The organism is Pseudomonas sp. FG36 (assembly GCF_057809275.1).
In genome coordinates this window covers 57,481-110,231 of the sequence record NZ_JBMDJQ010000017.1, presented here as the reverse complement: position 1 = coordinate 110,231, position 52,751 = coordinate 57,481, and the positions used below count along the sequence as shown (strand labels likewise).

67 protein-coding genes and 1 pseudogene (2 of these 68 only partly in view) are annotated in these 52,751 nt (G+C 62.4%); 50 read left to right on the top strand and 18 right to left on the bottom strand.

The features are described from left to right. Window positions 1–34 carry the 3' portion of a helix-turn-helix domain-containing protein gene (locus tag ACODS9_RS15315; RefSeq protein WP_489094206.1) on the top strand. 206 nt of this gene lie to the left of the window's left edge, so only the last 34 of its 240 coding nucleotides appear in the window; its start codon lies beyond the left edge, outside the window; it ends in the stop codon at window positions 32–34. Window positions 35–160: 126 nt separating this feature from the next. Here the strand turns inward: ACODS9_RS15315 and ACODS9_RS15310 are convergent, their stop codons facing one another. Continuing rightward, window positions 161–406 carry a hypothetical protein gene (locus ACODS9_RS15310; RefSeq protein WP_489094205.1) on the bottom strand — a complete coding sequence of 82 codons (246 nt, stop codon included), beginning with the start codon at window positions 404–406 and terminating at the stop codon, window positions 161–163. Window positions 407–639: 233 nt separating this feature from the next. On the opposite strand from ACODS9_RS15310, the pseudogene ACODS9_RS15305 reads away from it, so the two are divergent. The 39 genes and pseudogenes from ACODS9_RS15305 to ACODS9_RS15115 form a co-directional block, all read left to right on the top strand. After that, window positions 640–825: pseudogene (locus ACODS9_RS15305) on the top strand (helix-turn-helix domain-containing protein); the annotation flags it as partial. A 255-nt stretch (window positions 826–1,080) separates the two neighbouring features. Next, window positions 1,081–1,368 carry a DnaT-like ssDNA-binding domain-containing protein gene (locus tag ACODS9_RS15300; protein ID WP_489094221.1) on the top strand — a complete coding sequence of 96 codons (288 nt, stop codon included), beginning with the start codon at window positions 1,081–1,083 and terminating at the stop codon, window positions 1,366–1,368. Then, window positions 1,365–2,048: a replication protein P gene (locus tag ACODS9_RS15295; protein ID WP_489094204.1), complete on the top strand. Its 684-nt coding sequence runs from the start codon at window positions 1,365–1,367 to the stop codon at window positions 2,046–2,048. The genes ACODS9_RS15300 and ACODS9_RS15295 overlap by 4 nt, the downstream gene beginning before the upstream one ends. Then, window positions 2,045–2,257 (top strand): hypothetical protein, encoded by a 213-nt coding sequence (locus tag ACODS9_RS15290; RefSeq protein WP_489094203.1) that lies wholly within the window; start codon window positions 2,045–2,047, stop codon window positions 2,255–2,257. The genes ACODS9_RS15295 and ACODS9_RS15290 overlap by 4 nt, the downstream gene beginning before the upstream one ends. Further along, window positions 2,239–2,535, top strand: coding sequence for a DUF1364 domain-containing protein (locus tag ACODS9_RS15285; protein ID WP_489094202.1), 297 nt, complete (start codon window positions 2,239–2,241; stop codon window positions 2,533–2,535). The genes ACODS9_RS15290 and ACODS9_RS15285 overlap by 19 nt, the downstream gene beginning before the upstream one ends. After that, the gene (locus tag ACODS9_RS15280; RefSeq protein WP_489094201.1) at window positions 2,532–3,833 is read left to right on the top strand and encodes a tyrosine-type recombinase/integrase; all 1,302 of its coding nucleotides are present in this window, start codon (window positions 2,532–2,534) and stop codon (window positions 3,831–3,833) included. Before ACODS9_RS15285 ends, ACODS9_RS15280 begins: the two co-directional genes overlap by 4 nt. Beyond that, window positions 3,830–4,147: a hypothetical protein gene (locus tag ACODS9_RS15275; protein ID WP_489094200.1), complete on the top strand. Its 318-nt coding sequence runs from the start codon at window positions 3,830–3,832 to the stop codon at window positions 4,145–4,147. The genes ACODS9_RS15280 and ACODS9_RS15275 overlap by 4 nt, the downstream gene beginning before the upstream one ends. A gap of 10 nt (window positions 4,148–4,157) precedes the next feature. After that, window positions 4,158–4,844: a hypothetical protein gene (locus ACODS9_RS15270; RefSeq protein ID WP_489094199.1), complete on the top strand. Its 687-nt coding sequence runs from the start codon at window positions 4,158–4,160 to the stop codon at window positions 4,842–4,844. Window positions 4,845–5,680: 836 nt separating this feature from the next. Beyond that, window positions 5,681–6,004, top strand: a complete 324-nt coding sequence (locus ACODS9_RS15265) for a phage holin, lambda family (RefSeq protein WP_262974548.1) — start codon at window positions 5,681–5,683, stop codon at window positions 6,002–6,004. 3 nt (window positions 6,005–6,007) lie between these two features. Next, window positions 6,008–6,388: an HNH endonuclease gene (locus ACODS9_RS15260; protein WP_489094198.1), complete on the top strand. Its 381-nt coding sequence runs from the start codon at window positions 6,008–6,010 to the stop codon at window positions 6,386–6,388. Beyond that, window positions 6,288–6,677, top strand: coding sequence for a hypothetical protein (locus tag ACODS9_RS15255; RefSeq protein ID WP_489094223.1), 390 nt, complete (start codon window positions 6,288–6,290; stop codon window positions 6,675–6,677). Before ACODS9_RS15260 ends, ACODS9_RS15255 begins: the two co-directional genes overlap by 101 nt. A gap of 115 nt (window positions 6,678–6,792) precedes the next feature. Then, window positions 6,793–7,269 carry a phage terminase small subunit P27 family gene (locus ACODS9_RS15250; protein WP_111533072.1) on the top strand — a complete coding sequence of 159 codons (477 nt, stop codon included), beginning with the start codon at window positions 6,793–6,795 and terminating at the stop codon, window positions 7,267–7,269. A gap of 8 nt (window positions 7,270–7,277) precedes the next feature. Beyond that, a complete protein-coding gene (locus tag ACODS9_RS15245) occupies window positions 7,278–9,014 on the top strand; it encodes a terminase large subunit (protein WP_111533073.1) in 1,737 nt (578 codons plus the stop codon). Between the two features lie 9 nt (window positions 9,015–9,023). Further along, entirely contained in the window at window positions 9,024–9,167 is a 144-nt protein-coding gene (locus tag ACODS9_RS15240) for a hypothetical protein (protein WP_178082049.1), read from the top strand. Continuing rightward, window positions 9,164–10,390 (top strand): phage portal protein, encoded by a 1,227-nt coding sequence (locus ACODS9_RS15235; RefSeq protein WP_111533074.1) that lies wholly within the window; start codon window positions 9,164–9,166, stop codon window positions 10,388–10,390. The genes ACODS9_RS15240 and ACODS9_RS15235 overlap by 4 nt, the downstream gene beginning before the upstream one ends. 3 nt (window positions 10,391–10,393) lie before the next feature. Further along, window positions 10,394–11,011 carry an HK97 family phage prohead protease gene (locus ACODS9_RS15230; RefSeq protein ID WP_111533075.1) on the top strand — a complete coding sequence of 206 codons (618 nt, stop codon included), beginning with the start codon at window positions 10,394–10,396 and terminating at the stop codon, window positions 11,009–11,011. Window positions 11,012–11,026: 15 nt separating this feature from the next. After that, entirely contained in the window at window positions 11,027–12,253 is a 1,227-nt protein-coding gene (locus ACODS9_RS15225; RefSeq protein WP_111533076.1) for a phage major capsid protein, read from the top strand. A 14-nt stretch (window positions 12,254–12,267) separates the two neighbouring features. Further along, window positions 12,268–12,651, top strand: a complete 384-nt coding sequence (locus tag ACODS9_RS15220) for a head-tail connector protein (RefSeq protein WP_111533077.1) — start codon at window positions 12,268–12,270, stop codon at window positions 12,649–12,651. Further along, window positions 12,648–13,022: a head-tail adaptor protein gene (locus ACODS9_RS15215; RefSeq protein ID WP_489094197.1), complete on the top strand. Its 375-nt coding sequence runs from the start codon at window positions 12,648–12,650 to the stop codon at window positions 13,020–13,022. Before ACODS9_RS15220 ends, ACODS9_RS15215 begins: the two co-directional genes overlap by 4 nt. Continuing rightward, window positions 13,000–13,434, top strand: coding sequence for a hypothetical protein (locus ACODS9_RS15210; RefSeq protein ID WP_111533079.1), 435 nt, complete (start codon window positions 13,000–13,002; stop codon window positions 13,432–13,434). The genes ACODS9_RS15215 and ACODS9_RS15210 overlap by 23 nt, the downstream gene beginning before the upstream one ends. 9 nt (window positions 13,435–13,443) lie before the next feature. Next, window positions 13,444–14,043 carry a phage tail terminator protein gene (locus ACODS9_RS15205; protein ID WP_489094196.1) on the top strand — a complete coding sequence of 200 codons (600 nt, stop codon included), beginning with the start codon at window positions 13,444–13,446 and terminating at the stop codon, window positions 14,041–14,043. Further along, the gene (locus tag ACODS9_RS15200; RefSeq protein ID WP_218277422.1) at window positions 14,040–14,219 is read left to right on the top strand and encodes a DUF2635 domain-containing protein; all 180 of its coding nucleotides are present in this window, start codon (window positions 14,040–14,042) and stop codon (window positions 14,217–14,219) included. The genes ACODS9_RS15205 and ACODS9_RS15200 overlap by 4 nt, the downstream gene beginning before the upstream one ends. Next, entirely contained in the window at window positions 14,216–15,712 is a 1,497-nt protein-coding gene (locus ACODS9_RS15195) for a phage tail sheath subtilisin-like domain-containing protein (RefSeq protein ID WP_489094195.1), read from the top strand. Before ACODS9_RS15200 ends, ACODS9_RS15195 begins: the two co-directional genes overlap by 4 nt. A gap of 57 nt (window positions 15,713–15,769) precedes the next feature. Further along, window positions 15,770–16,117, top strand: coding sequence for a phage tail tube protein (locus tag ACODS9_RS15190; RefSeq protein WP_104444376.1), 348 nt, complete (start codon window positions 15,770–15,772; stop codon window positions 16,115–16,117). Next, window positions 16,117–16,416, top strand: coding sequence for a phage tail assembly protein (locus ACODS9_RS15185; RefSeq protein WP_104444375.1), 300 nt, complete (start codon window positions 16,117–16,119; stop codon window positions 16,414–16,416). The genes ACODS9_RS15190 and ACODS9_RS15185 overlap by 1 nt, the downstream gene beginning before the upstream one ends. Window positions 16,417–16,545: 129 nt before the next feature. After that, window positions 16,546–18,864 carry a phage tail tape measure protein gene (locus ACODS9_RS15180; protein WP_489094194.1) on the top strand — a complete coding sequence of 773 codons (2,319 nt, stop codon included), beginning with the start codon at window positions 16,546–16,548 and terminating at the stop codon, window positions 18,862–18,864. After that, window positions 18,861–20,210, top strand: coding sequence for a DNA circularization protein (locus ACODS9_RS15175; protein ID WP_489094193.1), 1,350 nt, complete (start codon window positions 18,861–18,863; stop codon window positions 20,208–20,210). Before ACODS9_RS15180 ends, ACODS9_RS15175 begins: the two co-directional genes overlap by 4 nt. A 4-nt stretch (window positions 20,211–20,214) precedes the next feature. Beyond that, complete coding sequence (locus ACODS9_RS15170) at window positions 20,215–21,327, top strand: phage baseplate assembly protein (protein WP_111533083.1); 1,113 nt, start codon at window positions 20,215–20,217, stop codon at window positions 21,325–21,327. Further along, entirely contained in the window at window positions 21,324–21,833 is a 510-nt protein-coding gene (locus tag ACODS9_RS15165; RefSeq protein WP_111533084.1) for a phage baseplate assembly protein V, read from the top strand. The genes ACODS9_RS15170 and ACODS9_RS15165 overlap by 4 nt, the downstream gene beginning before the upstream one ends. Next, complete coding sequence (locus ACODS9_RS15160) at window positions 21,830–22,228, top strand: phage GP46 family protein (protein WP_104444098.1); 399 nt, start codon at window positions 21,830–21,832, stop codon at window positions 22,226–22,228. The genes ACODS9_RS15165 and ACODS9_RS15160 overlap by 4 nt, the downstream gene beginning before the upstream one ends. Then, the gene (locus tag ACODS9_RS15155; RefSeq protein ID WP_111533085.1) at window positions 22,218–23,258 is read left to right on the top strand and encodes a baseplate J/gp47 family protein; all 1,041 of its coding nucleotides are present in this window, start codon (window positions 22,218–22,220) and stop codon (window positions 23,256–23,258) included. The genes ACODS9_RS15160 and ACODS9_RS15155 overlap by 11 nt, the downstream gene beginning before the upstream one ends. Next, the gene (locus ACODS9_RS15150) at window positions 23,249–23,845 is read left to right on the top strand and encodes a YmfQ family protein (protein WP_111533086.1); all 597 of its coding nucleotides are present in this window, start codon (window positions 23,249–23,251) and stop codon (window positions 23,843–23,845) included. The genes ACODS9_RS15155 and ACODS9_RS15150 overlap by 10 nt, the downstream gene beginning before the upstream one ends. A gap of 6 nt (window positions 23,846–23,851) precedes the next feature. Beyond that, the gene (locus ACODS9_RS15145) at window positions 23,852–24,976 is read left to right on the top strand and encodes a gp53-like domain-containing protein (protein ID WP_111533087.1); all 1,125 of its coding nucleotides are present in this window, start codon (window positions 23,852–23,854) and stop codon (window positions 24,974–24,976) included. Window positions 24,977–24,988: 12 nt separating this feature from the next. Continuing rightward, window positions 24,989–25,471 (top strand): phage tail assembly chaperone, encoded by a 483-nt coding sequence (locus ACODS9_RS15140; RefSeq protein WP_489094192.1) that lies wholly within the window; start codon window positions 24,989–24,991, stop codon window positions 25,469–25,471. A gap of 43 nt (window positions 25,472–25,514) precedes the next feature. Continuing rightward, the gene (locus ACODS9_RS15135) at window positions 25,515–25,946 is read left to right on the top strand and encodes a lysozyme (protein WP_111533089.1); all 432 of its coding nucleotides are present in this window, start codon (window positions 25,515–25,517) and stop codon (window positions 25,944–25,946) included. Window positions 25,947–26,156: 210 nt separating this feature from the next. Further along, a complete protein-coding gene (locus tag ACODS9_RS15130) occupies window positions 26,157–26,396 on the top strand; it encodes a hypothetical protein (protein ID WP_489094191.1) in 240 nt (79 codons plus the stop codon). A gap of 123 nt (window positions 26,397–26,519) precedes the next feature. After that, entirely contained in the window at window positions 26,520–26,894 is a 375-nt protein-coding gene (locus ACODS9_RS15125; RefSeq protein ID WP_225933369.1) for a hypothetical protein, read from the top strand. 76 nt (window positions 26,895–26,970) lie between these two features. Next, complete coding sequence (locus ACODS9_RS15120; RefSeq protein WP_111533091.1) at window positions 26,971–27,159, top strand: hypothetical protein; 189 nt, start codon at window positions 26,971–26,973, stop codon at window positions 27,157–27,159. Window positions 27,160–28,607: 1,448 nt separating this feature from the next. Further along, window positions 28,608–29,411, top strand: a complete 804-nt coding sequence (locus ACODS9_RS15115; RefSeq protein WP_489094190.1) for a hypothetical protein — start codon at window positions 28,608–28,610, stop codon at window positions 29,409–29,411. 894 nt (window positions 29,412–30,305) lie between these two features. Here the strand turns inward: ACODS9_RS15115 and ACODS9_RS15110 are convergent. Further along, a complete protein-coding gene (locus tag ACODS9_RS15110) occupies window positions 30,306–30,449 on the bottom strand; it encodes a hypothetical protein (RefSeq protein WP_489094189.1) in 144 nt (47 codons plus the stop codon). Between the two features lie 136 nt (window positions 30,450–30,585). Here ACODS9_RS15110 and ACODS9_RS15105 point away from each other — a divergent pair, with 136 nt between their 5' ends. Beyond that, window positions 30,586–30,792: a hypothetical protein gene (locus ACODS9_RS15105; protein WP_489094188.1), complete on the top strand. Its 207-nt coding sequence runs from the start codon at window positions 30,586–30,588 to the stop codon at window positions 30,790–30,792. A 24-nt stretch (window positions 30,793–30,816) separates the two neighbouring features. Here ACODS9_RS15105 and ACODS9_RS15100 read toward each other — a convergent pair whose 3' ends face one another. Further along, window positions 30,817–31,230 carry a hypothetical protein gene (locus ACODS9_RS15100; protein ID WP_489094187.1) on the bottom strand — a complete coding sequence of 138 codons (414 nt, stop codon included), beginning with the start codon at window positions 31,228–31,230 and terminating at the stop codon, window positions 30,817–30,819. Between the two features lie 98 nt (window positions 31,231–31,328). Here ACODS9_RS15100 and ACODS9_RS15095 point away from each other — a divergent pair, with 98 nt between their 5' ends. Then, window positions 31,329–31,898: a hypothetical protein gene (locus ACODS9_RS15095; RefSeq protein WP_489094186.1), complete on the top strand. Its 570-nt coding sequence runs from the start codon at window positions 31,329–31,331 to the stop codon at window positions 31,896–31,898. Window positions 31,899–31,951: 53 nt separating this feature from the next. On the opposite strand, the gene ACODS9_RS15090 is transcribed toward ACODS9_RS15095, so the two are convergent. Both ACODS9_RS15090 and ACODS9_RS15085 read right to left on the bottom strand, forming a co-directional pair. Further along, a complete protein-coding gene (locus tag ACODS9_RS15090; protein WP_489094185.1) occupies window positions 31,952–32,161 on the bottom strand; it encodes a hypothetical protein in 210 nt (69 codons plus the stop codon). 80 nt (window positions 32,162–32,241) lie between these two features. Further along, window positions 32,242–33,018, bottom strand: coding sequence for a hypothetical protein (locus tag ACODS9_RS15085; protein WP_489094184.1), 777 nt, complete (start codon window positions 33,016–33,018; stop codon window positions 32,242–32,244). Between ACODS9_RS15085 and ACODS9_RS15080 the strand changes: the two genes are divergently transcribed. Beyond that, window positions 33,002–33,148: a hypothetical protein gene (locus ACODS9_RS15080; protein WP_489094183.1), complete on the top strand. Its 147-nt coding sequence runs from the start codon at window positions 33,002–33,004 to the stop codon at window positions 33,146–33,148. The genes ACODS9_RS15085 and ACODS9_RS15080 overlap by 17 nt on opposite strands. Window positions 33,149–33,737: 589 nt before the next feature. Here the strand turns inward: ACODS9_RS15080 and ACODS9_RS15075 are convergent. Together ACODS9_RS15075 and ACODS9_RS15070 are read right to left on the bottom strand one after the other, a co-directional pair. Further along, window positions 33,738–35,048, bottom strand: a complete 1,311-nt coding sequence (locus ACODS9_RS15075) for a hypothetical protein (RefSeq protein WP_489094182.1) — start codon at window positions 35,046–35,048, stop codon at window positions 33,738–33,740. Between the two features lie 415 nt (window positions 35,049–35,463). Next, window positions 35,464–36,420: a nucleoside-specific channel-forming protein Tsx gene (locus ACODS9_RS15070; protein ID WP_489094181.1), complete on the bottom strand. Its 957-nt coding sequence runs from the start codon at window positions 36,418–36,420 to the stop codon at window positions 35,464–35,466. Between the two features lie 489 nt (window positions 36,421–36,909). Between ACODS9_RS15070 and ACODS9_RS15065 the strand changes: the two genes are divergently transcribed. After that, window positions 36,910–38,541 (top strand): carboxylesterase/lipase family protein, encoded by a 1,632-nt coding sequence (locus ACODS9_RS15065; protein ID WP_489094180.1) that lies wholly within the window; start codon window positions 36,910–36,912, stop codon window positions 38,539–38,541. A 70-nt stretch (window positions 38,542–38,611) separates the two neighbouring features. Here ACODS9_RS15065 and ACODS9_RS15060 read toward each other — a convergent pair whose 3' ends face one another. The 3 genes from ACODS9_RS15060 to ACODS9_RS15050 form a co-directional block, all read right to left on the bottom strand. Next, window positions 38,612–38,797 (bottom strand): hypothetical protein, encoded by a 186-nt coding sequence (locus ACODS9_RS15060; RefSeq protein ID WP_102682584.1) that lies wholly within the window; start codon window positions 38,795–38,797, stop codon window positions 38,612–38,614. Window positions 38,798–39,094: 297 nt separating this feature from the next. Continuing rightward, window positions 39,095–40,123, bottom strand: coding sequence for an alpha/beta fold hydrolase (locus tag ACODS9_RS15055; protein WP_489094179.1), 1,029 nt, complete (start codon window positions 40,121–40,123; stop codon window positions 39,095–39,097). Between the two features lie 235 nt (window positions 40,124–40,358). Next, the gene (locus ACODS9_RS15050) at window positions 40,359–41,270 is read right to left on the bottom strand and encodes a LysR substrate-binding domain-containing protein (RefSeq protein WP_489094178.1); all 912 of its coding nucleotides are present in this window, start codon (window positions 41,268–41,270) and stop codon (window positions 40,359–40,361) included. Window positions 41,271–41,373: 103 nt separating this feature from the next. Between ACODS9_RS15050 and ACODS9_RS15045 the strand changes: the two genes are divergently transcribed. The 3 genes from ACODS9_RS15045 to ACODS9_RS15035 all read left to right on the top strand — a co-directional run bounded on the left by ACODS9_RS15045 (window position 41,374) and on the right by ACODS9_RS15035 (window position 43,050). After that, a complete protein-coding gene (locus tag ACODS9_RS15045) occupies window positions 41,374–42,078 on the top strand; it encodes an SDR family oxidoreductase (RefSeq protein WP_160291153.1) in 705 nt (234 codons plus the stop codon). Window positions 42,079–42,157: 79 nt separating this feature from the next. Beyond that, window positions 42,158–42,649, top strand: a complete 492-nt coding sequence (locus ACODS9_RS15040) for a GNAT family N-acetyltransferase (RefSeq protein ID WP_489094177.1) — start codon at window positions 42,158–42,160, stop codon at window positions 42,647–42,649. A gap of 47 nt (window positions 42,650–42,696) precedes the next feature. Continuing rightward, window positions 42,697–43,050, top strand: coding sequence for an SH3 domain-containing protein (locus tag ACODS9_RS15035; RefSeq protein ID WP_489094176.1), 354 nt, complete (start codon window positions 42,697–42,699; stop codon window positions 43,048–43,050). Here the strand turns inward: ACODS9_RS15035 and ACODS9_RS15030 are convergent, their stop codons facing one another. Further along, the gene (locus ACODS9_RS15030; RefSeq protein WP_489094175.1) at window positions 43,051–43,611 is read right to left on the bottom strand and encodes a cysteine hydrolase family protein; all 561 of its coding nucleotides are present in this window, start codon (window positions 43,609–43,611) and stop codon (window positions 43,051–43,053) included. It lies immediately after the preceding gene. Between the two features lie 611 nt (window positions 43,612–44,222). On the opposite strand from ACODS9_RS15030, the gene ACODS9_RS15025 reads away from it, so the two are divergent. Then, the gene (locus ACODS9_RS15025; protein WP_031315428.1) at window positions 44,223–44,414 is read left to right on the top strand and encodes a hypothetical protein; all 192 of its coding nucleotides are present in this window, start codon (window positions 44,223–44,225) and stop codon (window positions 44,412–44,414) included. A gap of 121 nt (window positions 44,415–44,535) precedes the next feature. On the opposite strand, the gene ACODS9_RS15020 is transcribed toward ACODS9_RS15025, so the two are convergent. Then, window positions 44,536–45,453 carry a LysR family transcriptional regulator gene (locus ACODS9_RS15020; protein ID WP_489094174.1) on the bottom strand — a complete coding sequence of 306 codons (918 nt, stop codon included), beginning with the start codon at window positions 45,451–45,453 and terminating at the stop codon, window positions 44,536–44,538. A 101-nt stretch (window positions 45,454–45,554) separates the two neighbouring features. Between ACODS9_RS15020 and ACODS9_RS15015 the strand changes: the two genes are divergently transcribed. Beyond that, window positions 45,555–46,316, top strand: coding sequence for a sulfite exporter TauE/SafE family protein (locus ACODS9_RS15015; RefSeq protein WP_489094173.1), 762 nt, complete (start codon window positions 45,555–45,557; stop codon window positions 46,314–46,316). Window position 46,317: 1 nt separating this feature from the next. On the opposite strand, the gene ACODS9_RS15010 is transcribed toward ACODS9_RS15015, so the two are convergent. The 5 genes from ACODS9_RS15010 to lpxO all read right to left on the bottom strand — a co-directional run bounded on the left by ACODS9_RS15010 (window position 46,318) and on the right by lpxO (window position 51,836). Continuing rightward, window positions 46,318–47,736 (bottom strand): GGDEF domain-containing protein, encoded by a 1,419-nt coding sequence (locus ACODS9_RS15010; RefSeq protein WP_489094172.1) that lies wholly within the window; start codon window positions 47,734–47,736, stop codon window positions 46,318–46,320. A 115-nt stretch (window positions 47,737–47,851) separates the two neighbouring features. Further along, window positions 47,852–49,681 (bottom strand): SLC13 family permease, encoded by a 1,830-nt coding sequence (locus ACODS9_RS15005; protein ID WP_489094171.1) that lies wholly within the window; start codon window positions 49,679–49,681, stop codon window positions 47,852–47,854. Between the two features lie 123 nt (window positions 49,682–49,804). Continuing rightward, the gene (locus ACODS9_RS15000; protein WP_489094170.1) at window positions 49,805–50,374 is read right to left on the bottom strand and encodes a GNAT family N-acetyltransferase; all 570 of its coding nucleotides are present in this window, start codon (window positions 50,372–50,374) and stop codon (window positions 49,805–49,807) included. A gap of 78 nt (window positions 50,375–50,452) precedes the next feature. Then, window positions 50,453–50,797, bottom strand: a complete 345-nt coding sequence (locus ACODS9_RS14995) for a carboxymuconolactone decarboxylase family protein (protein ID WP_046856072.1) — start codon at window positions 50,795–50,797, stop codon at window positions 50,453–50,455. Between the two features lie 139 nt (window positions 50,798–50,936). Further along, window positions 50,937–51,836 (bottom strand): lipid A hydroxylase LpxO, encoded by a 900-nt coding sequence (lpxO, locus tag ACODS9_RS14990; RefSeq protein ID WP_489094169.1) that lies wholly within the window; start codon window positions 51,834–51,836, stop codon window positions 50,937–50,939. A gap of 216 nt (window positions 51,837–52,052) precedes the next feature. On the opposite strand from lpxO, the gene thpR reads away from it, so the two are divergent. Next, on the top strand, window positions 52,053–52,598 hold the full coding sequence (gene thpR / locus ACODS9_RS14985; protein ID WP_489094168.1) for an RNA 2',3'-cyclic phosphodiesterase: 546 nt from the start codon (window positions 52,053–52,055) through the stop codon (window positions 52,596–52,598). Here thpR and ACODS9_RS14980 read toward each other — a convergent pair. Further along, window positions 52,562–52,751: the 3' portion of an ABC-F family ATP-binding cassette domain-containing protein gene (locus tag ACODS9_RS14980; RefSeq protein WP_489094167.1), read on the bottom strand. 1,238 nt of this gene lie beyond the right edge of the window; 190 of the gene's 1,428 nt are visible here — the last part of the coding sequence; its start codon lies beyond the right edge, outside the window; it ends in the stop codon at window positions 52,562–52,564. The two genes, thpR and ACODS9_RS14980, sit on opposite strands and share 37 nt — an antisense overlap.

The window sequence follows — 52,751 nt, the reverse complement described above, 5'->3', positions numbered from 1 at the left end:
GGTTGATATCGCACCAGTGAAGGCGCCTACGTGAATTATGCGTGCCTTGGGTTTGCGTCAGTAGATGACCAAAGCACCTGTGAATTTAGCCAGTAGGAGAGGGGAATGGTCTCGGGAAAGGATGACAAAGAGGCGAGCGTTACGCCCGCCTGTTTCACCGTCAGTGCTTCGGACCTTCAGGTGATTTCATTTGTGCGTCTTCAAGACGTTCTGCAGCTCTTTTCAATACCTCGCTCAGCTCTCGTGCTTGTTGAGCGGTCAGGCCCAGAAGCGGCGTTTGCTGAGCCTCCTCAGGCTTTTGAAATGGGATTGAAAGAAAACTGACTTCCATCAGAACCAGCTGCAACTGCTCGGCAATTTTGAACTGCCATCCGGCAATTGGGTTGATGTGCAAGTCTTTTGACATGTCCGGTCTCCTTGGACCTTTTCGTGTGGAAGCAAAAAGCTACCACGGATGCATCGGACACCCCTAACGCCTGAATCGCAGGCACAAAAAAACCGGGTGGCAGCCCGGCTTCTTCAACAGCTTCAAACGGGGACAAGTATGCATCCTACTTTTGGTGCAAGCAACTCTGCGCCTTCCGCTCTACTTATCTCGAATCAACTACGTACTTGGGGGGCGATGTGAGCGTCCAGGCTATGGCGTGGGCGATGGAGCTACCTACATCCGTGCTCAAAGATGCGCCGGCGAGACATGTGCTGCTTTGTCTCGCGAACTATGCCGGTGTAAGTGGTAGGGGCGCATTTCCGTCTGCCGCTACTCTCGCCGAACACACTGGACTGTCCGAGCGTACCGTACGCACCAAGCTTGGCGAGCTGGCAAAAGCAGGCCTGATAATGGAAGGCAACCAAGCCATTGCGGCCGCCCACATTGACCGACGTGACCGTCGTCCGGTTGTGTACGACCTTCAAATCAAACGGGGTGAAACTAGTGCACCTCGTTCCGAACGGGGTGCAGCTCAAGGCACGGGGTGCAGCTCACAGCAGAACGGGGTGCAGCTCACGACCGAACGGGGTGCAGGAGCTGCACCCAATCCGTCATTGAACCAATCTACTCTCTCTCAGCGCGAGCCGTTCGCAATGTCCCTTGACTGGGAACCGAATCCGGAACTGTTGAAAGCCTACGCCCGTCGGGCAGGTCTGACGCCGGATCAGTTCGACGCGGTTGCCATATCCGGCTTCGTGCTCCACCACGATGCCAAGGGGCTGGCCCAAACCGAAAAACAGTGGCTAGCCGCTCTGGTCAGCTGGGTCAAATCCGATCTCGCCCGTGCTGCCCGCTCGCCCGTTGTTCGCACCGGTGGATCGCAGCGCTCCAGCTTCGATGACGATGACACCTCGTGGATCGTTGAAGGGGGCAGCCAATGAATCAGGTTGCAACCGTGGCCCATGGCCTGTGGGCAAAGGTCCAGGCTGGCCAACACGTCCCCTCGGATTACTCGCTGCCTGCCGACGTGAAGGCCGAGCTCAATCGCAAAACTGCTGGGGTGATCAACGACCTGTTCCGCGATCTGCGCACGATCTGCAGCGCCTGGAAGCAGGCATGGCCGGATGAAGCGACGTACAAGGCGGCCAAGCAGCAGTGGCTAACCGCGTTTCTTGAGGCTGGCATCAACACCCCGGAGCAACTGCAGTTCGGTTTGATGCGCTGCCGGCAATCCGGCCGCGAGTTCATCCCGGCGCCCGGGAAGTTCATCGAGTGGTGCCAGCCTTCGCCGGAAATGCTGGGCCTTCCGCCGCTGGCTGCTGCCTTTCGTGAGGCTTGCCGTAACGCGCATCCCGCCATGGCAGGGAAGGGCAAGTGGACCCATGACGCGGTCTGGCACGCCGCCAAGGAAAGTGGTTTCGAGAACCTGAACAAGCTGGCTGCCGATGTGAGCGCCAAGCTGTTCGAGCGCAACTACACGATTGCCGTTCGGCGCCTGGTCGCAGGTGAGCCGCTCCAGAGGATGCCGCTGGCTCTTCCTGCGGAGGTGCCAGGCCAGCGCACGCCAAAAGTGGGGAATGAAGCCCTGGCGGCAATCCGATCCAGGATGCTCGGCAGATGATCGAGCTTCCCGCACCTGACCTCACCGAATACCGATACGCGCTGTACTGCCGCTCCGACCTGTTCGGGCTCTCCAGTACCTCGCATCCACCCATTGCGCTCTATCGCGACGAAGCCGTGGCCATCGCTCATGGCCAACTCATGTGGCCGAGCGCTTACACCGTCATTGACCTTCATGGAGAAGACAGCCCATGCGGCAATCGAAGCTGACCAAGGCCGCACGCGGCCGGGAGTGCCAAGTGCGCATTCCCGGGGTGTGTAACGGCAATCCAGAAACCACCGTGCTTGCGCATTACCGCATGGCGGGCACTTGCGGCGTCGGTATGAAACCACACGACATACAGGGCGCTTGGGCGTGCAGCGCCTGCCATGACGCCTGTGATGGCCGTAGCCGCGATGTCGACCGCGACACAGCGCGGCAATACCACGCCGAGGGCGTGATGCGTACCCAGGCCTCTTTGATCAATGAGGGGGTGCTGATCGCATGAGTGCGACCCGGGAAGTGAAGTTCAGCGAGGCCGAAGTTCGCCGGCAGGCTGCCGACAAGGCCGTACGCGACCTGCGCGACCCTCGTCACCCTGGCCTGTACCTGCGGTTCTGGATCACTCGCGAGCGCGGCACGTGGCACCTGGTGCGCGGCAGGAAGTGGGTGCCGGTCGCACGTTGGCCCGACTTGGGCGTTGCAGCGGTGATTGCCGAACTGCCCGCGCTGCGTCGGCGCCTGCTGCGAGATCCGGCCACCGCGCCCGTGGCGTCCGGCATGGGTACCGTGGGCCAGCTGCTGGACTGGTACGGCGACCGGATGGCCCGCGACCGCTCGTTGTCAGCGAAGCGCAAGGCAGGCGCACGGTCTGCCATCGCTCAGCACTTGAAACCGCGACTGGCGGATCTGGCCCTGACGGAGGTGAGTGCCGACTCTCTCGACAAGCAACTGATGTGGCCGGCTCAGGCCGATGTGTCGCTCTCGTATCTGCGGCAGATGTTCGCCCTGTTGCTGACCGCCTTCCGCCAGGCCTTGAAACTGGGCCTGATCGACGGGAACCCCATGGCCGGGATGCGCTTCAACGACTTTACCAAGGCCAAGATCCTGCCGAAGGCGGCGCGCCTGCGTGACGTGCAGCTACCCGAACTGATGCAGCAACTGGCTCACGCCTTCGACGCGACCCCCAGTGACGCCATGCTGGCCCTGATGATGCTGGCCCATGGCACCCGAATCGGTGAGACCCGTGTGGCTCGGTGGGCTGATGTCTCGTTGGCGGCGGCCGAGTGGTTCATCCCTGCGGCGAACACCAAGACCCGCACCGAGCACCGCTTGCCTCTGACCGCCCAGCTGCAAGCACTGCTGACCCGGTACCGGGCGATTCAGCAGGCTCAGGGTTACCAAGGTGCCTACCTGTTCCCGAGTCGACGCGGGCTGCCGCTTAGCGAGACGCAGGCCAGTGCCGTCTTCACCCGGTTGGGGCAGGGCGCCTGGACCAGTCACGACCTACGCAAGGTGTCCCGCAGCACCTGGACCGACCTCGGCATCGACGGCCACATCGGCGAGATGCTGCTGAATCACTCGCTGGGCAAGATCGCCAGCACCTACATCCACACCCAGGCCATGCAGCAGCGCCGGGCAGCCCTGGAGAAGTGGCACACCTGGTTAGACGGCATTGGCTTCGGTGCCATTCACGGCCTTACAGAGGCCTTATCCGAGATTTCTCATAACGGCGCGCAGCCCGCTAATGGCGGGGCTTCGAGCGACCTTACCGAATTTGTTACTAGCGAGGATTCGAAAGCATGAAAAAGAGCCACGGACCGGCCCTCAAGAAGCCGGTAATCGAACTGGCTCAGTGCCCTGAATGCCGTGGGAGATCGGTCATCAAGGGCGTGTTTCACGATCTGTCCTGCGCCGGCTGCAACGCCTCGGGCTGGGTAGTGGCTGCAACTGGCGAGGCCCTGGCCCTGGATGAACTGGTGACCCAGCTCAGCATGAGGCTGCAGGCCGCGACGCGGCAGATCGAGCAGTTGAGGAAGGCGCGGGCCACAGGTCCGGCGGCGGCATATCAGGATGGCAACCGGCTTGGCGCCGGCGGCACCAACTACACCGGGGATTGAGGGGAAAGGAATGATCTACAACAGCGTATCGGGTGCAGTAGTTGCCGCTCTGGCGGCAGGAGAGAAGGGCGCTGCGAAGGGCCAGGCATGGCAGAGGCTCTACAAGTCGGCAGAAGAAGAGGGCGGGTGCCCCGCTTCACTTGGCGGCAGCGGCGGCGGCTTTGACCGCGCCCAGGTGGATTACTGGCTGTCAGCGCGGCTGCACCACTTGCTGATCCCGCGCCACTGGAACGCGCTCAACGCCAAGTACGCCACCAACAAGGCCAAGCGGCTTCACGGGATCTCGGCCATCGCGCCATTGATCGCCAGCCCGGCGCCGCAACTGTTCATCTACAAGGCCGTGACTGCCTGGGCCGTGCCGAAGCTCAAGGGCGCTCGCCGCCAAGGGCCGAGGTCGGTTGTGGTGGACATCCCGCTGGATGCGCCAGAGGGGAGGCGCGAGCGTCTGGTCAGTGCGGCCCTTGCCGCTGGTCAGGCTGAGCGGGCCAAGGCCGAAGCGTTGGCCGAGGACCTGATCGTCCTACCGGCCAGCTTCTACGACATGAACACCTGGGATACCGATGCCACACCTGAGCCGACGCGGTACCGCTGGCGGGCCGGCATCAAGGACAAGCTCGACGGAATGATTGACGACGCGCTGGTGGAGGTGCGCGCCATCCTTGAGGCCGAAGGGCTGCTGATCAAGGACGCAGCGTAATTGCCTATTGACAGCAGTGAGAGAGTGAGAGAAATTATCGCCATCCTGTCATTCCTGCGCGTGTTTAGGACTGACCTACAGAAGCCCGACCATTGTGTCGGGCTTTGTCGTTTCTGGAGATGATCAGAGCCCGACACCAATGTGTAGGGGTAACAGTCGGCGTAGGGATTGGAGGGAAGCGCCATACGCCCAAATACTGGTTGCATATACAGTGTTGAGGTGAGATAATCTATTTGCTCCGTCGTCAGATCCAAATAGAGCGCGCAACGCGCTTGGTGGATTTTTCTAGAGAAGGCCTTTGAGTCTCGAGTGATAGTCGTTAGGTGCTAATCCTGCCTAATGAAGCTTTCAATCATTTTCTAAGGTTACTCTATGACAATTCGCACGCTGGGTAAGCAATTCAAGTATCAAACCGTAAGTGGCATGGCACAACAGGTGCATACCGTTATTGCGCCAGAAGAAAACCTGCATGGTCTACTGATTAGGTCTTTGGTTAATACTAGCTGGGACTATATTTACGTTTATGGTCCGGTCAAACCACTGAAACGCGATGATGTTACTTGTGTGAGGTTCCCCCGAGATTGCGTTATTTACAATGACTACTTTGTACCTGCTGGAAATGGTGTCTATTTCCTAGCTCCGTCTGAGTACACTAATAATATTAGTATTTCGTGGGACTTCCTCAACGCAGATGGGTCGGTAGCATAAGTAGTCGTTCCGTTGCTTTCGCTCGTTTAGCGCGAGCATGAGCTCGGATGTTTACACCCATTCCTTAGATAGGCTCGCCATTTGGCGGGCCTTTTTCATTTTAGCTCCCCGTGACGGGAGGAATCGAGATGGCCCATATGCCTGAGAAAGATCCCGGCCTTTGGGCCGCAGCGCTGGCGTGGCTGGTAGCTCACCAGCCCCAGCTTTCCACTGGCGGCATTGCCGCTGCCGTGGCCATGTTCAGAGTGATCTATGGCGGTGGTCGAGGTCGCAAGGTCCTTTTAGAAGGCGCGATCTGCGGCTTGATCGCTGTGAGTCTGCTGCCGGTGCTGGAGTACTTCGCCCTACCTGCAAACCTTTCGGTCTTCGCCGGTTGCATGGTTGGTTTCATGGGAGTGGACAAGCTTCGTGAGTATTCCGACCGCTTCATGGGAAAGAAGGTGGAGGGCTGATCTATGCCGCCCAAGGCTAAGCGCCCTTGTCGAGTACCTATGTGTCCCGGCAAGACAAGTGACAGCCATGGTTACTGCAGCGCGCATGCCTCGCTCGCAATTGGTTGGAACAACCCTCGCCGTGGCACTGCTGAGCAGCGTGGTTATGACTGGGCATGGCGCAAGCTTGCCAAGGCAGTACTCAAACGAGATCGCTATCTGTGCCAGTGCAATGACTGCAATGGTCGCCGACTGCCGGCAACAGAGGTTGACCATCGCATACCGAAGTTTGAAGGGGGAACGAATGACCCATCCAACCTGTTTGCCATCAATGAAAACTGCCACAAGTTCAAAACGGCGGCAGAGTCGGCACGGGCGCGGTCAGGCCGTCCGTCTGGTGCGTGAGGCAATGCGTTTGCGCGAAAAAGCGATCAAGCGCAGCCGAAGTACAGAGCTGATCCGCCATGGTGACTGGCACTTGGACCGAGCGCTGTACTGCTGGAAAAACATTCACAAGCTTGCAATTCCAGAGCTGATTTCGCGTGTTCTGCATGAGTTAGTGGCAGCAATTGACGCATACATGCATGCCGCAGACGGAGTGCCAGAGCGTCCGCTTATTCATCTGGCTGCCTTAATCGATGGCGAGAGTCTGCGGGCAAAATTAGCGAAAAGTGGTCAAAAATCGGCCAAATAAGGGGGCGGGGCAAAATCTCTACCGCTTTCGTCTCTCTCCACCGATCGCCCAGCCTTTTTCACACACCCGCGAAATTAAAAAAAATCGCATTCCAGAAAATCGGGAGGCCTGAACGATGGGGCGACCCGCGAAACCTACCGCCCTCAAGCTGCTGCAGGGCAACCCCGGCAAGCGAAAACTCAAGAAGGACGGCCCCGCGCCGGCGCCGCTGGCGGAAATACCAGACGCCCCGGAGTGGCTGGGGGAATGGGCCGTTGAAATGTGGGGAACCATCGCCCCTTGGTTGACCCAGACCGGGATCATGACCCGCACCGATACCCACAACCTGGCGGTCTTCTGCGCCGCGTACGAGCGGTGGCGGCTGGCCGAGGAAGAAGTGGCCAGCAAGGGCATCACCGTCGTGGACGCCAAGGGCGTGCTCAAGAAGAACCCCGCCTGCACTGTGATCAACGAGGCGCTACGCCAAGTGGCCAGCTTCGGGGCAGCCCTCGGGCTGGACCCGGCCAGTCGTGCGCGCCTGATGGGCAGTGGCGGGCCGGAGAAACCAGAAAACCCGTTCATCGTGCTCAAAGGAGGGCGGGCCTCGAAGTGAGTTAGGACATGGCCAGCTACCCGAACGTAAACGCGGCGAACAAGTACGCCCGCGACGTGGTGGCCGGCAAGATCCCGGCATGCAAGTACGTGCGTCGTGCCTGCCAGCTTCACCTGGATGACCTGGCCAAGTCGAAGAAGCGCAATTTTCGCTGGACCTTCGACCGCGACACCGCCGAGCAGGTGGCGGTGTTCATCCAGCTGCTGCCGCATGCCAAGGGCAAATGGGCGGCGCTGCGTGAGCTGATCAAGCTTGAGCCGTGGCAGCTGTTCATCTTCTGCAGCATCTTCGGTTGGGTCGATAAGAAGACCCGCCGCCGGCGGTACCGCGAGGTTTACATCGAGGTGCCGCGCAAGAACGGCAAGAGCGTGCTGGCCGCCGGCGTCGGCCTGTACATGCTGGTGATGGATGGTGAATTCGGCGCCGAGGTGTATTGCGGTGCGACCACCGAGCGGCAGGCCTGGGAGGTGTTCAAGCCGGCGCGGCAGATGGTGCGACGCACCCCCGAGCTGGTCGAGGCCTTCGGCATCCAGGTCGCGGCGAAAAACCTGTCGGTGATCGGCGACGAAAGCAAGTTCGAACCCTTGATCGGCGACCCCGGCGACGGCCAGTCACCGAGCTGCGCCATCGTGGACGAGTTCCACGAACACACCTCGGCCGCGCTCTACGAAACCATGCTGACCGGCATGGGCGCCCGTGATCAGCCGATGATGTTCGCCATCACCACGGCGGGCTACAACATCGCCGGGCCGTGCTACCTGCAGCGCGCCCAAGTGATCGACAAGCTGGAAGGGACGGTACCGAACGACGAGTTGTTCGGGATCATCTACACGATTGACGAGGACGACGACTGGAAAGACCCGGCGGTCCTGCGCAAGGCCAACCCCAACTATGGCGTCTCGGTCGGGGCTGAGTACCTACTGAAACGCCAAGCCGACGCAACGCGTTACCCGTCACGGCAAAACGCGTTCAAGACCAAGCACCTCAACATCTGGGTCAGCGCCAAAGAAGCCTGGCTGAACATGGCTGACTGGGAGGCGTGCGGCGACCCCACGCTGACCCTGGACCAGTTTCTGGGCCAGCGCTGTTGGATCGGCATTGACCTGGCCAGTAAATCGGATATCTGCGCGGTGTCGCTGGTGTTCTTGGACAAGGTGGAGCTGCTCCCGGGGAGCGGCAAGTGGGTCAACCGCTGGACCATCTTCTGCAAGTCGTTCTTGCCCGAAGGCGCGATAGAGCGAGGCGGCCCCAACAAGGCAGCTTACGAGGCCTGGGCCAACGCCGGGTTGCTGGAAATCTGCGACGGCGAAGAAATGGACTTCGACCTGGTGCGCGACATGGTGGGCGAATTCGCCGGCATGTTCGACGTTCAGGAAGTGGCCTACGACAAATGGCGCGCCACCCAGCTGGCCCACCAGCTGCAAAAGGACGGCGCCGAGGTAGTCGAAATGGGTGGCGGCGTGGCCAGCATGAACCTGCCCATGCGCGAGCTGGAAGCGGCGCTGCTGTCCGGTCGCGTGCGCCACTGCAGCGACCCGGTATTGGCCTGGCAGGCCGGAAACGTCGTGGTGCGTCCGTTCAAGGGCTGCATCACGCCGATGAAGGCCGACGAAGGCAAGACCGACATGCGCAAAATCGACGGCATTGTCGCCGCGCTGATGGCGATGAACCGCGCCATGGTTAGCGAATTTGAGCCGGAAGGGCTGTTGGCCAGCCTGACCGAAGACGACCTATTAGCTATGTGAGCCCCTACGATGAAATGGCTTCCTGAATCTATCGGGACGGCAGGCTTTTGCCTGTTCGTCGCGGGCCTCTACGTCCAGTTCGGGGCGGGAGTGGCCCTGATGGTCGGTGGCGGCCTGATGGTGGCCGGCGCCGCCAAGGCGGTGTGGCGATGATCCTGGGCGCGATGTTCGAGCAGCGCAGCAGCCTGGAGGCGCCCAGCACGCCGATGAACAGCAAGGAGCTGACCGAATACCTGTTTGAAGGGCAGGGGATCAGCGTCAGTCCGGCTTCGGCCATGCGTCTGACGGCGGTGTATGCGTGTATCTACGTGCTGTCCAGCTCCATGGCCCAGCTGCCGCTGAGCGTGCTGCGCAAGGTCAACGGGCGGATCGAGGTGGCCACCGACCACCCGGCCCATTACCTGCTGCACGATGAGCCGAACACCTGGCAGACCTCCTACCGCTGGCGAGAAACCAAGCAGGCCCATGTGCTCGGCTGGGGCAATGGCTACACGCGCACGGTGCGCAGTCGCCGCGGTGAATTGCTGTCGCTGGAAATGCACGAGCCGCAACACACCGATCTGGTGAAGAACGGCAATCGCTGGGTGTACTCGACCCAGGACGAAGACGGCGCGCCGCTGGCGGTGTCGCCCGAGGACATGATTCACCTGCGCGCCATCGGCTCGCACCGGCGCATGGGCATCAGCCCCATCCGGCAGAACGCCGACACCATCGGCCTGGGCATGGCCACGGTGCGCTACGGCAAGGAGTTTTTCGAGGGCGGCGGCCGGCCTACGGGCCTGGTCACCGTCAAGGACGGGAAGCTGGATAACACCAGCTGGGAGCGCCTGAAAACGGTCTGGCGCGCCGCCGTGGAACGGCTCAAGCGTTCGGACAACAAGACGCTGCTGTTGCCCGCTGACCTCGATTACAAGGCGCTGACCATCGCCCCCGAGGATGCGCAATTTCTCGAGACTCGCAAGCTGACCCGTAGCGAGATTGCCAGCATCTTCAACGTGCCGGCGCACATGATCAACGACCTGGAAAAGGCCACGTTTTCCAACATCAGCGAACAGGCCATCCAGTTCGTGCGGCACACGGTCATGCCGTGGGTGAAGAACTGGGAGGAAGAAGTTAACCGCCGCGTCTTCACCCGCGCCGAGCGCATGGCCGGCTACTACGTCAAGTTCAACCTGGCCGGCCTGTTGCGCGGTACCCCGAAAGAGCGCGCCGAGTTCTACCGCATCGCCATTCAAGACGGCTGGATGAGCCGCAACGAAGTGCGCGTGCTGGAAGACCTCAACCAGCTGGAAGGCCTCGACTCGATGTTGCTCAACGTCAACACGCAGTTGCTCGGCGCCGACGGCAAGCCGTTACCCGTAACGAAGCAGGAATAACCCATGAGTGAATTTGAACAACGCATGCTGCAGGCGCAGCACTGCGAGCTTCGTGCTGTCCAGCCGGATGAGCAGGGGAGCGCGCCGAAGATCGCCGGCTATGCCGCTGTCTTCAACCAGCGTAGCGACCTGCTGGGCGGCACCTTCGTGGAGATCATCGCCCCGGGCGCGTTCGATGACGTGCTGAATCAGGACACCCGGGCGCTGTTCAACCATGACCCGACCTATCTGCTGGGCCGCACGGCCAGCGGCACGTTGCGTCTGACCGTGGATGAGCGCGGCCTGTCGTACGAAATCGACACGCCCAACACGCAGACCATCCGCGACCTGGTGGTCGAGCCGTTGCGCCGTGGCGACATGAGCGGCAGCAGCTTCGCCATGCGCGTGGCCAAGGGTGGCGACACCTGGCACGAAGAGAAAGACGGCCTGATCGTCCGCACCATCTTCAAGATCGCCGAGCTACGCGACGTAGGGCCGGTGGCGTTCCCGGCTTACCCCGACTCCAGCGCTGCCCAGCGCTCCCTGACTGCCTGGAAGCAGGCGCAAACCGAAGGCGACGAAGCTCGCGCACATTTCGAGCGCGAGGCCCGCGAGCGCCTGCTTGACCTAACTGAACTGTGATCCCAAGGGGGAGCTATGACCCTGCAACAACTGAAAGAAGCCTATAACAAGCTGTCGGCCGAAATGCGCTCGCTGCATGACACCACCCCGGACGACGGTTGGACCGGCGAAGTCCGCGCCAAGTGGGAAGGCATGAAAACCGACCTCAAGGCACTCAAGGAGAAGATCGAGCGCGAAGAAGAACTGCGCGCCCAGGATCAAAGTTTCGTTGAAGGCTTGGACCGTGACCGCCCGAACAACGCGCCGCAGAACGAAGCCGACACCGAGCAGCGCAGCGCCTGGGACAACTGGGTACGCGGCGGCATGGAGGGCCTGAGCGCTGAACAGCGTTCCATGGTCCTGCAGATGCGCGCCCAAGGTACCAATCCGAACGAGGCGGGCGGTTTCACCGTGCCAACCACCCTGCAGGCGCGGGTGATCGAATCGCTGGTGACTTATGGCGGTATCGCTTCGGTGTGCCAGCTGCTGCAGACCGACAATGGCGCTCCGATTGCCTGGGCCACCAGCAACGGCGGCGAGGAAGAAGGCGAGCTGATCGGCGAGAACAAGGCCGCCGGCGAAAAGGACGTTGAGTTCGGCATGGGCACCCTCGGGTCGCACACCATCAGCTCGAAGATCATCCGCGTCTCTGAACAGCTGCTGCAGGACTCGGGCATCGACATGGAAGCCTTTCTGGCCGGCCGTATAGGTAAGCGCGTGTCGCGCACCCGTAACCGCCTGATCGTCCAGGGCACCGGCGCCGGCGAAACCGCCGATGCGCCGGCGCAGCCGAAGGGCCTGGAATACTCGACCCCTCAAGGTGCGATGACGGCCAAGGCCACCGCCTTCACCTGGCAGGAGGTCAACAGCCTGATTCACTCCATTGACCCGGCGTATCGTGCGGCCGCCAAGTTCCGCTTGGCGTTCAACGACAAGACGCTGCAGGCGATGGAAGAGATGGTGGACGCCAACAATCGCCCGCTGTGGCTGCCCGGCATCGACAGCGACCGTCCGGCCACCATCCTCAAGCATCAGTACGTGATCGATCAGGCCATCGCCGATATCGGCGCCGGTAAGAAATTCATGTATGCCGGCGACTTCAACGAACTGGTGCTGCGCGCGGTGCGTAGCCTGACCCTCAAGCGCCTGGTGGAGCGTTACGCCGAGTATGGCCAGGTCGGCTTCCTGGCGTTCGTGCGCTTTGGCTTGGTGCTGCAGGACACGGCCGCCATCAAGCACCTGGTGGGCAAGACTGCTGCCTAACGGGAGGGCTGTCCATGCTGACGCTTGAACAGATCAAGAGCCATTGCAAGCTGGAGCTGGACGAAACCGAGGAAGACACGCTGCTGCAGGCCTACGCCCGCGCAGCGCGTCGACAGGTCGAGAAGGACAGCGGCCGGCGGTTGTACTGGGTCACGCTGCCGGCCGACGCGCCGGCAGACGCGACCGGCGATGAAGCCTACCTGCGTGGGCTGTTGCCGCTCGATGCTTCGGAGAACGCGTTACCCGTAACGGATGACGTGGAACTGGCCATGCTGCTGTTGGTCGCCCACTGGCACCGCAACCGCGAGCCGGTCACCGAGTCGACCAGCAACGGCACCAAGGCGATGCCGTTGGCTTATGACGCCCTGGTGCAGCCTTATCGCTGGTTCGCGCTGTGAGGGAGCCGGAAGCGGGCGAACTGCGCACCCGGGCGGTGGTACGCATCCGCAACGACACGCCAAGAGGCTCTGCAAGCCTTGAGTCAAATTTCGAGCCGGTGGCCAAACGCTGGTGCAAGATCGAGCCGTTAGGCACGGCCACCTACACCGGGTCGGTGCAGACCGGTACGACCATCACGCATCGGATCTACTGTCGGTTCGTGCGTGACCTGGACACCCGGCATGAGCTGGTCGCCGGTGGCCGGGTGTTCCGCGTCAAGCGGGCTACCGGGATGCGTGGGCGGCAAGTGTGGTCGGTGATCGAGGTCGAGGAACTGCAGGCGGTGAATGTGCCGGCGGGAGGTGGTCGTGGCCAACTCCGTTTCGATTGACGGCTATTTGCATGTCGAGGGCTTCGACAAGTTCGACCAAGAGGCCTTCAACAAGCGGAAGATCCGCGCCGGCATGCGCAAGGTTGGCCAGCTGATCGCCGGCCGAGCGCAGATGAATCTAGCGCTCGGCGGTGGCCAGGAGGGCTACCCCGTCAACCGGACCGGGGCCACCACCGAGTCGATCAACTTCAAGCTGTCCAGGTCGGGCTTTTTGGTGCGGGTTGCGCCCAACAAGACCGCGAGCATGAAGGAGTATTACCCGGCTTACCTGCACTACGGCGTTCGCCGCAAGACGGGCGGCGGGTGGCGGATCAGGCCCCGCGACAACTACATGACCGATGCACTGACCGACAGCCGCGCCGAGGTGCAACGCATCCTGCAGCAGGCCTTTGCCGCCGCGCTGCTCAACTGAGTACCTGACATGAAAATCACGCCTGTGATCGAGCAGCTGCGCGCCTATGCGCCTGGTTTCGAAGGGCGCGTGGCCGGCGGTCTGGATTGGGACCCGACCGCCGACAGCGCCAAGATGTCCCCGCCTGCGGCCTACGTGATCGCGGTTGGCGACTCGGCCGACGAGCCGCAAGCGCAGAACGTTTACACCCAGGCCGTGCGCGACGTCATCGACGTGTGTGTCGTGCTGCCGACCGACGATGAACGCGGGCAGTCTGTAGCCGACGTGCTGCACGACGTGCGCGCCCAGCTGTGGCGCGCCCTGGTGGGCTTCGAGCCGGACGACGAATCGGGGCCGCTGCTGTACGACGGTGGTCAGCTGCTGCTGCTCGACCGCGACCGCATGGTCTACCGCTATCGGTTCTATGCCGATTTCCAGCTCGGCCGCTGGGAGCAAACCGGCGAGGGCAAGCCGCAGACCTGGCAGGAATGGCAGCTGGCCGGCCTGCCGGCCCTGGAAGGCATCGACACCCGTCTCGACTTCCTCAACCCCCTGAAAGACCCCAACGTCAACGCCCCTGGGCCAGACGGGCGGGTCGAGTTCATTACCCGTGAGGACTTGAACCCATGATCACCATTCACCTCAAGCCGGCCCCGGGGCGCGATTGCCCGCTGCCGGATCAGCCGGGCAAGTACCTGCCGGCCGAGGGCGCTGCAGTGCCCCGTGATGCCTATTGGGAGCGCCGCATACTTGACGGCGACGCCCTGGAACAGAAGACCACCACCCGGGGGAGCAAAGCGCGATGAGCGTCAGTTTCAGCAACATCCCGAGCGACATTCGCGTGCCGCTGTTCTATGCCGAAGTCGACAACTCCATGGCCAACAGCGGCGGGTCCAGCCTGCGCCGGCTGATCGTGGGCCAGGTCAACGACGACGCCGACAGCGACGAAATCGGCCGCCTGGTGCTGGTGTCGAAGACCAGCGACGCCAAGGGCATCGGCGGTACCGGCTCGATGCTGGCCGCCATGCATGCACGCTTGCGGGCCATCGACGTGGCCGGCGAGGTCTGGTGTCTGCCGCTCAAGGTGGCCACCGGCGCGGCCGCGACCGCCACCGTTACCGTAACGGGCAGCGTCGCCACCGCCGGCCTGGTCAATCTGTACGTGGCTGGCCAGCGCGTGCGGGCCGATGCGGTGGTCGGTGCCTCGGCCGAGGCCGTGGCTGCCAGCCTGGCAGCGGCTATCAATGCCGCTATTGACCTGCCGGTAACGGCCACGGCCGCCGCCGGCGTGGTCACCCTGCAGGCCAAGTTCAAGGGCGAGCTGGGCAACGATATCCAAGTGCAGCTGAACCGCCTGGGGCGCGCCAATGGCGAAACCACGCCGGCCGGCCTGACGGTGGTGGCCACGGCCATGACCAACGGCGCCGGCACCCCGGCTGTATCGGCGGCGCTGGCTGCACTGGGCGACGAAGAATTCGAGTTCATCGCCCAGCCCTGGACCGATGCCGACACGCTGGGTGCCTGGAGAACCGCCATGGACGACAGCGCCGGCCGCTGGTCCTGGGCGAAGCAGCTCTACGGCCATGTGTACAGCGCGCAGCGCGGCACGTTGGGCCAGCTGGTCGCCGCCGGGCGGACGCGTAACGATCCGCATGTCTCCGTGCATGGCTTCGAGCGCGGCGTGCCGCAGCCGGCGTGGGAGGTGGCGGCGGCCTGGGCGGCACGTACCGCCGTGTTCATCAGCGCCGACCCGGCGCGACCGACGCAGACCGGCGCGTTGACGGGCATCGACCCGGCGCAGGCCAGTGACCGCTTCACCCTGACCGAGCGGCAATCGCTGCTGACCAGCGGGGTGGCCACCGCCGTCTACAGCGGCGGCAGCTACCGCATCGAGCGGGCTGTTACGACCTACCAGCGTAACGCCTACGGCCAACCCGATGATTCCTACCTGGACAGCGAGACGCTCCACCAGTCGGCCCACGTGATCCGCTACTTGCGCAGCATCATCACAAGCAAGTACGGCCGTCACAAGCTGGCCAATGACGGGACGCGCTTCGGCCCTGGCCAGGCCATCGTCACGCCGAAGCTGATTCGCGGCGAGCTGATCGCCGCCTATGGCGCGCTGGAGCGTGAGGGCATTGTGGAGAACGCCGAGGCGTTCAATCAGTACCTGATCGTCGAGCGCGATCCGAAGAACCCGAACCGCCTGAGTGTGCTGTTCCCGCCGGACCTGGTGAACCAGCTGCGCGTGTTCGCGCTGCTGTACCAGTTCCGCCTGCAGTACCCGGACGCAGCGTAACCCTCATCGTTCAACCCCAGCCCGCCCAGTGCGGGCTTTTTTATGGGAGTGCCCTTTATGGGTCAGAAAGTCGCGGGCACCTGTTTTATCAAGGTCGACGGCGATCAGCTGGTGATCACCGGCGGCGTGGAATGCCCGCTGTCGGACAAGAAGCGCGAAACCATCACGCGGGGATTCTTCAAGGAAGAAGACCTGATCCCCTACGTGGTGGTCGATGCGGTGAAAACCGCCAACTTTCCCCGGGCCAAGCTGGCCAACGGGATCGGCATGACCGTCACCGCCGAGCTGGCCGACGGCTCGGTGTACGTGCTGAGCGGCGCGTACCTGGTGGACGAAACCAAAGTGACCGGCGATGACGCCAAGGTCTCGCTCAAATTCGAAGGCATCCAAGGAGACTGGCAGTAATGACTACCGCAACCCACGAACTCGCAACCCCGATCCAGGCCCACGGTGAAGAGGTCAAGGAACTGAATCTGCGCCGCCCGACCGTGCAGGAGTGCCGGGCAATCAAGGTGCTGCCGTACAACCTCGGCGGCGACGGTTACCCGGTGGTCGACCTTGAAGCGGCGGCGAAGTATATCGCTGTGTGCGCCGCAATCCCGGCCAGCTCGGTCAACCAGCTGGAGCTGTCGGACCTGAACACTCTGGCCTGGATCATCGTCGGTTTTTTCATGCCCCAAGATTCGAAGCAGTCGGCGGCCTGACCGAGCTGGCCTATGACCTTGCCTGGTGGTGGAAAGCCACCCCGGGCGAGGTGCTGGGCTGGACCCTCGACACGCTGTTCGAGAGTGAGGAAAACGCGTGGCGCATCAACGCGCTGAATGGGGGAGGCGGTGGCGGATAAATTCCAACTCAAGGCGCTGATCACCGGCGTCGACAAGCTGTCGCCGGTGTTGAGCGGGGTACGCAAGAACGCCGCGGTGCTGCGTAAGCAGCTGAACAGCTCGGGCCTGGGCAAGATCACGTTCGGTGAGGCCCTGCAGGGCGGGGCGATTGCGGCCCCGTTCGTCATGGGTGTGAAGGCGGCCATGGGCTTTGAAAGCGCCATGGCCGACGTCAAGAAGGTGGTCAACTTCGAGTCGCCCGAGCAGTTCAAGGCGATGAGTGACGACGTCCTGGGCCTGTCCGAGCGGCTGCCGATGGCGGCCGAGGGTATCGCGCAGATTGTCGCCGCCGGCGGCCAGTCTGGCATTGCCCGGGAAGAGCTGAACCGCTTCGCGGAAGACGCGGTGAAGATGGGGGTCGCCTTCGATCAGACGGCCGAAGAATCGGGCTCGATGATGGCCAAGTGGCGCACGGCCTTCAAGATGAACCAGACCGAAGTGGTCACGCTGGCCGACCAGATCAACTACCTGGGCAACACCGGCGCGGCCAGCACCGGGCAAATCTCCAACATCCTGACCGCCATCGGCCCCTTGGGCGAGGTCGCAGGCGTCAGCGCGGCGCAGTTGGCCGCCATGGGCTCGACCCTGGCCGGGGTGGGCATTGCCCAGGATGTGGCCGCCACGGGCATCAAGAACTTCATGCTGACCCTGACCGCCGGCACGGCGGCCACCAAGTCGCAGAAGGAGGCCTACAAGGCCTTGCGCCTGGATGCCAACGAGCTGGCCAAAGGCATGCAGACGGACAGCGAAGGGACGATTAACCGCGTTCTGGAGACGCTGGCCAAGGTCGAGAAAAGCAAGCAGGCGGCGGTACTGACCAACCTGTTTGGCAAGGAATCGGTAGGGGCTATCGCGCCATTGCTGACCAGCCTGGGCACGCTGCAGAAGAACTTCAAATCGGTCGGCGACGAAAGTCAGTATGCCGGGTCGATGAACAACGAGTACGCCGCACGGGCCGCGACCACGCAGAACGCCATGCAGCTGTTGCAGAACCGGGTGACCCGCCTGGGTATCACGGTCGGCAGCATGCTGTTGCCGCCGCTCAACGACTTCATGGCGGCCGTGGGGCCAATCATCAGCAGCGTGGCTACATTGGCCGGGGCGCACCCGTGGCTGATCAAGGGCGTGCTGGGCGCGGCCGTGGGCTTCACCGTGCTGCGCTTGGCCACGGCCGGGGCCACGGCAGCCCTGGCCCTGATGAACGGTGTCGCGAGCATGAGCCCGGTGGGCATGATCGTCCGTGGTATCGCCATCGCTGCCGGCGTCCTGATTGCCAACTGGTCGACCGTGGCGCCGTACTTCCAAGCGGTGTGGGACAAGATCAAGGCCCCGGCGATGGCGGTGTGGGAGTGGATGAAAACCGCTTTCGCCTGGTCGCCGCTGGGCCAGATAGTGGCCAACTGGGGACCGCTGACGCAGTTCTTTAGCGCGTTGTGGGGGCTGGTGAAAGCGCTGTCGGTGCCGTTCCTGGGCTTCCTCAAAACAGTGTTTGCCTGGTCGCCACTGGGCTTGATCGTGGCTAACTGGGGACCGCTGACGGCGTTCTTCGGCGCGCTGTGGGAAGGGGTCAAGGCCCTGTCGGTGCCGTTCTTCGACTTCCTCAAGGCGGTCTTTGACTGGTCGCCGCTGGGTTTGATCATCAAGCATTGGGAGCCCATCACCGGCTTTTTCAAAGGGATCTGGGACAAGCTTCGGCCCATCTTTGAGCCGATGATGAAATTCCTGGGCTTCGACAGCGAGTCGAGCGGCGACGGCGTGATCAGTGCGGCGACGTCGAAGGTCAACGACTGGGCCGAGCAGCAGAAGGCGCGCAACGCCGCCGGCGAGCCGGTACCGGGTGCGCTGGTCAAGCCGATGGCGCAACCGGTGCAGCTGATGCCGGAGGCCACCAGCGTGGCCAGCCTGATGCGTGCGCCGGACCAGCCAGGGCCATGGGCAGCGATGCCCCTGTCGGCCTCGCAGATGGCCGAGCATGCGCAGGAAAGCCTGGCCAAGGGGCTGACCCCGGGGGAGACGATGAAACGCGCTGAAATGGGCCTGCCTGGGCAGAACAGCCTGGCAGCACCTGGGGCGGGCGCCCTCGCCGCGTCGCGGGGCTCCCTGGTGCAGCAGGCCACCCAGGCCAGTAAAGCCCAGCTGGAAGGGCAAATGGTCGTGCGCTTCGACAATGCCCCGCCCGGCATGCGGGTGGAGCAGGCCGACACCAATCAACCCGGGCTGCAGGTCAGCCCACAAGTGGGTTACCGATCCTTGGGGAGGTCGTCATGAGTACCTGGCGGGATCAACTGCACCCGGCCTCATTCCGAGGCGTGCCGTTCCACGTCGACAGCGACAGCATGCCGGCGGGACGGCGCACACAGACGCATGAGTATCCGCAGCGGGACAAGCCCCTGGTGGAAGACCTGGGCCGCGTCACGCGGGAAATCAAGCTGGCCGCCTTCGTGATCGGGGAGGACTGCTATTCCCAGCGTGACAACCTGCTCAACGCCCTGGACAAGCCTGGGGCGGGGGAGCTGGTCCACCCGTGGTATGGACGGCTGACGGTCACCGCGACGGCCTGCAGCGTCAGTCATGAGCGCCGCGAAGGCGGCATGGTCCGCTTTGATTTGGTGTTTGTGGAAGACGGCGAGAAGGGCTTTCCTGCCGGTGTGCCGAACACGGCGCGGCAACTGGAGGACTCATCGGAAAGCCTGCTTGAGTCAGCGATTGCCCGCTACAAAGCCGCCATGGCGGTGGTCAACCGGGCGCGCCTGGCGGTAGTCGCGCTGCAGAATGGCATTGCCGGGGTGCAGATGGCCATTGCCTCGGAGCTTCGCCAACTGACCGGTCTGGTCAGCTCGGTGGAGGCGCTGGCCGACATGCTGATTAACGCCCCGGGCAACTTCGCGGCAATGATCCGGGGGCAGTTCGCGAATGTCGGCGGCAGTTCACGGTCGTCGGGCTATCGCTGGGGGCCGTCCAGTGGCGGCGAGTCGGCGAACTTGGAGGCCGACCCGGAGTTTGCCCGCACCGTCGCGGCGCTGCCCGAGGCCACGCCGGAGTTTGCCAGCTTCGCGGAGTCTGGCCGGGCTATCACGGGCCAGGTGGAGCAGGCCCGCCAGTTGGCCAGCGCGCCGACGCCGGCCGGTGGTACCGACACCGCCGCCGTGGTCACCGCTGCCCGTGAGCTTGTGCGCGATGCGCTGATCGTGCTGGCCGTGCGCGAGGCGGTGGCCATGCCGGTGGTGCAGGCGCCCGAGCCGTTGACCGGTTTCGCCACCCTGGAACAGCAGGTGGTGGCCCCAATCCAGCGCCCTGAGGTGCCGGTCACTGCCGACGTGGTAGCGCTGCGTGACGCCATCAGCGACGCCCTGTGGCTGGCCGCCCTGGCGTCTCCCGTCGAGCACGTCGAGCAGTTGGAGGCGGTGCGCAGCCAGGTGCGGGCGCACCTGACCGAAGTGGCCCGCGCCGGCGTGCGGCTGAGCGAGGTCACCACGCGGGAAAGCCTGCCGGCGGTGGTGCTGGCTTATCAGCGCTATGGCGACGCCACCCGCGCCGAGGAAATCGTTACGCGTAACAAGGTGCAGCACCCGGGCTTCCTGCCCGTAGGCGCGCTAACCATCGCTCGAGAGTGAACCCATGGACAACCACAATGCTGTCACGCTGAGCGTGAACGGCCTGGATTATCGCGGCTGGAAGAAAGTCAGCATCAGTGCCGGCATCGAACGCCAGGCCCGGGATTTCCGCCTGGGCGTAACCTGGAGCTGGCCGGGCCAGGTGCAGGAAATCCCGGTGCGCCAAGGCGACCGCTGCGAAGTCCGCATCGGTGCCGAACTGGTGCTGACGGGCTGGGTGTTCGGCACGCCGATCAGCTACGACGCTCGCAGCGTCGAACGGTCGGTGGCCGGCCGCTCGCTGACTGCCGACCTGGTGGACTGTTCGGCGGTGAACAAGCCCGGCCAGTGGCGCGGGCAGAGCGTGCAGAAAATCGTGCAGGCGCTGGCCGAGCCCTACGGTGTGCGGGTGCTGAGCGAGGTGGCGGAAACCACCAAGCTGGCCGACCACCAGATAGAACCGGGCGAAACGGCCTTCGAGTCCATCGACCGCCTGCTGACGCTGTCGCGGCTGCTGTCGACCGATGACGCCCGGGGGCGGGTGGTGATCATCAAGCCGGGCAGTGCCGGCCGCGCCGTCGACCGCCTGGAACTGGGGCAGAACCTGCTGACCGGTAGCGCCGAGCTGGATTTCTCGGGGGTGTTTTCTGAGTACCGCGTCACCGGCCAGCGCTCGGGCACCGACACTGACTACGGCGCGGCGGCCAGCGAAGTGAAGGCCGGTGTCACCGATCCGCGTGCCTCACGGCGCCGGGTGCTGCTGATTCACGAAAGTGGCCAGATGACCCCGGAGCTGGCCCAGGCGCGGGCCAACTGGGAGCGCGGCAGCCGCATGGGGAAGGCGCTGACCCTGCGTTACAAGATCCAGGGATGGCGGCAGTCCACCGGCGCCCTGTGGGTGCCGAACATGATCGTGCGCGTGGTCGACCCGCTGATCGGCATCGACCGCGACATGCTCATCAGCGAAATCGAGTACGTGCTCGATGACGCCGGCACCGTGGCCAACATCGTGGTAGGCCCGCCGGATGGCTTCGACCCCGAGCCGAAAGATCCGCACAAGTCTCGCAAGCTCAAGAAAGGCGGCAAGGCCGACAACTTCGAATACCTGATCCCCGCTGACTGGAAGCCTGGCCAATGAAACCCATGAGAAATTTTCTCGCCCGGGGCGTGGTCGCCCTGGTCGATGCCGGCCGCAAGCTGCAGGGCCTGCAGATGCGTCTGACCGCCGACGAAGTGAAAGACGGAATGGAGCATTTCGAGCCCTACGGCTTTACGTCCAACCCGCTACCCGGCGCCGAGGCCCTGGCGGCGTTCCTGGGCGGCGATCGCTCCCATGGGGTGGTCGTCTGCGTCGCCGACCGGCGCTTTCGCCTGCAGGCGCTCAAGAGCGGTGAGGTGGCCTTGTACACCGACCAGGGCGACCGCCTGCACTTCAAGCGCGGCCGCGTGATCGAGATCGAGACGCTGACGCTCAAGGTCAAGGCCGAGACGGCCGTGGAGTTCGACACGCCGGTGATCCGCACCACGGGCCAGATCGTGTCGCAGGGTGACCAGATCGCCGCCGGCGTCAGCCAGGTCAACCACCCGCATGAGGGAGTGGCGAAGGGTAACCAGCAGAGCGGCAAGCCGGTGGTGACGGCATGACGCTGCTCGATGCCGAGTCCGAACGCGCCTGGCAGCGCGCCGTGGTGATCAGCCTCTTGACCTGGCGGCGCGCCGAGGCCGGCGACCTGCTGGACGATGATCAGCGTTACGGCTGGTGGGGCGATACGTTCCCGACCCTGGCAAATGACCGGATTGGCTCACGCCTGTGGCAGCTGCGCCGGCGCACGCTGACCGACGACACGGTGCGCACGGCCGAGGCGTTCGCCCGCGAGGCCCTGCAGTGGGCGGTGGATGACGATCGGGTGAGCGCCGTTACGGTAACGGCGTCGCGCAAGGTCGACCGCCTCGACATGCAGGTGCGGGTGGGCCTGCGCGACGGCCCGGTGATCGATGTTCAACTAGACAACCTGTGGCAGGTGATCAATGCCGTTTGAAATCCCAACACTGCCCGCCCTGGTGGCGAGGGCACAGGCCGACTTGGCCGGCGGGAGCGCCCTGGTCCGTTCTGACGCCGAGGTGCTGGCCCGCGTGCTCGGCGCGGCGTCGTCCGGCCGCTACGGCCATCAGCGCTACATTGCCGACCAGATCCTGCCCGACACAGCCGACGACGAAACCCTGCTGCGCATGGCCCAGGCGCGGCTTAAGCGGGGGCGCTTGGAGGCCGTGAAGGCGAGCGGGGCGGCCACCTTCACCGGCGCCGCCTCGGCGCTGCTCGATGCCGGCACGCTGCTGCAGCGCGATGACCAGGTGCTGTTCAGGGTGCGGGCTTCGGTCAAGTTGACCGGCACCGACGGCGTCGCCCAGGTCGAGGCCCTGGAGCCGGGCGAGCTGGGCAACACGCCCGCCGGCACCCAGCTGCGCCTGGTTTCGCCAGTGCTGGGCGTCAATGACACGTTCACTGTGACGGCGCCGGGTCTGACCGGCGGCACCGAGCAGGAGAGTATCGAGGCGCTACGCGCTCGGGTGATCCGTTCGTACCGGGTCATTGCCCACGGCGGAAGCAAGAGCGATTACGAGACCTGGGCGCTGGAGGTGGCGGGGGTGACCCGGGCCTGGGTGGTGCGGCGCTGGGTGGGGCCGGGCACGGTGGGGGTGTTCTTCGTGCGCGATGGCGATATCGACATCATTCCGAACGCCGAAGCCATCGCCGCCGTGGCCGCCTACATCGAGCAGGAGCGGCCCGTCACGGCCGAGGTGTACGTGTTGCCGCCGGCAGAGAAGCCGGTGCAGTACCAGCTGTCGGTCACCCCGGACAGCAGCGCGGTACGCCGTGCCGTGGAAGCGGCCCTGATAGACCTGCACAACCGTGAATCGGAGCTGGGCGCCACGCTGCTGGCCACCCACATTGCCGAGGCTATCAGCGGCGCCACGGGCGAGCGCGATCACAAGGTCATCAGCCCCGCCGGCGACGTGCAGGCGGCCGCTAATGAGCTGCTGACCTATGGGGGTGTGCTGTGGTCGTGAGGACGGTAGAGGACTACTACGCGCAGTTGTGCGCGCTGCTGCCACCGGGGCCGGCCTGGGATCGTGAGTTCAACCCAGGCGTCGACCAGGTGCTGCAGGCGGCGGCTCAGGAACTAGCCACCGAGGATCGCCGCGCCGCCGACCTGCTGGCCGAGAGCGAACCCGCCACCGTGCGCGAGCTGGTTCCCGACTGGGAGCGGGTCATGCAGCTACCCGACCCCTGCTTGGGCGATACGCCGGCGTTTGCTGACCGGCAACTGGCCGTGCGCCGCCGCCTGCTGGAGGTGGGCGGGCAGACGCCGGCGTACTTCGTGGAGCTGGCCTTTTCGCTGGGCTACCGCAATGCCCGCGTGGTCGAGCACCGGGCGCCGCGCTTCGGTCGGTCGCGCTTCGGCTCGGCCCGCTTCGGCACCTGGGGCGCGCAATTCATGTGGACCCTGGAGACGGGGCCGCGCCTGGCTCAGGGTAGCCGCTTCGGATTCAGTCACTGGGGTCAGACCTTCGGCGGTGCCGCCAACGGCGCGCTGGAGTGCCTGGTCAGCCGCGCCGCCCCCGCGCACACCCTCGAAACCATTACCTACGGATAACGCGATATGGACTACCCGAAACGCATTCCCAACGTCGGCCTGGTCGGCGGCAAATTCGTTGACGAAAACGTCAGCACGGGCCTGCCTGGCTCGCTGATCCCGTCAGCCTGGGGCAACGCTGTTACCGACGAGTTGTTGGCTGTGATCAAGGCCGCAGGCCTCACCCCCAGCGAGGACAATAATGCACAACTGGTGCAGGCGATTAAGGAACTCGCAGACAATGACGAAAAATCCGGCGTAGTGCCGGGTGATTACCGAAAGGTCAGTGTCGATGAATTGGGCCGTGTGACAGCGGGGAGCAATCCTACAACGCTGGCCGGTTACGGCATCACGGATGCCTATACACAGGCTCAGGTGAACAACTTGCTTACCGGCAAAGCCGACAAGGCGACAACGCTGGGCGGCTACGGGATCACCGATGTTTACACACAGGCTCAGGTGAACAACCTGCTCACCGGCAAAGCCGCCAAGGCGACAACGCTTGTTGGTTACGGCATCACGGATGCCTATACACAGGCTCAGGTGAACAATTTGCTCATCGGCAAAGCGGCCCAGGCATCCACGCTGAGTGGCTACGGCATTACCGATGCTTACACGCAAACCCAAGTAAACAATTTACTGGCCGGCAAAGCAGCCCAGGCAACCACGCTGGGCGGCTACGGTATTACCGATGCCTACACGCAAACCCAAGTAAACAATTTACTGGCTGGTAAAGCGACCAAAGCCACCACGCTTGCCGGTTACGGCATCACTGACGCCCTCTCGGCGCTCAGTATTGCTTCGCATGGTGATGTGAATGGGGGCGTTCGCGATGATGTGCTGATCTCCCCGCTGAAGTTGTTGAATGGGTTTGCGATAAGCAAAGCGCCTAACGGCTACGTCAAACTTCCTGCGTGGATGGGCGGCCTGGTTCTGCAATGGGGGAACATCGCTCCAGTGCCGGCTGCAGGCACAACGGTTACATTCCCCGTTTCGTTCCCGAATACGGTACTCGGGGTCTTCCCCAGCATCATTACGGCTGCCCCTGATGACTACGAAATCATGGTGTCGAATGTCAGCCCGCAAAATTTTGTGCTCAGGTCATACGCGGCTCAAATCCCGAACGCGTACTGGTTTGCTATCGGCTACTAAACAGGAGTTGTTATGAAGAAGTTCTACAGCCCCGGCACCGGCGGCTTTTACGACGAAGAAGTGCACGGGCTGCGCCTGATCGAAGATGCGCGCGGCAAGCTGATAGCGAACCCTGATTGCTGCATGTCGGTGGATGTGGTCGAGATCAGCAACGAGGAGCACGCGGAGCTGCTGGAAGGAGAGAGCAGTGGCAAGCGGATTACGGCGAACGAGGACGGCTATCCGGTGCTCACTGACCCGCCGCGGCCAAGCTCGGAAGAGGTTGCAGCCTTCGAACGACAATGGCGTGATGGGGCGCTTCAGGCGGCTATCTGGCTGCGCGAGCGTCACCGCGACCAGCAGGAGATCGGCACCGACACATCGCTGACGGCGGAGCAGTTCGCGGCGCTGCTGGTATACATGCAGGCCCTGCGCGACTGGCCCCAGTCCCAGCAATTCCCCGAGATCGAGCACCGGCCTGTCGCGCCGCCCTGGATCGCCGAACAAACCCAATGAAGCCCCGCACAGTCGGGGCATTTTCTTACCTGGAGAATATCCAATGCGTACATCGCAACGCGGCTTGAGCCTCGTCAAGTCGTTCGAAGGCCTGCGCCTGCAGGCCTATCAGGATGCCGTCGGCGTCTGGACTATCGGCCACGGCACCACCCGGGGTGTGAAGGCCGGCATGTCGATCAGCAAGGAGCAGGCCGAGCGGATGCTACTGAACGACGTGCAGCGGTTCGAGCCGGAGGTGCAGCGCCTGGTAACGGTGCCGCTGAACCAGAACCAGTGGGACGCACTTATCAGCTTCACCTACAACCTGGGCGCGGCGAACCTCGAGTCGTCCACTCTGCGCCGGATGCTCAATGCTGGCGACTATGCCGCCGCCGCTGAGCAGTTCCCGCGCTGGAACAAGGCGGGTGGCAAGGTGCTGCCGGGTCTGGTCCGCCGCCGCGCCGCTGAGCGTGATCTGTTCCTGGAGGCTGCGTGAGCAGCTGGGGTGTTCGGGTTGTCGCGCTACTGGCAGCCGTCGGGTCGTACTGGCTCGTCTACCAGCATGGGCGATCAGTGGAGCGCGCCGAGGCTGTCGCGACATCTGCACAGCGAGACAGCGGCGATCGCCTGGCCGAGGTGCTGGGCGAGCGCGGCGCCCGGGAAGAGGAACAGCGCCGCACCGCGGCACATGAAGAGGTGAGGGCGCATGCTCAGGAACAAAAAACGATCGCTGAAGGCGCTGCTGCTGGGGCTGATGCTGCTGGCCAGCGGCTGCACGACGAAGCCGGCAAACTCGCCGCCACCGTCGGTTGCCCCGGCGCGGATCCCGCCGTTGCCGCTCGAGGCGAGGCAGCCCGCCGCGCCGCAATGGTGCTCTCCGACTTGCTCGCACGGGCTGATGCTCGAGCGGGAGAGCTGGCGGCAGCGTTTGACCGCGCCAGAATAGCTGGGCTTGCCTGTGAGAAATCCTATAATGCCTTGGTTAAGCCGCCAGGATAGGCTTCGGCCGTTCGAGGTGGGTATGAAGGTGTGAGTATTTTGCTCTGCTCAGGTCGAAAGGACGTCGTCGATGCGTAGTTTGTTCATGTGTGCTGCACTGTGTTTGTCAGCCGTTGCCCAAGGTTCGAATTTTGAAATGGACAGTGCAAAGCCGCAGGTACTGAAAGTGGATCGTTGTGCGAATGCTGCGTTTATTGCTGTATCCATTTTGGAAGACAGTGATGATGGAGTTAAACAACATCTCGCATTAACGGGCGCTTTGGAGGGGCTGAGCAAAGGTAAGCTGGGAGAGGCAACACCTACTGCGCTGGAATTGAAGGTCACCCATCAGTATGCCTATCGGGAGTCTATTGGCATGCCTCGGCCCTTCGGCAAGCGTGAGCATGACTGGTTGATCGCTCAAGCGGCAGGGGGATGTGTCATGTGGATGCCGCTTGAGGGGTAGGGTTGGTACTTGATGCACAGTGGCGCGATCAGCACGTTTCGGCAGGAGAAATGTCGTGAAACGAACCATCGAAGGAATGATTGAGGCGGGAGAGCCACTTATCCGTGAGGCCATTGAGTCTTTGCGTGCCTACCATAACGCTCAGGACGCTGGAGGTTCGGTAGAAGAGATCGAGCGCTTACGGCTTATCGCGGAATCCTCATTCCAAGCGGTGACCGATTATCAGCTTTACGCCTTGGGTCACCAGCCACTTTCCCGCCATTGAGCTTCGTTCCGCTCAACAGGGCATCGGGCTGTTATGGCCCGCAGGTCATTCACACGCAGCGATGGGTTGGACTGCTCGCTTTAGCCTGCCGATGGCTTTAGGCGGCTCAAGCAGTATTGCTGCGAATCGTTCCGATTTCTGTCGTTTTTCTGTATTTGAAATGATTTCTTACAACTAGACCTTGGTATTATTTCTTTTTGCAGGAAGATCCGGATGAGTGGTAGTAAGCCCCCAATTTCTTGCTCGGCGGACATTATGTAATCTCGCCGACATTTAGCGCTGGGCTTCGTGGGGGCTTTGGGGTGGTAGAGCAAGAGCAAAATCTGGTCATTGCTGATTGGACGGGTAGGTACCTTGGTGCGGGCGTGCTACGAGAGGCAGAATATGATCACGCCCTGGCAGTAGCCCAGCGTCTTCAGCATTCTGGCTTGGTAAGCTCAACGGAGTGGATTGCAATGGTTCGCCAGGCCAATGCAGCCCTGCTGATGTGCGCTGAAGGCGACTGGACTTAGCCGGTTTCGTCTTATCCAGAAAAGAAAAGCCCGCAGGGGAGCGCGGGCGAACGTAGGAGATCGGATGAGCGTTTACTGTGCAGGATTTGACGTGAAAAAAGCGTGAAGGCAAAAAGGCCTGAATCTCCTCTGGTTTCCTAGAGCTTCTAAAATCGGTTCCAAAACTGAAATTACGACCCTTGGGCTATGCGGCCTGTAGCCGAGCCACCTCGTGTTAGTTTTGGAATCGTTTTTTGCGTTGACGCCTTGATAAATGGGCGCTTATGGTACGGTCTTGAAAACCGTCGATGGGCAACTATCCTAGAGTTCGAATCTCTACGCTTCCGCCACATAAGTGCCTGATTTCATTGGTGTTTACCTTAGGCAATCCCTCAAAAGGGAACGTTTTGGGAACATTTTGGGAATCGAAGGCAAAAGGAAGGGGCCGTCATGGCCCCTTTTTTTATGCGTTTCAGCTCAATTTGAGCGCCTGGTTCAACAACCCCACCACATCCGGCCCGTCCTGGCTGATCCACTTCGCGTAGTGCCTGAAGATCATGGCTGTCGAGGTGTGCCCCATCTGATCTGCAATCCACTCTGGCGTGGCCAGTCCGCTGCTCAGCATCTGGCTGGCGAAGGTGTGCCGGCAGGTGTTCGGACCGCGCTGGCGAACGCCGGCCTTCTCCAGGTGGCCGATCCACCACCCGTGCCGCAGTACGTCAGAGGATCGGTACGGTTCACCTGTGGCGGTGTTAGTGACTTGATCGTCTGCGCTTCCACACCGGCCATGGCGCTACTATCTCGGCGCAGCGGTCGCAGCAGCCGCGGAAGGCCTGCTTGACGTTCGGCTCTGAGCTGGATCGCCTTCCTATGGGCAATGGGGATGACTCAAATTTGTGGTGCTATTGGCCGGATTCGGTTAAATTTCATTCAGAATCAATCGCATGGAAGTGTCATATGAGGCAAAAAATCATACTGTATGCGGCAGTAATAGTTCTGGTTGTTTCTGTCGTAAACCTGTTTGTTGGAAATGGGAAGGTTTATCAGCTGGATCTATTTTCAGTTATTTCTTTCGGGTTGGCGATAGCGGCGTTCCTTTTGTCGTTGTTCGCGGCGTGGATCTCTTGGGAATTTTACAAAAAGTCCACTGAAGCGCTAGATCAAGTTCATGGGTCTGTTAATAAGATCGAGAATGTTGTTGGTGGTGTTCAAAATAACATTACCGAGATTGTACAAATTGCTGTCAAGCATTGGACCCAAAGTGCTGGTGCAGCGAACACAGAGATTATGGACAATTTGATTGAGGAGATGAAGGCCGAGCTCGAAACTCTGAAGGCCGCAGCTCCGGACGTCGAGGCTAAACTGAATAACGCCATTTCAAAAATGGAGCGTGATGTTGCAAACGCTCAGGAGAAAGTCGCATTCCCGTTTAGTGGACTTCAAAGTCAGCAGGTGATCCCCGCCATAGATGTCAGCCAAAACATACTGGTGGATGAGCCCGGGCGGATGGAAGGATATATTACCTTTAAGATCAATAGGCCTACAAAAAATGCAAGTTGTAAATTGAGGGTCAAAAATTCTATAGACGAAGTCACGAATGCCCATATTAAGATGGAGCGTCAGCCTGATTACGTTGTAGGTGAATCCATCAAGCTCCGGCACGGGGTCGATCAGTACGGAGCTCTTAATATTCACCTCGCGGGAAGAAGCCCGATCCCAGTTGGTGAATACATTGTTAAGGTTGAAGTTGACTATGTGTGAATCGCTTCGGCTGTAAAAAATAGTGAAATCGGCAATTTCACCAAAGGTCCATATAGGCGGCTATAAACTGCGTCGCCGCCTCAGCATTGATGGCGTTTCCGTAGGCGCACAGGCGTCCCACTTGGCTGGTAGCCCCATGAGCCAGCGGGAGTGTTCCGGGTTCAACTGGCCGCCACTTTCCATCCCGGCAGAAGAGCCAGTCAGCATCTGCCCACAGGACGTTAACCGGGCCGGCTGTGGCGACTCGCGTAGTAGGGCTACGGTCTCCGATAGGCCCATCATTCCCGGGCGAGGCGCCACGTTGCCCTGCTTGATGGCATCGGTCGCCGTGCAAGTTGGCCATCCCGCTAAATAGGCCTGTCTCGGCAGCTGATCGTTGCGATCCCTGCCGTTCCGCTGGGCCACCATGCCAGGTGTGTCCTTCCAGTCGCGTGTCGTTGGTGTGGTCCATCCCGACAGGCAGGCGGCTGCTGCCAAATCCGGCCCATGCTTCCGCATCGCCTCGAGCAATCCCCCCCTCGAAGGTGCGCACGCCCTTGTCGGCCAGCGCGGCGGTTGGCGTGGGCCAGCCAGGACGTGCGGCCTCGGATGTGCGGAGCACCGACGCCCGCAGACGGAAACGCGATAGCCCCGAAGGCATAAGCCATGGCTTCCACGTCAGTTTGTACAAGGTCGAGCCCAGGCTCTGCGTCCTTGCTTGCAACCTGCTCTCCAAAGACGGCTGCAGGCTGGCGCTCGCTGATGAGCCAGTGGAAATGTGGCCAGAGGTGCCGCTCTTCATCAAACCCAGCTCCCGCGCCTGCCGCGCTGAAAGGTTGAAACAGGTCGATCATCTGGCCAGCCTGCGCGGCGAAGGGTGTAGGACCAAACGCCGACGCCGGCGAAGAAGTGGCATTAGGTGTAAGGCTTGAGGTCATCGGGGTGAATATTCTCGATCGAGCGTTCGTCTACGTCGCCATGCGCGATATGGCTCGCGGTAATGAGGTTGCGGAGCCACTGCGCGGCGTATGAGTCGATCTCGTTGTAATACGCGGGCATGGGCGCTCCTCGCCTGGTCGGCGTTATCGTTGAATAGGGGAAGGCGCTGGCGGGCAGCGCCGAATGGAGTGGCGTGATTCGTTGAAGTGAACTATTGGTTGCTGTCTGGCATGGGGCCGGACATGGGAGCGAAGGAATGTCACAAGAAGCGAAAATTATCGCGCTGGAGCACTTGGTCTTCAGCCTGCTGCGCGAGCTTGATGGCCGGGGCGGCCTTGACCGAGACGAGGTAGTTGATCGCGCACTGAAGTCGATCCAGGAGGCTGGCTATCCAGGCGACGAGGAGCGTCGAACGGCAGCAGCCGGGGCCCTGAAAGACGCTGCTATCTTCATTGCTGGATAGGGTCTCGGTTGGCGCGCCGCAGCATCAGGCGGCGCGCACCTTGAAGGTCAGCATGGCTGTAGCGTCGTCGTTGAAGCACTCGGCCAGCTCTTGGTATGCCCGGTACTTGGCCTGGCTGCGGGTAGCTGCCCAGATTCGCCGCACGTAGTGGCAGGCATCGCCCAGCATGTACTTCACGTCGTCCCAGTCGTACATGTCGTTGGTGAGCACCTCCCACTCCTTGAGTGGCAGCTTCTCGGCCTTCTCGCCGTACTGCATCTCCCAGGAGGGGTGGTAGTTGCGGATGCGCTTCTTCGGGTCGCTGTCGAGGATGACGCCGATGTACTGGCCGCGATCGGCCATGATGACGCCTGGCTCACCGTTGGCGATCACGCGGCGCCCGACCTCGGCCGGGACATCGTAAGTGCGGCGAACGTAGTCGCAGTTGTAGTTGCTCATGGCTTTCTCCATGCATGCGCCGCCCTACGTGCTGGATGCGGCTGTAGTGTGAAGTGATGAGCTTGCTGATAAATTGTCGCCTTCGAATGGGAGGGAACATGGACGACACGTTATTCATTCCGCTTGTAGGGGCGATAGCAGTAGCTCTGATAGGCGGCGGTATATCTTTGGCTCTGGCGATTTTAACGAAGGATCAGAAAACCTCGGAGTTCCGACAAGCTTGGATTGACGCTTTAAGGGATGATGTCTCAAAGCTCGTTGCTCATATGTCCGTAGTTAAGTCGATATCAGTGATCGTTAGAGAGATGGAGGAGGACGATAAGCAGAGGTTCATCCTTACCAAGCAAGATCATTTTCTTGAGACCGGCGTGGTTGTTACTCGGATCAGGCTTCGATTAAATCGCGACAAAGATGCGAGGCTGATCGCGCTGGTCGCCAAAACAGATGGGATTGGTAAGGATCCTGATGCCTACGATCGGCGTATCGAAGATATCGTTGATGAGGCCCAGGCAGTTTTAAAAACCGAATGGAAGCGCGTCAAAAAAGGCGAGTGGTCCTTTAGGCTGCTTAAATATTTTTCACTTTTAGTTCTACTGGGTGGCGTGACGTCGAGTTACTTGGCTTGGAAATATGGCGTCGCCGGTCTAAAGATGATGATGGGCTTCTAGCTTTCAGTCATGGGTGGGAATTAATGGCCGCTGGCGCCGGCCTTTCGGAGTGCTCAGGTACGCTCTGCCAGCAGTATCAGACCAGAATCGTCGGGGTCGTCGCCGACTTCCAGGCCTGGCGTGCGAAGCTCGCGGCTCAGTCGGAACTGATCGAGCTTTCGCACCACGTTTATGCTTAGTTCTATTTTGTGGCGCGGAGGCGTGAGTAGCTTGACCGCTTCATCGCGGGTGAGCTCATGCAGGCAATGGATCATTACAGTCATTGCCTCGCCTTGCTCCTCGATGCCGTACCGCCGCTTGCCGGAAAGCGTGTGCTAAAAGCTTTGATAGCGGGGGCCTGATATTAACCGCTGATTATTTTGTTACGCTCAAGAAATACGGCCCTTAACTCCTCAGTATTAGCAAAGATTTTTATTGCTATATCCGCTGCGAGATCTTGTAAGGACTGAATATTTTTCTCGCAAATAGAAATTTCTCTATTTACTGGATCCCATAGGCTAGAAGAAATTCCCCGGCCATCTCGATTCTCAGTATCTTTGTATCTCTCATATCTTGCAAAGGCGCGCCCTAGTCGGGAATCGTAATGAGCAATTCGCCTGTCAATCGCAGCAGTCATCGAATCTTTAAGGCGTTCCAGAGCCTCGACCGTATAGCGTTCCTTTGAGTCATCTATTTGACTCTGTTGAGAGTTGAATGTCTTGCTCTGTAAGCTCTGCATTACATTAAACTCTCGACGCTGAGTGTCCAGCAACTCTTTCTGTAAACCGATGGTTCTAAGGACAGCTAACAGAGCAACAAAAGAGACAAGAGGACCGAAAACACCACCAACATAACTACCAAAAGCAGACCAGTCTTGGGCGTTTTCAGAAAGGTCGCCGGAGAAAACGTCCCGATAAAGGTAAAAAGCCACCGCTACCAATACTATTAAAAAAAATGGAGACCACATTAAAGCTTTCGAAAAAATATCTTCGATAGTTTTCTTCTGGACTTCAGCTTTTTCCATTTCAAACCCCGTGCAAAAGCCCAATTGTGGCACGAAGCCATCGCGGAGAGCCATATCCATGCCAATAGAAAACCGATCCAGCAACACAGAGATGGTCAGCGTGCCGCGCGACATCATCGAATTCGCCGTTGGCTTCAAGACCCATGGCTTCAAGAACCTGACCGAGCAACACACCGACCAGCGACATGCGCAGGACAAACTGCGCGCATCCTGGCTCAAGGCTTTGAGCGATTACCTCAAAAGGTAATCAGGGGTAAGGGTAAAGGTAATTTTTCTTAAGTAGCTGATTTTAAAGGGTTTGATATTTTTGGCATCCAACCCTTCTTTGAGGTACCAAAAAATTACCTTTTCGAAATCGCTGTAGCCCTTTATTCACGTGGCCTCCAGAGCTTTATCAAGACCCGATTACCAAAATTACCATTTTTTGATGGGTCAACCTGAAACAGCGTTTCCCCTACTTGGGAGGCCTTGGCGAGGTGACGTACACACCCACTCTGGGAACAAAAACGCTCGCAAACGCGCTCTGCATCCCACGGAAATCAAGGCCTCCAGCCCGGCCGGCGCCATTTCGTTGAGTTCTAATCTCTACGCTTCCGCCATATTCAAAGCCCTGACCTAGTCAGGGCTTTTTGCGTTCTTGGGGTCGGAAAAAACCGGACGGCGGTCCTTGGGGAAGTAGCCACGGCGATCTCTCGGGTTGGCGGTCAAGTGCCTGCAGATCGCCCAGCAGCGCCGGTGAAATCAAACGGTATTCGATCTCATGGGCACTGCAAGCGAATCGGCGAGCACCTCGAGCAGTCTTTCGCAACTGCCCTTGAGGTTGTTGCTCGGCTGGATCAGTAGGCCTGCTGGGTGGGTGGGCGTGGTTGCCTGCTGAAATTCAACCCTCCCTGGATCGTCAGCAAGGTGCGGTAGCCAGCGTACGCGATCAGGACGCATGACATGATGACCAGCAGGCGAGCGTTGAAGATGCCTCCTCGGGCCACCAACATGAACCCAAGGCCACAAAACAGCATGGTAAAGCCGACAATGCCCGGTGCGCGGGTGCGTCTTGCGACACCCAGTATCATAAGGATCTGGACGATCGCCACCACGATCCAGTCCGCATAGAACGCCCACTCCCCCAAATGCATGAGTACGTTGGCTTTGAGGGGGAAGGTGATGTTTGTCCCGCGCTTTGCCACATGGGGATAGATTTCCCGAGTCTCGGCCGTGGACACAGGCTTGCTTGGCATCAGCTGGCGAGGAACGAAAAGAGTCATTGCATCTTCCAGGGCATACGCCTTGGGTTCTACTTTATGGCTCTCGATGACTCTGAGGACATCCTCCGAAATGAAGGCGGCATTGTAGTTAAGGTCTTCGAAGCTTTCCGTGGGAGCAACTTGCGCAAGGGCAGGTGGAGCTTGCACGGCTTTGGCTCTGGGCGAATGGCCCGTAAGCTTGGCCGCAGGAGTCACCACCTCGGGGGGGGCGTCTGGTGCGCGCAGCCCGGTCACGATGATGAAGGATGCGCCCATGGCGGCGATAGCGAGTATGCTCGCGATCAAGAACTTCCAGAGTGCCACGCGCTGGAACATCAGTAGAACAATGAACATGAGTGCGAACAATATCAGGATCCCACGACCACCACTGAATGACACAATCAGCAGGCCCAGCAGAAGAAAGGTGCCATTTTTCTTCGTCACACCACCAAAGTACATATCCATCAACTGCAGAAACAAGGCCGAATACATGGCAAGGACCATCCAGGCCGCCCCGTCGGTTGCTTTGTAACTGTACAGTGGGTAATTCTCGACCACGTAGTGCAGGGAGAGTGTCCCCAAGGAACTGTAAATGTTCAGTGCCAACAGCCCGAGGGTACCCGTTGCAATGAGTGTGAGGGCCAATGTTGACAGGCTTTCGCGTGAGGGACGGAAGTCATCGAGTAGCCCCGCTCGCCGGGAGACCTGGTACCCCAGCAAGGCGACGACCAGTGCACAGGCAATATCGATGATCGCTGCGCCATTCAAATAGGTGGACGTCAGGAGAGGGTACTTTTCGATATCAAGATAGCGGCCAATGAACAAGATCTGGTAAGCGGCGTAGCATCCTAGCGGTCCAACCAAGATCAAAGCTGCTTTCTTGGTAGTATTGTTGAAAATATTCATCCGTTAAATTTTCTCATACTCAAACACTCCATTAGTCGACCCTTTCAATTGTAGTTGAAGGTTTGGGCGGTAGCGGTGGCTGATCCGAGGGCTGCAATGGCAGCGGTCGGTCACGCCAGATAGCGAGTTGGCAACAGAGCTTACGAGATCCATCTCTAGCTTGGAATGATGTCACATTAACTGGCCGTGCACGCTGCCGTTCGTCACGCTGGAAGACGCTCCCCGTGCGGGTTTGTGGCGGTGGCAGAGGGTCTTCAGGCGTTCAGCGGAAACAGGTCGGTACGCTGCCGCCATTGCTGCTGGAGTAGTGTTTCAGGCATACCGTACGGGAAACCTTGGTTCTGCATTCGCAATGCTGGGCCTCGGAACGGGCAGGGCGCCGCAGGCCAGGCCCACGACCCCATGGCTCGAATGCTCAGAACTGATAGCCAACTCCCGCGTAGTACCCCCAGCCATCAGACCGACCGCGGAAATCGCCGTCGCCGAAATTCAGCTGGCTGCCGTCCTGCCAGTTGCCGCCATTGTGGAAATGACGGCCCACCAGGGTGAAGCGCAGGTGAGTGAAGGCGTACAGCAACACGTTGGTGGATACCGTGGCATTGGCCGTGCGGTTGGGGTTGTCCTTGTGCAGGTCCGAGCCGAAATCGAAGTTGGTGAAGCCGATATAGGTCAGCGAGGCGCCGTTGTCGAACTTGCCGAGGGGCACGATGTACTTGAGCTGGGCCCGGTAACCGTCCCACGAATACTCGTTGCTGGCGCCATAGTTTTCCCACTGGTAGCGACCGTAGAAGTTGGCCGACAGGTTGACCCGCGAATGGGTGTCGATGTCGGTGCCCAGGCCACTGAAGAGGGTATTGGCGCGGTTGGCGCTGTTGCTGCCGTGGTCATAGATCCAGTCGAAGGCTACGTACCACTCCTTGAACGGGCCGACGGCCAGGCTGCGTCCGGCCAGGTAGTCGATGGAGATCCGCGGCTCATGCTCCATGAACAGCGGTGAACCGTGGTCCCACGCGCCTTTGTCATGGCTGTTGCCGATGTCGAGGATCTTCGGGATGTCGATGTAGCCGTACAGCTCGAACGGCCCCTTGCGGGCGAAGTACTCGTATTCGAGGTAGATATCGTCGACAGGGCGGGGGCCGAAACTGATGTCCTTGGTGCCGATCAGGGTGAAGTTCTGGTTGTACCAGTCCGACAGGTAGGGGCCCGATTTGGCCGGCGCGGCGGCCGGGCTCAAGGTCTCGCCCTGGGCCGACTCGCTGGGGGGAATGTCCTGGGCCTGGGTGGTGACGCTGAGTAGTCCCGTAACAGCGCCCAGTAGCAGTTTGGCAGGCAGGGAGAAGCGGGCCGTTGCGGGTAAAGACGGTCGGTGCATTGAAAATCCTTGTTCATGCAGTGGTAAGCCCCTGGTGGGGCGATGTGTCGAGAGATGCAGTGATTGTTCGCTCAATGGCTCTGAGCAAACGTTTGCATAGTCTGTACCAAATCACCCGAGGTCGTTGAAATAAAAGCCGATTCGGCGTTTGAGCTGATCATTGGGTTAGAAAAACGCCCTGAAATTGGGCATGGCGCGTGCGCATGAGCGAATGGAGGGGCCTGATCTCCCTGCGTCGCAACAATCCGTTCGATTGAAATAATCCAGCAAAAAATGGGTTCTAGGATGGCCGCCGCCCATGGAGGGCATGTGTGCCCAAGGACGAAACGAGTAGGCCGAGGCCGCGCTGGGCCTCGCTTGCCGCCAGGGAGGGTATCCATGACAGGGATGCCCCACGGTTTCGGCTGTGGGGCAGTTTCCCGAACTGTCCGAGCCCTGGCTGGGCCGCTTGCGTGTTGCACCATTTGAGTCTCGCAAGGAGAACGCAGGATGAGATCGACCATGATCAAGAGGCTGCACCTGGGGGCACTGAGTGTTCTATTGGCGGTCTCGACAGAGTCCGTCGCGCAGACGGTTGTCCAGGCACCGGCAGGACCGGTCCAGGGTGTCGTCATCGACAACGTGATCGCCTACAAAGGCTTGCCCTACGCCCAGGCGCCGGTCGGTCCGCTGCGCTGGCGGGCGCCGGTTGCGCTGTCGCCCTGGACGCAGACGCGTGTCGCGGACGATTTCGCCGCCGCTTGCCCCCAGCCAAGGCAGGTCTCCCCGAGCATCTACAGCTCAGAGCTGCCCGAAATGTCTGAGGACTGCCTGTACCTCAACATCTGGACGCCGGCGAAGGTCGAGAAGGCGCCGGTCATGGTCTGGATCCATGGCGGCAGCCTGATGACGGGTGCCGGCAACGACGGCCGCTTTGATGGTGCGGCGCTGGCTGCCCAGGGCGTGATTGTGGTGACGATCAACTACCGTCTCGGCGTGTTGGGCTACCTGGCCCACCCTGAATTGAGCGCCGAGAACCTTGAGGGTATTTCGGGCAACTATGGCTTGCTGGATCAGGTCCAGGCGCTGAAATGGGTGCGTGACAACATCGCGGCGTTTGGCGGCGATCCATCCAATGTAAGCATCGCGGGGGAATCCGCAGGTGGTCTCAGCGTGCTCTACCTGATGGCTTCGCCCCAGGCACGAGGGCTGTTTCACAAGGCTGTGGCGCAGAGCGCCTACATGATCTCCACGCCTGAGTTGCAACGCTCCAGCCATGGCGATGTACCGGCGCAGGAGAGCGGCCGGCGATTGGCGCAGCGCCTGAAGCTGGATATCGCGGGCCTGCGCAAGATGGAGGCAATGGCGCTGGTCAGGGCTGCCGAGGCTATCCGCTTCATGCCATCGGGGACTGTCGATGGCAAGATTCTGCCGCGCCAACTGGTCGATACCTTCAACCGCGGCGAGCAGGCACCGGTACCGCTGCTGGCGGGTTTCAATGACGGCGAAATCCGCTCGTTGCCGTTCCTGGCGCCACCGGCTCCGGCCACTGCGCAGGCGTATGAAGCCACCATCCGAGCACGGTATGGGGACCTTGCCGATGCGTTCCTGCGTCAGCATCCGTCATCCGCGATGACAGAAAGTGTCCAGACCGCCGTTCGAGACGCCATGTACGGCTGGACGGCCGAGAAGCTGGTGCGCAAACAGACCGAACTCGGCCAGCCTGCCTACTTATATTACTTCGATCACGCTTACCGCGCGACCAACGAAGCCAAGCTTCACGCGTTCCATGCGGCGGAAATCCCCTACATTTTCGCTACCTTCGACCGTACGCCGGCCGCTTGGCCGCGCCCTCCGCTAACCCGTGGCGAAGCGCGCTTCAGCGAAGCCATGAGCCAATACTGGGGTTCGTTCATCCGCACGGGCCAGCCGCGGGCCGAGGGGCAGGCGCACTGGCTGCCCTATGGGCAAGACCGCAACTACCTTGCTTTTGAAGACGTTCCGCGAGCAGGCCAACATCTGGCGCAGGGCATGTTCGAGTTGAACGATGAGGTGGTGTGCCGTCGCTTCAAGGAGGGCGGCGTGCCCTGGAACTGGAACGTTGGTCTGCGGGCGCCTTCGGCAATGCCGTCTGGCTGTTGACCCTGCTTCGGGGCTGGGCGATGGGGAGCGCGGAGCACCGCATACCCATCGCCATTTGCCGGGCATCACTTCACTGCAACGTCTCGGGCTTCCTCCCCTGGGAAGCCTCCTTCAATCCCTGTTCCATCCGCCCGATTACCTGCGCCAGTATCGCCGCTCTTTCCAGCTCTCCTGACGCCTTCATCCGGGCATGATCCCTTCGCAGGTTCAACAGGCATTTTTGCAGTCCAAGTGCCGAGCTGTCGTAGTTGTCCATGCTGTACTCGTTGGTCGTGGGCATCCGTGCCGTTGTAAGAAAGGCTCGACGGTATCAGGTCAATTCTCCTGCCAATACTGATTATTCATACACCGGCTCACAATCCCGTAGAAACGTCCTACAGCGACAAAAGAGGCGTCTTACGGGATGGCTTGGGTGACTGTTTCGGGATGCTTCCGTTCATTCTGCGGCAGGCCCCGAAATACAAGGCGTGCCGCGCAAAAGACCGGTCGTAGCGATAATCCGTGCATCCCGGCACCCAACACGCGCCACTGAAACGATATGTTGCAATTGCCGTTACAGATGGTCCGCATCCACCACCGCCTTGACGAACGCCTCGGGCGCTTCCTGCGGCAGGTTGTGGCCGATCCCGCCGCTCACCAGGCGATAGGCATACTTGCCGGTGAAGCGCTTGGCATAGGCCTCGGCCGGAGGGTGCGGCGCACCGTTGGCATCGCCTTCGAGGGCAATGGTCGGCACGCCGATGCTGGGGAACGTGGCCAGCCTGGCCTCCAGCGGGTCGTAGCGGGTCTCGCCTTGAGCCAGCCCAAGCCGCCAACGGTAGTTGTGCACGGTGATGGCGACCTGGTCGGGGTTGTCCAGCGCCTTGGCGCTGCGTTCAAAAGTGGCGTCGTCGAACGCCCACTGCGGTGAGGCGGTCTGCCAGATCAGGCGGGCGAAGGCGTGGCGGTTGCTGTCGTAGCCGGCTCGGCCGCGTTCGGTGGCGAAATAGTACTGGTACCACCACTGCAACTCGGCGCTGGGCGGCAGCGGGGCCTTGGCGGCTTCCTGGCTGCTGATCAGGTAGCCGCTGACCGTCACCAACGCCTTGACCCGCTCGGGCCACAGCGCCGAGACGATATCGGCGGTACGCGCGCCCCAGTCGAAACCGCCGAGCACGGCACGCTTGATCTGCAACGCGTCCATGAAGGCAATCACGTCGCTGGCCAGGGCGGCCGGCTGGGCGTTGCGCGGGGTTTTCTCGGAGAGGAAGCGGGTGTCGCCGTAGCCGCGGGCGTAAGGCACCAGTACGCGGTAGCCTTGGGCGGCGAGTTTAGGCGCCACCTGCTCGTAGCTGTGAATGTCGTAAGGCCAGCCGTGCAGGAGGATCACCACTGGCCCATTGGCAGGGCCCTGCTCGACGTAGGCGACGTCCAGATCGCCAGCCTGTACATGCTTGAGCGGGCCGAAGGTGGAGGCCTGGCGGGATGCCGCAGGCGTGCTGGTTTCTTCGGCCTGGCCTGGAGCGGCGACCAGCAGGGCCAGTGGCAGCAGGGCGCAGGCGAGCAGGGCTGGGCGGTTGAGGCGGTTGGCGGTGGCGAACATGGTGCATCTCCTTGGCGGGCCATCGGTGTGGGCTGGATGGCGTGTAGTTAAGGAGGTGGCTGTGTCCGGGGTGTGTCGGGTACGGGGGCAGTAGGCGTTGGTGTGTATCGGCAGGTGCTTGGTACACAGAAAGCTACAAAGCCGGGGCCGCGTTGCGGCCCGTCGCCGGCAAGCCGGCTCCCACACCGACCGCGCTGCCCTCAGGCCAAGTGCCGTCGAGTGGGGCGATACAGGCTCAGTCTTGCTTGTTCGCTTGCATCTGCAACCACTGCACCACCTGCTCGGCGGCCGAGCCTGCCAGCGGTGCATGGCTGGCCAGCAAGTGGAAGCCGGCGTCGCTGTGCAATTCATGGCCTTCCAGGGCCAGCACCAAGGTCCCGGCCTTGAGCGCGTTCTCCACCAGCAGGCGGGGCACCAGGGCGATGCCCATGCCTTGCTCGGCGGCCTCGATGGCGAGGATGGTCTGCGAGAACACCGGGCCGTTGAAGCGCGCGCCGGGCAATGCGTAGTGGTCGAACCAGCGCTTCCAGTTGTTGTGGCTGTCGGAGATCAGCGGATGTTGCGCAAGCTCCGCGGCTTGCCGCCAAGGGTGCGCGCCGCGCAGCCCCGGCGCGCACACCGGCACCGCCATGCCGGGCAGCAGGGGCAGGGCGTAGGCCTCGGCGAAGGGTGGCGCTCCCCAGCGCACGGCCAGGTCCACCGCGCCCTTGCCGCTCAGGGGGCGGGTGCTGTCGGAGGCGTCGATCATCAGGGCCACCTGCGGATGCGCCTCGGTCAGGCGCCCCAGGCGCGGGATCAGCCAGCGGCTGGCGAAGGCGGGGGTGGTGCTGAGCAGGACCTGCTGCGGATCGCGCTGGTTGTCGCGCTCCAGCAGTTCGCCGGTGGCGTCCTCGATGATCTCCAGGGCCAGGCGCACGCGGGCCAGGTAGTCGGCGCCGTCCCGGTTGGGCCGCAGGCCGCGGGGCAGGCGCTCGAACAAGGGGCGGCCAAGTTTGTCTTCCAGGGTGCGCACCTGCTGGGCGACCGCGCCCGGCGTGACATGCAGCTCGTCGGCGGCAGCGCGGAAGCTGCCCAGGCGGGCGGCGGCGTCGAAGGCCACCAGGTGATTGACGATGGCGGGGGCGTTGCGTCGCTTGGGCGCGCTCATCCAGTAGATTTCCTGCAGGCTGCTGCCAGTATTCGTGATTGGTGCGTTGAGCCGGATTCTGGCTTCATGGGCCCACTTGATCAACTCCCGGAAGGAGCGGCATATGTCTTCTCAGAAAGTGGCAATCATCACCGCAGGTGGCAGTGGCATGGGCGCGGAGGCTGCGCGGCGGCTGGCTGCCGACGGTTTCAGGGTGGCGATCCTGTCGTCCTCGGGCAAGGGCGAGGCCCTGGCGGCCGAGCTGGGCGGCATCGGTGTGACCGGCTCCAACCAGTCGGCAGAGGACCTGCAGCGTCTGGTCGATACCGTGATGCAGCAATGGGGGCGTATCGATGTGCTGGTCAACAGCGCAGGGCATGGCCCGCGTGCGCCGGTGCTCGAGCTCAGCGACGAGGACTGGCACCGGGGCATGGAGGTGTACTTCCTCAACGTGGTGCGCCCGACCCGCCTGGTGACCCCGATCATGCAGCGGCAAAAAGGCGGGACCATCATCAATATCTCGACCTTCGCCACCTTCGAGCCGGATCCGGCGTTCCCGACCTCCGGCGTGTTCCGCGCCGGGCTCGCGGCCTTCACCAAGCTGTTCGCCGACCGTTACGCGGCCGAGAACATCCGCATGAACAACGTGCTGCCAGGCTTCATCGACAGCCTGCCGGAGAAGGAAGAATTCCGTAGCCGGATTCCCATGGAGCGGTACGGCAAGGCCGAGGAAATTGCGGCCACTGTCAGCTTCCTTGCCTCCGAGGGCGCGGGTTACATCACCGGGCAGAACCTGCGGGTCGATGGGGGTATTACCCGCTCGGTGTAAGGGGTATGGCGAGCCTGTAGCAGGGCGGCGACTTCCGTTAGGATGTCGCCCCTGTTTCCCGCTATCCGGATTCCGCCCCATGAGCACACCGACATTCCGCCAGGCCACCTCCAGCGACGTGGACCGTTGCTACCAGATCGAGACCAGCGCCTACGAAGGCGACGAAGCCGCCACCCGGGAAAAGATCGCCACGCGCATCGCCCAGTACTCGGAAGGCTTTCTCGTGCTGGAAGCCGAGGGCCAGGTGATCGGCTTCATCAACAGCGGTTGCGCCGACCAGGTGGTGATGTCGGACGAGGCTTTCAAGGAACTGGTCGGGCATGACCCGCAGGCGCCCAATGTGGTGATCATGTCGGTGGTGCTCGACCCGGCGTACCAGGGCCAGGGCCATGCCAGCCGGTTGATGGCGCGCTTCGTCGCGCAGATGCGCGAGCGCGGCAAGGCCACCATCCACCTGATGTGCAAGGAGCGTCATGTCGGGTTGTACGAGAAGATGGGCTACGCCTATGTACGCCCGTCGGCTTCCGACCATGGCGGCATGGCCTGGCATGAAATGGTCATGGTGCTGTAGAGGCCCTTCGACTAGCATCGACGCTTTTCGCAGCCAGGGAGAGGCTTGTGAAGTACGTCGTGATCGAGACACACCGCAGTGAGTACCCTACGCCCATCACCTTCGCCCGTGGCACGCTGCTGGAGATCGGCCAGCGCTACGAGGGCGACGAGCAGTGGGAGGACTGGTACCTGTGCAGTTGCCAGGGCCAGGCAGCAGGGTGGGTGCCAGCTCAGTTCATCGAACGGCTGGGCGTGGGCCGGGGCAGGGCGCTGGAAGCCTATTCGGCCCATGAACTGGACGTCGACCCCGGCCAGCAGCTCGATAGCCTGCGCCCCTTGAATGGCTGGGCCTGGTGCCGCCGGGTGAGCAATGGCGAGCTCGGCTGGGTGCCGCTGGCCAAGCTGCGCGTGCTGGCGTGATCAACCTGCGGCCAGCACCGCCGCAGTGTCCAGAACGCGCGCATAGTCCATGGCCAGGTTGCTCAGGGCCAGGGCATGGACATCCTCCGCCGGCCACAGCCGGCCTTGCAGATCATGCTGGTCGAAGGTGTAGCAGGCGTCGCCTACCACCACCGTTGCGAACCCCAGGTTGCCCGCCGAGCGTGCGCTCGACTCCACCGAGTTGTTGGTGATCACGCCGGTGATGACCAGTTGCTGGATGCCGCGCTGGTGCAGCCAGTGTTCCAGGCCGCTGTTGCAGAAAGCGTCGGGCAGGTGTTTTTCGAACACGGCCTCGTTCGCCTGCGGGGTGAAGGCGGGCTGGAACTCGCAGCCGGGCTGACCTGGCCGGAACACCGAATCCGGATCGCGGGAGATATGGCGCACGTGCACCACCGGGCGCGTGCTCGCGCGCCAAAAGGTGAGCAGTTCGCTGATGCGCTGTTCGGCTTCGGGGTTGTTGCGACGGCCCAGGCGAGGGTGGTTGATGCCGTTCTGCATGTCGATGATCAGCAGGGCGGCGTTGCTGGCGAGCGCGGTCATCTGCGGTAGTTCTCCTTGTCTGGGCTTCGGACCGTAGCACAAGTGTGCTGCCTGCGCGGATGTACCGCGGGGCAAGCCTGCTCCCACGCCAACCGTGTTGACCTCAGGTTGTGCACGCGCGGGAGCCGGCTTGCCCCGCGATGGTCGACTACCATCTGATCCGCTTTTTTTCCACGAACCTGAATCTGTAACCGTATCAGCCACTGCCGGACAATACGCCCAGGCCCAGCCTTCCAATCCGGTGTGCGCTGGGCAGGCTGCCCCGCTGCACTACCGCAGCGGCCAGCCCCGCCGTTACGTCATCACACTGTAGAGGTTCCGATGGGCAAGCTCGCGCTGTTTCTGGGTGGTTTTCTGCTGCTGACTATCATGATTGGCCTGCTGGGCACCATTCCGCCAAGCTGAGCCGCAACTTTTTCCTGTCCCGGCCCGCCTGGCGCAATGGCGGGCCAGACTCTTCCCTCCCGGTTTCCCCGCCGAATACCGCAGTCGTCTAGACAAGCGGTAGCTGCAAGTCGTTCTCAAGTGCAAGTCGCTCGTGTAATCTCCCGCCCCCAATCAGAGGGCCCGGGCACACGGGCCATTCACTTGCCTTGGAGACAATACACACTATGGAATGCAAGAAAGGCACTGCAGCGATGCTGGAGTGGCGCGGTCGTTTTCTCGGCGAGGGCATCCTCCACGAAGAGGACTACGATCAGGCACTGCGCCGTGCCGAAGAGTTGGAGCGTTCCGGTGTGATCAGCGCAAGCGAATGGATCGAGTTGGTCAAGCTGGCCAACGTGGCCTTGCTGCGTTTGTAATTTTTCCTTCGAGCCTTGCGGAAACTGTCCACAAAAATCGTGGGTAGGTCTGTGGATAAAACGCTACAGGCCAGTATTGGCAGGCACTCTGTTAGATTGAGCAGAAATTGAGCAGCCCTGTTCAGGGCTGTTCCCACAGGCGCGGACGAGCATCGCGCAGGGCCTGCAGCAGTTCGCGAGCCCGCGCCGGCAGGTCGCCGGCGGGGTATACGGCATGCATCTGCGGGTCATGCCCGGTGCTGGACGTCAGGTGAAAATCGGGGCAGACCCGCACCAGCCGTCCGGCGCGTACCTCCGGTTCCCCCAGCCAATCAGCCAGCCGCGCGATGCCGGCACCCGCCAGGGTGCTTTGCATTACCGCCACCCCCGAACCCAGGCGCAGCCGCGGCCGTGGGCGCAGGCTGGAGATGCGCCCGTCCTTGCTGAAATGCCAGGCCTTGAGGATGCGCGGCGCGGTGTGCAGGATCAGCGCATGCCGCTCCAGGTCTTCCAGCCCCTGGGGCGTGCCGGCCTGCGCCAGGTACTCGGGGCTGGCGTACAGGTGGCGGCGATAACGCCACAGCGGGTAGCCGATCAGTTCGCTGGATTGCGGGAAGGCACCGCGGATCACAAAGTCCAGTTTGCCTTGCAGCGGATCCAGAGCCTGGTCGCTGTACTGCACGTCCAGGGTGACATGAGGGTGGCGACGAGAGAACCCGGCCAGCACTCCCGGCAATATCTGCTGGGCCAGCACCTCGGGTGCGGCCAGGCGGATCCAGCCCTGTGCGTTGCCGGTCAGCGCGGCCAACTCGTCGGCAGCATCCCGTTGCACATCCAGCAAGCGTTCGGCGTGGGGCAGCAGACGCTCGCCGGCCTCGGTCAATGACACGGCGCTGGCGCTACGGTTGAACAGCTTGGCGCCGCTGTTGTCCTCCAGCGCCTGCACGGCACGTGTTACCGCGCTGGGCGAGCGGCCCAGGGCACGGGCGGCGCTGACGAAGCTGCGCTTGTGCGCAACGCTGACGAATGCCTGAATTTCACGCAGCATGTCCAGGGCCATGGAAGGAATCCTCGTTGCAGTTTTCGCAATATGGCATTTCAACACAAGCGCCTGGCTTTGATTAGTCTGGCAGCCTGTTTTGTGCTGCCTGGACCTTCGAGATGATGGATATTGCCCTGCTTTCGCTGTTTGCCTTCGCCGCTGGCCTGATCGACGCTGCCGTCGGTGGCGGCGGGCTGATCCAGATCCCCGCGCTGTTCAACGTGCTGCCCAACGCCCAGCCGGCGGCGCTGCTGGGCAGCAACAAGCTGGCCTCGGTGTGCGGTACCACATTCGCGGCGCGCTCGTTCATCCGCAAGGTCAAACTGGACTGGGGGTTGATCGTGCCGGCGGCGCTGAGCGCCTTCGTGATGTCGTTCTTCGGCGCGGCCACCGTGTCCCTGGTGCCGGCAAGCGTGATGCGGCCGATGGTGCTGGTGCTGATCGTGCTGATGGCCGTCTACACCTTCTGCAAGAAGGATTTCGGCACTCTGCACAAACCCATGGCCATCGGCCGCAAGGAACAGTGCCTGGCGGTGCTGATCGGTGGCGCCATCGGCTTTTATGACGGGCTGTTCGGGCCGGGCACCGGCAGTTTCCTGATCTTCCTGTTCATCCGTTTCTTCGCCCTGGATTTCCTGCATGCCTCGGCCTCGGCGAAGCTGGTCAACATCGCTACCAACCTGGCCGCGCTGGTGTTCTTCATCCCGTCGGGCAATGTGCTGTGGGCCATTGCGCTGCCGATGGCGCTGTTCAATATCCTTGGCGCGCTGACCGGCACCTGGCTGGCGGTGCGCAAGGGCGTGGGGTTCGTGCGGGGGCTGTTCCTGGTGCTGCTGTGCGTGCTGATCGCCAAGCTGAGCTGGGACCTGCTGGCAGGTTGACTCACACCACCTGGCGCTGCCCGTCGGCCTGTTCGACCCGGTTGCGGCCCTGGGCCTTGGCCCGGTAGAGCGCCTGGTCGGCGCTGGCCAGCAGCTCGTCGAGGCTGGGTGCCGGGGTGTCGGCGGCGCAGCCGCTCACACCGATGCTCACGGTGATCCGCAGCGGCTGCCCGGGCTGCGCGATGTGCTGGTCCTGCACCGCCCGGCGCAGGCGCTCGGCGGTGAACCTGGCCAGCTCCGGCGCCAGCCCTGGCACGACGATGACGAACTCCTCGCCGCCCAGGCGGGCGAACAGCTCACCGTCGTGCAACTGGTCCTGCAGGGTCGTGGCGAACTGGCGCAGTACCTGGTCGCCGACAGCGTGGCCATGCTGGTCGTTGATGGTCTTGAAGTGATCGATGTCGAGCATCATCAAGGTCAGCGGTGCTTGCTGGCGGTTGTCGAGCAGGGCGTGGGCGCGGCGGATGAAGGCGCTGCGGCTGAGGGTGCCGGTCAGGTGGTCGATGGTCGCCTGGTGCGCCAGGCGCGCCATCAGGCTGCGGTTGGCGCTGCTGACGCAGGCCAGTACCAGCGGGCCGAGCACCAGCATGGCGATGCCCAGGCGCGCCGACATCAAGGTGGTGACCCCCGACTCGCTCTGCGGGATGTTGAAGTGCATGAGGTTCTGCGCCACGGCGACGATCAACGTGCTGCCCGCGGTAAGTGCCAGCAGCGAGACGAGGAAGGGCGAATAGCTCAGCGCGCACCACAGCAGCGCGGCAATCGGGAAGGCGATGGCGCCGGGCCCGCCGAAGACGATACTGACGCTCAGCGAGGCCAGCAGCACCAGCAACGGCGCCAGGCGCACCGTTTGCCCGGTATTGCCGGGGCGGGTCAGGGCCCTGGGCGATGGCGCGGTGAGCAGCACCGGCAGGACCAGCACGCTGGTGGAGAACTGTTCGCTGAACCAGGCCAGCCAGGTGGCGCGCAGCGATTGCTCGAACCACGGCGCGGCCATCACGCAGGCCAGGCTTGCGGCGACCATCGCGCCGACGGCGCAGGCGCCGAACAGGCACAAGGTGCCATGCGGGGTGCGCAGGCGACGATGCACGCGTGGCAGGCGGGCCATCAGGTACCAGATGGTGGCGATTGCGCCGAGGTTGCACAGGTTGAACCACAGGGCCGGGCGCCAGGCGCTTCCGCAGGCCAGGTCGGCAGCGACCATGGCCAGGTAGACTAGGACGAAGCCGGCGGGGGTGGCCTGGCGCGGGTTGCGCAGCAGCACGCCGGCGAGCACCGCGTTCACCGGCCAGAACAGCGACAGTGATTCGATCGGGCGGGCGAGGATGCCGCCCAGGGTCAGCGCCAGGGTCAAGCCGAACAGAATCAGCGGGGGCAGCAGGCGCGACGGGACTGGAGACACCATGAGCTCGACCGGCAAGCGAAGACAGAATCCAGGAAAACGGCTGTAGGCACCTGGGACGATGTCATGCCAGTGTCTTTCAACTGGTCAATTGATGTCAATTCGCCGCGATCGGCCCGGATCGTGCCGACGACTACAGCCCGAACACCCACGGCACCATCAGCACGGTCACCAGCATCACCAGCAGGGTGAACGGCACGCCAACCTTGACGAAGTCGGCGAAGCGGTACTGGCCGGGCCCCAGCACCAGGGTGTTGACCGGCGACGACACCGGCGTCATGAACGCCGCCGACGCCGCCAGGGCCACAGTCATGGCGAACGGGTAGGGCGACATGCCCAGCTGCTGCGCGGTGCTCACCGCCACCGGGGCCATCAGCACCGCAGTTGCGGTATTGGAGATGAACAGCCCGATCAGCGCCGTCACGGCGAACAGGCAGGCGAGAATCACGCTGGGTCCGGCGCCGCCGAGCGCACCGACCAGCGCACCGACGGCCAGGTCGATGCCACCGGTCTTCTGCAGGGCCAGGGCAAAGGGCAGCATGCCGACGATCAACACCAGGCTCTGCCAGTGGATCGCGCGGTAGGCGCTGTTCATGTCGATGCAGCGCCCGGCGCCCATCAGCAGGCAGCCGATTAGCGCCGCGATAACGTTGGGCACCAGGCCGCTGACCATCAGCCCGACCATCACCGCCAGGCTGATCAGCGCATAGGGCGCCCGGGCGCGCGCCGGCGCGACCTGGTCGATTTCCGCCGGCAGGCTCAGCACCAGGAAATCGCGTGGCTTGCCCTGCAGCTGGCGTACCGCCTTCCACGGGCCGACCACCAGCAGGGTGTCGCCCAGGCGCAGCTTTTCTTCCACCAGTTGCCCTTCGATGGCTTGCTGGTCACGGCGCAGGCCGACCACGTTGAGGTCGTAGCGGGTACGGAAGGTCAGTTCGAGGATGCTCTTGCCGATTAGTTGCGAGCCGGGCGGCAGCGAGACCTCCGCCATGCCCAGCTCCTGGGACTGGTCGATGAAGTAGGCGGCCTTGAAGTGCAGGGGTTCGAGCAGCATGGTCTGGCACAGGCTGCGCAGGTCATCGCGGTTGGCGAACAGGTCCAGCAACAGCACGTCGCCCTGCTGCAGCAGGGTGCCGGAGTCGGCGCTGATCACCCGGGTGGTGAACTTGTGCTGGCGCTCGATGCCGATCACGTTGGCGCCGTGGCGGGTGCGCAGCTCCAGCTCGCCGAGGGTGTGGCCGATCAGCGGCGAATGCGGGCGTATGCGCAGGCGCCGTTCGCGACCGTTGAGCTTGTAGTCCAGCACCAGGTCGAGCAGGGTGCGGCGGCTCTCGACCCGGCCGTCCTTGCGTACTTCGCCGTTGAGCCAGTGGCGGGTCAGCAGCATGTAGCCGACCCCGAGCACCAGTACCACCAGGCCGAAAGGGGTGAAGCTGAAGAAGCCGAAGCCCTGTTCGCCGTGGCGCACCAGTTCGCTGTGCACCACCACGTTTGGCGGCGTCGCCACCAGGCTCAGCATGCCGCTGATCAGGCCGGCGAAGCTCAGCGGCATCATCAGCCGGCTGGGCGAAAGCTGCTGGCGCGCGGCAATGCTCAGCACTACCGGGATGAAGATCGCCACCACGCCGGTGGAGCTCATCACCGAGCCCAGCCCGGCCACGGCCACCATCAGCAGCACCAGCAGGCGTGCCTCGCTGTTGCCGGCGCGCTCGCTCATCCATTCGCCGATGCGGTAGGCGATGCCGGTGCGCACCAGCCCTTCGCCGATCACGAACAGCGCGGCGATCAGCACCACGTTGGGGTCGCTGAAGCCGGCCATGGCCTGCTCCACGGTGAGGATGCCCGACAGGGGGAGGGCGACGATCACCAGCAGGGCGACCACGTCCATGCGCGGGCGGTTGAGGATGAACAGGACGACGACGACGGCCAGCAGGCCAAGGACCCAGAGCAGCTCATGGTTCATGGGGAGGGGGTGTTCCTTCACACAGGCACGAAAGGCAATGGCCCTAGTGTGGCAGCTTGACGCGACGGCGTCGTTGACGTGCTGCAGTGTTTTGCCGGGTGATGACCCGGCAAGGAGCAGTCGCTAGCGACCGCGCCGCCGCGACACCCGCGCCTCGATGTTCTTGCGCCCGATCAACAGCGGCGGTTTCTCCACCACCGGCTCGTCGGCCAGCCACTTGTACATCACCAGGCAATCGACCAGGCCCAGCTCGCCATGGCGGTAAGCCCTGGGCAGGCGCCCGACGGTCTCGAAGCCGAGCTTGTGCCACAGCGCCACGGCCACTTCGTTGGTCGCCACCACTGAATTGAACTGCAGGGCCAGGAAGCCTTCCTGGCGGGCGAGCTTCTGCGAATGCTCGCACATCAGCCTGGCCACGCCACGGCCACGGGCGTTTTCGCACACCATGTAGCCGCAGTTGCCCACATGCCCGCCAGGGCCGGCGGCATTGGCCTTGAGGAAGTAGGAGCCGAGCAGTTCGCCGTCTGCCTCGGCCACCAGGGTGCGCAACGGGTTCTCCAGCCACAGCGTGCGGGCCTGGTCGATATTCAGGGCGGGGTCGAAGGCGTAGGTCTGGCGAGCCTGGACAACGGCCTGGAAGGTCGGCCAGAAGCGCTCGAAGTCTTCCGGGGTCATGGGGCGAATCTGGATCATGGCGGTTCCTGCACGGGCTGAGCCGCCAAGTCTGGGTGCCAGGGCGTCGTCGCGCAAGGGCGGCGACGCCTTGGTGTGTCAGGCGCCGGCCTTGCCCACCGCGTCCAGGGCCCGGGCCGAGTAGACCAGTGCCGCGCCGGCGTTCATCGCCACCGCCACGCCCAGGGCCTCGGCGATCTCCTCGCGGGTGGCGCCATGCTTGACCGCCTGCTGCGAGTGCACGGCGATGCAGCCGTCGCAGCGGGTAGTGACGGCCACGGCCAGGGAGATCAGCTCGCGGGTCTTGGCGTCCAGGTGGTTGGTCTTGGCCCCGGCGCCACTGGCGGTCATGTAGCCGGCCACGGTATCGGGGGACAGTTGCTTGAGATCGCCGATGCCGGCCATCAACTGCTTACGGTAGGCGTCCCAGTCCATCATGCTCATCGTCTTCACCTTGTCAGGTTGGCAACAGGAGCTTTCAGGCTAGTCGAAGACGGGATATGCAGCGGGGAAAACACGCGCGGGGCAAGCCCGCTCCCACTGTTGCCAGGAGCGGGTTTGCCCCGCGAGGATGACGACCGGATCAGATGTAGATGAACACCAGCACCAGCGCCGCGACCACTGCCCACTTCTCCAGGTAGTAGCGGGTGCGGTTGCGCTTTTTCATGGCCTTGCCGCGTTCACGGATCTTGTAGATGCGCGTGAACAGGCGGTTGATGCCGCCGGTCTTGTCATTGGCGTCGTTGGGCGCGGCTGCGGCGGCCATCACGTTGCGGCTGAACCAGCGGTTGAAGGCGGCTGCCCAGCGGTACTTGAGCGGGCGCTCGACGTCGCAGAACAGGATAATGCGGTTGTGGTCGGTGGTGTTGGCGGCGTAGTGGATGTAGGTCTCGTCGAACACCACGCCCTCACCGTCGCGCCACGAGTACTTCTCGCCGTCCACGTCGATGTAGCAGCCATCGTCGTTGGGCGTGTCCAGGCCCAGGTGGTAGCGGTACGAGCCGGCGTAGGGGTCGCGGTGGCGCACCAGCTTGGCGCCCGGCGGCAGGGTGGCAAACATCGCCGCCTTGACCGTGCCGATGCCTTGCAGCAGCTCGGTGGTGCGTGGGCACAGGGTCATCGCCGAGGGGTGGCTCTCGCCGTACCACTTCAGGTAGAAGCGCTTCCAGCCGGTCTTGAAGAACGAGTTGAAGCCGACATCGTCATAGTTGTCGGACTTCTTGATCTCGCCGGCCTGCAGCAGTTGCTGGCCTTCCTTGCGGATCTCCTGCCAGTGGTCCTGCAGCACCTGCAGCTCGGGGAAGGCACTGACCGGCAGGTAAGGCTTGGCCGGGTGCTTGGAGAACAGGTACAGGAAGGCGTTGACTGGGGCCAGGAAGCTGGAGTGGTCGCCCAGCTGCCGGGTCAGCTTGTGACGCACCCGACCGCGCAGGTGAACATAGGCGATCGAGAGGACGAAGATCAGTACGAGTGCAATTTTCATGGACGTTTACTTGTCGAAAAATGGCCATGCGCCATGGCGTAAGCCAGCCAGCATAAACAATCGTGGCGCGGGTTTGTACTTATTGTTACGACAAAACCGCCCGACTTAGGTGGCATGGCCTACAGCTTGCGCAAACGATTCATGTGCATGAGTGGGGATTTTTTGACGATCCTGCGTTTACACTCGGGTGGCCGTCCATCCAGCAAGGAACTCCCGATGATCCAGGACGCACGCCCCAGCGGGGCTCCCTTCAAGCGGCTGTTCTTCGCCCTGGCGCTGGGCGGCGAACAGCGCCGTGGCATCAGCCAGTGGCGGCGTGGCCTGGGCCTGCGCAGCGGCAAGCCGGTACCGAGCGAGAACTTCCATGTGACCTTGCTGTTCCTGGGCGATGTCGATGCCGCCCAGGTGCCGGCGGTGTGCGCCGCAGTGGATGCGCTGCGGCTTCCTGAGGCCAAGCTGCGCCTGGTCCTCGACCAGTTGCAGGTGTGGCCGCGGGCTTCGGCGTTGGTGCTGGCGCCTGCGCAGCCGCCGTTGGCCCTGCGCCAGCTGGTGTACGACTTGCAGCAGGCGTTGCTGCCGCTGGGCATCGAGCCGTCGGTGCGTGAGTACCGGCCGCACCTGACCCTGTCCCGGGATTTTCGTGAGCCATTGCCGGAGGCGGGCGAGGCGCCGGCGTTCCACCTCATCGCCCGCCACTTCACCCTGTACGAGTCACGCAAGGGCCGCTACTGGCCTTTGGCCGAGTGGTCTCTGGCGCAGTGAAAGTGGCGGTCGATGCCCAGGCCGTCGAGGAAGTCCTGGTCGTGGGAAATCACCAGCAGCGCGTTGGGGTAATCCACCAGCACTTCCAGCAGGTGGGTGCGCATGCGCAGGTCGAGGTTGTTGGTCGGCTCGTCGAGGATCAGTAGCTGCGGC

Coding starts and splice junctions, on each gene's coding strand:
- ACODS9_RS14995 (WP_046856072.1), bottom strand. CDS start 50,797: ATGAGCATGATGGACTGGGACGCCTACCGTAAGCAGTTGATGGCCGGC.
- ACODS9_RS15290 (WP_489094203.1), top strand. CDS start 2,045: ATGATCGAGCTTCCCGCACCTGACCTCACCGAATACCGATACGCGCTG.
- ACODS9_RS15065 (WP_489094180.1), top strand. CDS start 36,910: ATGAGATCGACCATGATCAAGAGGCTGCACCTGGGGGCACTGAGTGTT.
- ACODS9_RS15025 (WP_031315428.1), top strand. CDS start 44,223: ATGGAATGCAAGAAAGGCACTGCAGCGATGCTGGAGTGGCGCGGTCGT.
- ACODS9_RS15220 (WP_111533077.1), top strand. CDS start 12,268: ATGCTGACGCTTGAACAGATCAAGAGCCATTGCAAGCTGGAGCTGGAC.
- ACODS9_RS15075 (WP_489094182.1), bottom strand. CDS start 35,048: ATGAATATTTTCAACAATACTACCAAGAAAGCAGCTTTGATCTTGGTT.
- ACODS9_RS15165 (WP_111533084.1), top strand. CDS start 21,324: ATGAAACCCATGAGAAATTTTCTCGCCCGGGGCGTGGTCGCCCTGGTC.
- ACODS9_RS15255 (WP_489094223.1), top strand. CDS start 6,288: ATGACCCATCCAACCTGTTTGCCATCAATGAAAACTGCCACAAGTTCA.
- ACODS9_RS15120 (WP_111533091.1), top strand. CDS start 26,971: ATGATTGAGGCGGGAGAGCCACTTATCCGTGAGGCCATTGAGTCTTTG.
- lpxO (WP_489094169.1), bottom strand. CDS start 51,836: ATGAAAATTGCACTCGTACTGATCTTCGTCCTCTCGATCGCCTATGTT.
- ACODS9_RS15090 (WP_489094185.1), bottom strand. CDS start 32,161: ATGACTGTAATGATCCATTGCCTGCATGAGCTCACCCGCGATGAAGCG.
- ACODS9_RS15100 (WP_489094187.1), bottom strand. CDS start 31,230: ATGAGCAACTACAACTGCGACTACGTTCGCCGCACTTACGATGTCCCG.
- ACODS9_RS15275 (WP_489094200.1), top strand. CDS start 3,830: ATGAAAAAGAGCCACGGACCGGCCCTCAAGAAGCCGGTAATCGAACTG.
- ACODS9_RS15005 (WP_489094171.1), bottom strand. CDS start 49,681: ATGAACCATGAGCTGCTCTGGGTCCTTGGCCTGCTGGCCGTCGTCGTC.
- thpR (WP_489094168.1), top strand. CDS start 52,053: ATGATCCAGGACGCACGCCCCAGCGGGGCTCCCTTCAAGCGGCTGTTC.
- ACODS9_RS15105 (WP_489094188.1), top strand. CDS start 30,586: ATGTCACAAGAAGCGAAAATTATCGCGCTGGAGCACTTGGTCTTCAGC.
- ACODS9_RS15245 (WP_111533073.1), top strand. CDS start 7,278: ATGGCCAGCTACCCGAACGTAAACGCGGCGAACAAGTACGCCCGCGAC.
- ACODS9_RS15015 (WP_489094173.1), top strand. CDS start 45,555: ATGATGGATATTGCCCTGCTTTCGCTGTTTGCCTTCGCCGCTGGCCTG.
- ACODS9_RS15135 (WP_111533089.1), top strand. CDS start 25,515: ATGCGTACATCGCAACGCGGCTTGAGCCTCGTCAAGTCGTTCGAAGGC.
- ACODS9_RS15000 (WP_489094170.1), bottom strand. CDS start 50,374: ATGATCCAGATTCGCCCCATGACCCCGGAAGACTTCGAGCGCTTCTGG.
- ACODS9_RS15270 (WP_489094199.1), top strand. CDS start 4,158: ATGATCTACAACAGCGTATCGGGTGCAGTAGTTGCCGCTCTGGCGGCA.
- ACODS9_RS15170 (WP_111533083.1), top strand. CDS start 20,215: ATGGACAACCACAATGCTGTCACGCTGAGCGTGAACGGCCTGGATTAT.
- ACODS9_RS15250 (WP_111533072.1), top strand. CDS start 6,793: ATGGGGCGACCCGCGAAACCTACCGCCCTCAAGCTGCTGCAGGGCAAC.
- ACODS9_RS15240 (WP_178082049.1), top strand. CDS start 9,024: ATGAAATGGCTTCCTGAATCTATCGGGACGGCAGGCTTTTGCCTGTTC.
- ACODS9_RS15155 (WP_111533085.1), top strand. CDS start 22,218: ATGCCGTTTGAAATCCCAACACTGCCCGCCCTGGTGGCGAGGGCACAG.
- ACODS9_RS15145 (WP_111533087.1), top strand. CDS start 23,852: ATGGACTACCCGAAACGCATTCCCAACGTCGGCCTGGTCGGCGGCAAA.
- ACODS9_RS15125 (WP_225933369.1), top strand. CDS start 26,520: ATGCGTAGTTTGTTCATGTGTGCTGCACTGTGTTTGTCAGCCGTTGCC.
- ACODS9_RS15175 (WP_489094193.1), top strand. CDS start 18,861: ATGAGTACCTGGCGGGATCAACTGCACCCGGCCTCATTCCGAGGCGTG.
- ACODS9_RS15285 (WP_489094202.1), top strand. CDS start 2,239: ATGCGGCAATCGAAGCTGACCAAGGCCGCACGCGGCCGGGAGTGCCAA.
- ACODS9_RS15095 (WP_489094186.1), top strand. CDS start 31,329: ATGGACGACACGTTATTCATTCCGCTTGTAGGGGCGATAGCAGTAGCT.
- ACODS9_RS15235 (WP_111533074.1), top strand. CDS start 9,164: ATGATCCTGGGCGCGATGTTCGAGCAGCGCAGCAGCCTGGAGGCGCCC.
- ACODS9_RS15190 (WP_104444376.1), top strand. CDS start 15,770: ATGGGTCAGAAAGTCGCGGGCACCTGTTTTATCAAGGTCGACGGCGAT.
- ACODS9_RS15195 (WP_489094195.1), top strand. CDS start 14,216: ATGAGCGTCAGTTTCAGCAACATCCCGAGCGACATTCGCGTGCCGCTG.
- ACODS9_RS15260 (WP_489094198.1), top strand. CDS start 6,008: ATGCCGCCCAAGGCTAAGCGCCCTTGTCGAGTACCTATGTGTCCCGGC.
- ACODS9_RS15055 (WP_489094179.1), bottom strand. CDS start 40,123: ATGTTCGCCACCGCCAACCGCCTCAACCGCCCAGCCCTGCTCGCCTGC.
- ACODS9_RS15030 (WP_489094175.1), bottom strand. CDS start 43,611: ATGACCGCGCTCGCCAGCAACGCCGCCCTGCTGATCATCGACATGCAG.
- ACODS9_RS15160 (WP_104444098.1), top strand. CDS start 21,830: ATGACGCTGCTCGATGCCGAGTCCGAACGCGCCTGGCAGCGCGCCGTG.
- ACODS9_RS15200 (WP_218277422.1), top strand. CDS start 14,040: ATGATCACCATTCACCTCAAGCCGGCCCCGGGGCGCGATTGCCCGCTG.
- ACODS9_RS15225 (WP_111533076.1), top strand. CDS start 11,027: ATGACCCTGCAACAACTGAAAGAAGCCTATAACAAGCTGTCGGCCGAA.
- ACODS9_RS15070 (WP_489094181.1), bottom strand. CDS start 36,420: ATGCACCGACCGTCTTTACCCGCAACGGCCCGCTTCTCCCTGCCTGCC.
- ACODS9_RS15050 (WP_489094178.1), bottom strand. CDS start 41,270: ATGAGCGCGCCCAAGCGACGCAACGCCCCCGCCATCGTCAATCACCTG.
- ACODS9_RS15040 (WP_489094177.1), top strand. CDS start 42,158: ATGAGCACACCGACATTCCGCCAGGCCACCTCCAGCGACGTGGACCGT.
- ACODS9_RS15085 (WP_489094184.1), bottom strand. CDS start 33,018: ATGATGTCGCGCGGCACGCTGACCATCTCTGTGTTGCTGGATCGGTTT.
- ACODS9_RS15115 (WP_489094190.1), top strand. CDS start 28,608: ATGAGGCAAAAAATCATACTGTATGCGGCAGTAATAGTTCTGGTTGTT.
- ACODS9_RS15230 (WP_111533075.1), top strand. CDS start 10,394: ATGAGTGAATTTGAACAACGCATGCTGCAGGCGCAGCACTGCGAGCTT.
- ACODS9_RS15110 (WP_489094189.1), bottom strand. CDS start 30,449: ATGCCCGCGTATTACAACGAGATCGACTCATACGCCGCGCAGTGGCTC.
- ACODS9_RS15060 (WP_102682584.1), bottom strand. CDS start 38,797: ATGGACAACTACGACAGCTCGGCACTTGGACTGCAAAAATGCCTGTTG.
- ACODS9_RS15185 (WP_104444375.1), top strand. CDS start 16,117: ATGACTACCGCAACCCACGAACTCGCAACCCCGATCCAGGCCCACGGT.
- ACODS9_RS15265 (WP_262974548.1), top strand. CDS start 5,681: ATGGCCCATATGCCTGAGAAAGATCCCGGCCTTTGGGCCGCAGCGCTG.
- ACODS9_RS15300 (WP_489094221.1), top strand. CDS start 1,081: ATGTCCCTTGACTGGGAACCGAATCCGGAACTGTTGAAAGCCTACGCC.
- ACODS9_RS15130 (WP_489094191.1), top strand. CDS start 26,157: ATGCTCAGGAACAAAAAACGATCGCTGAAGGCGCTGCTGCTGGGGCTG.
- ACODS9_RS15310 (WP_489094205.1), bottom strand. CDS start 406: ATGTCAAAAGACTTGCACATCAACCCAATTGCCGGATGGCAGTTCAAA.
- ACODS9_RS15295 (WP_489094204.1), top strand. CDS start 1,365: ATGAATCAGGTTGCAACCGTGGCCCATGGCCTGTGGGCAAAGGTCCAG.
- ACODS9_RS15205 (WP_489094196.1), top strand. CDS start 13,444: ATGAAAATCACGCCTGTGATCGAGCAGCTGCGCGCCTATGCGCCTGGT.
- ACODS9_RS15280 (WP_489094201.1), top strand. CDS start 2,532: ATGAGTGCGACCCGGGAAGTGAAGTTCAGCGAGGCCGAAGTTCGCCGG.
- ACODS9_RS15020 (WP_489094174.1), bottom strand. CDS start 45,453: ATGGCCCTGGACATGCTGCGTGAAATTCAGGCATTCGTCAGCGTTGCG.
- ACODS9_RS15140 (WP_489094192.1), top strand. CDS start 24,989: ATGAAGAAGTTCTACAGCCCCGGCACCGGCGGCTTTTACGACGAAGAA.
- ACODS9_RS15045 (WP_160291153.1), top strand. CDS start 41,374: ATGTCTTCTCAGAAAGTGGCAATCATCACCGCAGGTGGCAGTGGCATG.